The sequence below is a fragment of the Nocardioides lianchengensis genome, assembly GCF_900101465.1.
GTDB classification, from domain to species: Bacteria; Actinomycetota; Actinomycetes; order Propionibacteriales; family Nocardioidaceae; genus Nocardioides; species Nocardioides lianchengensis.
On the sequence record NZ_FMZM01000003.1, the window covers coordinates 112,240 to 168,288 of the forward strand.

Genomic DNA, 56,049 nt, shown 5'->3' on the forward strand with positions numbered 1-56,049 from the left:
CCAGTCCTCGCCCTGCCGCTTCAGCTCGCCGCGGCCGGACGGGGTGATGCCGTAGTACTTGCGGTGCGGGCCGGCCTCCGACGGCACGACGTACGACGTCAGCAGGCCGGCGGCGTAGAGGCGCCGGAGCGTGCCGTAGACCGAGGCGTCCCCGATGTCCTCGAGCCCGCCGCGCCGGAGCCGTCGGACGATGTCGTAGCCGTAGCCGTCCTCGGCGTCGACCACCGCGAGCACCGCGAGGTCGAGCACGCCCTTGAGGAGCTGGGTGCTGTCCATGCGTCGCACACTAGTGCGCAGTACGCACTAGCGTGCGAACGCCACAGTCCGGCGTGTCGCGCACGCCGGGGCGATCGATCTCAGGCCCGGTCGAGCACCTCGAGCACCGCGGCGCGTGCGGCCATCGGGTCGGCCGCGGACAGCGCGGCCTCCGCGGCCTCCTCGCAGACGTCCATGGTCACCGAGGCCAGCCGCGCCCCCACCGGGCGTACGGCGGCCGCGGCCATCGAGAGCGACGTGATGCCCATGCCGACCAGGGCGACGGCCAGCAGCGGGTCGGCTGCCGCCTCGCCGCAGACACCGACCGGCTTGCCGGCCTGCTGGCCCGCGTGGGCGGTGATGGCGATCAGCTGCAGGACGGCCGGCTGCCAGGGGTCGGTGAGGTGAGCCAGGTCGGTGGCCATCCGGTCGGCGGCCATGGCGTACTGGGTCAGGTCGTTGGTGCCGATCGACAGGAAGTCGACCGCCTCCAACATCCGGTGCGCGAGCAGTGCCGCGGACGGCACCTCGACCATCACGCCCGCCTTCAGGCCGCGACTGCGGACCTGGTCGGCGAAGGCCTGCGCCTCGGCGACGGTGGCCACCATCGGGGCCATCACCCAGGTCTCGGTGCCGGTCGACTCGGCCGCGGCGGCGATGCCGTCGAGCTGGCGCTCCAGCAGCTCGGGGTTGTCGAAGGAGAGCCGGAGGCCACGGACGCCGAGGGCCGGGTTCTCCTCGCCCTCGTGCGTGGCGAACGCGACCGGCTTGTCGGAGCCCGCGTCGAGGGTGCGGACCACGACGTACTTGCCGGCGAAGGGACGCAGCACCTCGGCGTAGATCTCGGCCTGCTCCTCGACCGACGGCTCGTCCTTGCGGTTGAGGAAGCACAGCTCGGTGCGGAACAGCCCGACGCCCTCGACCGGCGCCTCGGCCGCGTGCGCCGAGGACTCGCCGTCGGCGACGTTGGCGAGCACCTTCACCCCGGCACCGTCGGCCGTCCGGCCGGGTCCCTCCCAGGCCGCCAGCGCGGCCCGCGTCTCGCGGTCGGCGGCGACCTTGCGCTCCGCCTCCGCCGCGTCCGGGTCGGTCTCGATGGTGCCCGCGGTGCCGTCGACCAGCAGCGGCGTGCCACCGGCCAGCTCCATGGCGCCGCCGACGCCGACCACGCACGGGATGCCGAGCTGGCGGGCGATGATCGCGGTGTGGCTGGTCGGGCCGCCACGCTCGGTCACCAGCGCCAGGACCAGCGCGGGGTCCAGGCCCGCGGTGTCGGAGGGCGCGAGGTCCTCGGCGACCAGCACCGACGGCTCGGACGGGGTCGGGACGCCCGGCTCGGGCTCCCCCACCAGGTGGGCGGTGACCCGGCGCTCGATGTCGCGCAGGTCGGTCACCCGCTCGGCCATCAGCCCGCCCATGCCGGTGAAGATCCCGACGAACTGCTCGACGCCCGCGCGCAGCGAGGCCAGCAGGTCGTCGCCGGTGCGCAGGTGCTTGCGCACCGCGCTGCGCAGTCCCTTGTCCTTGGCCAGCCCGGCACTCGCGGTCAGCACCTCGGCCGCGGCCCCGGACGCCTTCTCGGCCTTGCGCGCGAACCCGTCGGCGACCGCGGCGACGGCGTCGTCGTACGCCGCGAGGGCCGCCTCCTCATCGGTGGGACCGTTCGACGCGTAGGCCTCGACGGCGGCCGGCGACACCTCGGCCCGGGCGAGCAGGGCCGGGCCGAACGCGGCGCCCGGGACGACAGGGGTGCCCGTCAGGACGGCGGACGAAGCAGCGGGAGATCCGGTGACCATGCTCACAAGTAAACGCCCCCGCCGCCTTGACAGTCAACACAAACGGGTCTAAAACAACAGATATAAAGATCGAGGCGTCAGGGAGGAGGTGGCGGGCGATGTACGCCGAAGAACGCCAGCAGGCGATGGCCCAGCTCGTGGCCGAGCACGGACGCCTGTCCGTCAACGTACTCGCCGAGCGGTACGACGTCACCACCGAGACCGTCCGCAGGGATCTGTCCGCCCTGGAGCGGATGGGTCTGGTCCGGCGCGTGCACGGGGGCGCCGTACCGTCCGACAGCCTCGCGGTGATCGAGTCCGGGCTGCTGGAGCGCGACCAGGCGAACACGCCGGAGAAGGAGCGGATCGCCCGGGCCGCGCTCGACCTGCTCCCGCCGGTCGGGGCGACGGTGCTGCTCGACGCCGGCACCACCACCAATCGGCTGGCCAGCCTGCTCCCCCGCGACCACCGGCTGGTGCTCTTCACCCACGCCGTCCCCGTCGCCGCCCGCCTGGCCGGCAACCCGCAGGTCGACCTGCACCTGCTGCCGGGTCGGGTCCGGCTGACCACCCAGGCCGCGGTCGGCGCCGACACGGTCGCCGCCATCTCCCAGCTCCGCGCCGACGTGGTGTTCCTGGGCAGCAACGGCGTGACCGCCGAGCACGGGCTGTCGACGCCCGACCACGACGAGGCCGCCGTCAAGCGCGCCCTGGTCCAGAGCGCGCGGCAGGTCGTCGTCCTGGCCGACTCCAGCAAGGTCGGCGTCGAGTCGCCGATCCGTTTCGCGTCGCTGGCCGAGGTCGACGTGCTGATCACCGACTCGGGGATCGACCCCGCGGACGAGGCGGCCTTCGCCGCCGCCGGAGTGGAGGTCCGAACCGCATGATCATCACCCTCACGCCCAACCCGAGCCACGACCGGACGGTGACGCTCACCGGCGAGCTGGAGCGCGGCGCCGTCCAGCGCGCGGAGTCGGTGCTGTCCCAGGCTGGCGGCAAGGGGGTAAACATCTCGCGCGCCTCGGTGGCCGCCGGGATCCCCTCGATCGCCGTGCTGCCGGCCGCCAAGGACGACCCGTACGTCCTGGAGCTGCTCGCCGCGGGCATCGACTGCCGCCCGGTGCCGAACGACGGCACCCTGCGCGTGAACATCACCATCAGCGAGCCGGACGGCACCACCACCAAGCTCAACAGCCCCGGTCCGACGGTCACGCCCCTGGTGCTCCGCGGACTCGCGGAGTCGCTGCGGCGGCGGGCCGCCTCCGCCGACTGGATCGTGCTCGCCGGCTCGCTGCCGCCCGGCGCCCCCGTCGAGTGGTACGCCGAGCTGGTCGGTGCCCTGCGCGACACCGGCGCCCGGATCGCGGTCGACACCAGCGACGCGCCGCTGCGCGCCCTCGTCGGGCGGCTGGCCGAGGCCCCGCCGCACCTGATGAAGCCGAACGGCGAGGAGCTGGCCTCCTTCACCGGGGGCGACCCCGACCTGCTGGAGTCCGACCCGCTGGCTGCGGCGAAGGCGGCCGCGACCCTGGTCGACCAGGGTGTCGACACGGTGCTCGCCACGCTCGGTGCGCACGGCGCCGTCCTCGTCACGGCGGACGGCGCCTGGCACGCCACGCCCCCGCCGACCGAGGTCGTGAGCACCGTCGGAGCGGGAGACTCCAGCCTCTTCGGGTACCTGCTCGGCGACATCCAGCAGAAGCCACCCGCTCACAGACTCGCACTCGCCGTCGCCTACGGCAGCGCGGCCGCCGGACTTCCCGGCACGACCATCCCGCACCCCACGCAGGTCCGCCCCGAGCTCGTCTCGGTGCGCGACCTGCGCCCCACCCAGGGAGACTGAATGTCCGACCTGATCACCTCGGCCCTGGTCCGCCTCGACGCGGACCTCGGTGCCGACAAGCACGACGTGATCCGGGCTCTCGCCGGTGTCGTCAACGACGCCGGTCGCGCCACCGACGTCGACCAGATCGTGACGGACGCCCTCGCCCGCGAGGAGACCTCGCCGACCGGTCTGCCCGGTGGCATCGCGATCCCCCACTGCCGCACCGCCGGCGTGGACGAGCCCACCCTGGCGTTCGCGCGGTTGAGCCCGCCCGTCGACTTCGGGGCCAAGGACGGCCCCGCCGACCTGGCCTTCCTGATCACGGCCCCGGCCGGGGGCGACGCCACCCACCTGCAGCTGCTGACCAAGCTCGCCCGCGCCCTGGTGAAGCCCGCCTTCACCGACTCGCTGCGCGCCGCCGAGACGCCCGAGGAGGTCGTCGAGCAGATCGAGCTGGTGCTCGGCGCCGCACCGGCCCCGAAGCCCGCAGCCGCACCGGCTGCCGCCGCGCCCGCGGCCGAGAAGCCGGCCGAGGCCGCGCCCGCCGCCCGCCGCTTGGTGGCTGTGACCGCCTGCCCCACCGGCATCGCGCACACCTACATGGCCGCCGAGGCCCTCGAGGCCGCCGCCGCCCGGGCCGGCGTCGAGATCGCCGTCGAGACGCAGGGCTCGGCCGGCGCCAAGCCGCTCGCCCCCGAGACCATCGCCGCCGCCGACGCGGTCATCTTCGCCGTCGACGTGGGCGTCCGCGACCGCGGCCGGTTCGCCGGAAAGCCGCTCGTCTCCTCGGGGGTCAAGCGCCCGATCGACGAGGGCGACGCGATGATCGCCGAGGCCCTCCGGTACGCCGGCGACCCCAACGCCCCGCGCGTCGAGGGGTCCGCCACCGGAGGGGGTGGCGAGTCCAGCGCCTCGTCCGGCGCGGGCGAGAGCTGGGGCGGTCGGACCCGTCGGGTGCTGATGACCGGCGTGTCCTACATGATCCCGTTCGTCGCTGCCGGCGGTCTGCTGATCGCGCTGGGCTTCCTGCTCGGCGGCTACGAGATCGTGGGTCCGTACGGCGACATCGCGGTCAACAACACGCTCTTCGACCTGCCCGACCCGGACGCGCTGGGTCTCGACCACGCACTCTTCGGCTCGGGGCTGATGGCCTACCTGGGCGCCCTGTTCTTCATCATCGGCAAGACCGCCTTCATCTTCTTCATCCCGGCGCTCGCGGGCTACATCGCGTACGCGATCGCCGACCGACCCGGCATCGCGCCCGGTTTCATCGTGGGCGGCCTCGCGGCGAACGTCTTCGCGGTGAACGACGGCAACGGCGGCGACCTCCCGGCCACGGGCTTCCTCGGGGCCATCGTCGGCGGTGTGCTCGCGGGTCTGATCGCCCACTGGATCGCTGGCTGGAAGGTCCCCACCTGGGCTCGCGGGCTGATGCCCGTGCTGGTCATCCCACTGCTCACCTCGATCATCGCCGGCTTGCTGATGATCGTGGTCTTCGGGAAGCCGATCGGCTGGCTGATGGACCAGCTCAACGACGGCCTGAACTCCATGAGCGGCAGCTACGCCGTCCTGCTCGGCATCGTCCTCGGCCTGATGATGGCCTTCGACATGGGCGGCCCGCTCAACAAGGTGGCCTACAGCTTCGCGGCTGCCGGCGTCGGCGGCGCAGCGCTCGCCTCGGACGCCCCCGAGCTGAAGATCATGGCTGCGGTCATGCTCGCCGGCATGGTCCCGCCGATCGCCCTGGCCCTCGCGACCGTCGTCCGCCCGAGCCTGTTCAACGTCCCCGAGCGGGAGAACGGCAAGGCCGGGTGGCTGCTGGGCGCCTCCTTCATCACCGAGGGCGCGATCCCGTTCGCGGCGGCCGACCCGCTGCGCGTCATCCCGGCGATCATGGCCGGCAGCGCCGTCACCGGCGGCCTGTCCATGGCGCTCGACGTCAGCGTCCGCGCCCCGCACGGGGGTATCTTCGTGATCTTCGCGGTCGACGGTGTCCTCGGGTTCTTCGTCGCCCTCATCGCCGGCGTCCTGGTCGGCGCCGCTGCCGTCATCGCCCTGAAGTCGTTCGGCAAGACCACGGCCCCCGCGGCCGCCTGAGCGTCCTACCCAACCCGAGAAGGAGAACCCATGCCCACCAAGTCCGTGACCGTCGGCTCCGCCGTCGGCCTGCACGCCCGTCCCGCCGCGATCATCTCGGAGGCCGCCGGCGAGCTCGACTCCGAGGTGCTCATCGGCATCCCCGGTGACGAGGCCGTCGACGCCAGCTCGGCCCTGCTGATCATGACCCTGGGCGCCGGCAAGGGCGACACGGTCGAGGTCTCCGGCGACAACGAGGCCGACGTCGACGCCATCGCGGCCCTCGTCGAGAAGGACCTCGACGCCTGACCCCCTGATCGCCGAGTCGGCGTGAGTTCAGTGCCGAGTCGGCGCGAACTCGCGCCGACTCGGCATTTCAGACGACGGTGACGGGGTGGCGGACCACCGCGTCGAAGAAGTAGCCGTTGCTGTTGAAGGGCGTGACGTCGGGCTGCGTGCGCCGCTGGACGTCGGTGGCCCGCGCAAGGAGGGTGTGCTCCCCCACCGTCGGGCGGTGCCAGTCGACGGACCAGCGGGTCCAGCCCTCGCCCCGCCGCCGATCGGCGAGCCGGGCCCGCTGCCAGTGCTCGCCGCCGTCCAGGCTGACCTCCACCGTCCGGATCGCGCCCGCACCGCTCCAGGAACGCCCGGTCAGCACGAGGCGCCGCCGCCGGGCCAGCCGGGCGCCGAGCGGGAGCTCCCACGCCGACCGGACCGGGTTGACCGTCAGCGGCGGCGAGTCGGCGGGGTAGGAGCCGCCGGTGAGGCGGTACCACTTCGTGTTCCAGGGCGAGGTCAGCTCCTGGCGGGAGACCTCCAGCGAACCCAGCCACTTGATGCTGGCGATGCCGACCCAGCCCGGCAGCACCAGGCGCAGCGGGTAGCCGTGGTCGGGCAGCAGCGGCTCGCCGTTCATGCCCCAGGCGAGCAGCGCGTCGTCGTACGCCTTGGCGACGGGGAACGGGCGCCGCACCGGACCGTAGTCGACGCCCCCGGTCGCGTACGAGGGATCCAGCCCGGTCGCCTGGATCGACACCGCCTCGCGGCTCACCCCGAGCGATCGCAGGACGTCGCCCAGCCGGGCGCCCTGCCAGGTCACGGTCCCGACCGCGCCCAGGGTCCAGGCCGTGCCGCTGACCGTCTCGCCCTGCTGGCTGCCGAAGAAGCTGCGCCCGTTGCCCGTGCACTCGTGCACCGTGGTCGCCTCGACCTGCCGGAAGCGGCGCAGATCGCGCAGCGAGAGGGAGCGCTCGCCCACGACCGCGTCACCGAACACCCGCAGCCGGTACGACGACGCGTCGATCGTCGGCGTGACCGTGTGGTTGCGGACGAACAGCCGGGCCTGCGGGGTGAGGTAGCGACGCGGGTCGACCGACTCCCACCGCATCTCGGCGTTCGTTCCGAAGTCGACGAACTGCGAGGGCGGGAGCGCCTTGAGGATCGCCGGTGCGCCGGCGACGGCCCGCCAGGCGGAGCCGGCGGTGGTGGCGACGACCGCACCGGCGGCCGAGGCGGCGAGGAGGGTACGTCGGGTGATGCCGTTCCGAGACATGCCCGGATGCTAACACTAGTTATTCGGTCGACTTAGGTGTCGCGGCGCGCAGGGCGAGGTAGACCGCGCGGACGCCGACCGCCCGCTCCATCTCGTGCAGGACGCTGCCGAAGAACTGCTCGCGATAGGTCTCGTCGGTCACCGTCGACACGGTGAGGTAGAGGCTTGAGAAGGACGCCAGGAACACCGAGACCTGGACCAGCTCGAAGGACAGGGTCGGGAAGCGCGGGACGTTGTGCACGGCGGCCGCCCCCTCGCCGGTCCAGGTGCCGACGATCTCGGGGTCCATGATCATCGCGCCGAAGAGCATGAAGAACGCGAAGACCGTGACCGCGAGGAGCAGCACCTGGGTGGCCTGGATGACCACCAAGACCAGGACCAGGTTCCAGCGCTCGTAGCCGGACACCTCCGCGTACGACGCCGGATCGCCGTCGGGGTCGTCGACCAGCTCGCGGGCGGCCCGCTCGAGCGGCGTGCCCGCGGTCGACTTCAGCAGCAGCGCCTCGTCGACGTGGTCGTCGGTCCGGTCGACCTCCTCCGGCAACCGGACGAGCAGGAAGGCACCGGCCAGGGTGCCGAAGAGCAGCGCGACCAGCCACAACCGGCCGCCGTCGAGGTACGCCGACACCTGCCAGACCTCGGCGTTGATGAACAGGAAGGTGACGAAGACCAGCAGCAGCGGCAGCGCCCGCGTCATCATCGGCAGCAGCGTCCCGAGGGAGCGGAAGGTGCGCGCGAGCGCCCAGGCCACGATGGGGCGGGCCTGCAGCGCGGTCAGCGCGTACCAGGTCGCCACCAGGCCGAAGACGGTCCACAGGACCGCCGGCAGCAGGCTGCGCTCGTCGTCGGCCCAGACCGCCACCGCGATCGCGACGGCCGCCGCCCCCAGCGCGGTCCCCAGCACGAGGGGCACGATCCGCCGGGGCCGCAGGGCCGATCGGACCGCAGCCCGGTTCTCGGGCACGAAGTACGTCAGGCCGTGCTGCAGGAACCACTGGTCCGTGGCGGCGACGGTGTCGGCGGTCGACGTGCTCACGAGGAGAGGAGCACCCGGGCGCGGTCGACGTCAGCGTCCATCTGCACGATGAGCTTCTCGACCGACTCGAAGGCGACCATCCCCCGCAGCCGGTCGACGAAGGACACCTCGACCTCCACGCCGTAGAGCTCGAGATCGGTGCGGTCGAGCACGTAGCTCTCGACCCGACGCTCACGGACGCCGTCGAAGGTCGGGTTGGTGCCGACGCTGATCGCCGCGGGGAAGGTCTCGCCGGTGTCGAGCCGACGCAGCCAGCCGGCGTACACGCCGTCGGCCGGCGCGGCGGTGAGCCCGTCGGTCGGGACGTTGGCGGTCGGGTAGCCGAGCTCGCGGCCGCGCTGGTCACCACGGACGACGATCCCGCGGACGGCGTACGGCCGACCGAGCGCCTCGGCGGCGCCGGCGACGTCGCCGGTCGCCAGGCAGGTGCGGACGTAGGTCGACGACCAGACCATCGGTCCGCCGTCGAGCGGGATGCCCTCGGCGGTGAAGTCGTGCCGCTGACCCAGGAGGGCCAGCGTGGCCACGTCGCCGGCGGCCTTGCGGCCGAAGCGGAAGTTCGCCCCGACCACGACGGCCGCCGCCTCCAGGGTGTCGACCAGCACGCGGAGCACGAACTCCTCCGGCTCCCAGCCCGCCACGTCGAGGTCGAAGGGAACGGCGAGCACGGCGTCCGCACCTGCGTCGCCGAGCAGCTCGGCCCGTACCTCGATCGAGGTCAGTGTGCTCGGGGCGTGCTCGGGGCGCAGCACGGCCATCGGGTGCGGGTCGAAGGTGACGGCGACCAGGGTCAGGCCGTCCCGGTCGGCCAGGTCCCGGGCCCGGGCCAGCACCCGCCGGTGGCCGAGGTGGACCCCGTCGAAGTTGCCGATGACGACGGCCGTGCGACCGAGGTCGGCCGGGACGTCGTCGAGGGAGCGCCAGATCTGCACGGACGAAACCCTACTCAGCGCAGGGTCAGACGAAGACGGCGACCGGCCGGGCCCGGCCCTCGCGCGGCTCGTAGAGCGCCAGGAACTCGCCGTCGGGCGCGAACACCGCCGCCAGCGCGTCGAGCGGTACGTCGATCGGCCGCCCGACCCGGACGTCGCGCGCCTGCTCGTCGTCGAGCTCGACCGCCGGGAACGCGGCCCGGGCCGCGTCGGCCACCGGGAGCACCGCGAACGACTCCCCCAGCTCCTCCAGGGTTCGGGCGACGCCGAGGTCGTAGGGCCCGACCGCCGTACGACGCAGCGCGGTGAGGTGCCCGCCGACGCCGAGCGCGGCGCCGACGTCGCGGGCGATCGCCCGGACGTAGGTGCCGCTGGAGCAGCGCAGCGAGACGTCGACGTCGAGCCACTCCCCGGCGACCCGCTGGTCGAGGACCTCCAGCGCGTGCACGGTGACCGGCCGGGCCTTCAGCTCGACCTGCTCGCCGTCGCGGACCCGCTGGTAGGCCCGCTTGCCGTCCACCTTGATCGCCGACACGGAGGTCGGGACCTGCAGCAGCTCGCCCACCTGCGCGGCGAAGGCCGCCCGCACGACCGTCTCGTCGAGGTGGTCGGCCGCCGCGGTCGCGGTGACCTCACCCTCGGCGTCGTCGGTCGTCGTGGCGACGCCGAGCCGCACGGTGGCGTCGTACCCCTTCTCGGTGAGCATCAGGTGCCCGAGCAACCGGGTGGCCCGGTTGACCCCGAGCACCAGGACGCCGGTCGCCATCGGGTCGAGGGTGCCGGCGTGGCCGACCTTGCGGGTGCCGGCCAGCCGGCGCACCCGCGAGACGACGTCGTGCGACGTCATGCCCCCCGACTTGTCGACGACGACCAGACCCGCGTCGTCGGTCACGACTCGTCGTCGTCCTCGTCCGACTCTTCGCCGACCTCGCGGGGCTTCTTGTACGGGTCCTCGTCGCCGGCGTACGCCGCGCCGCGGCGGGCCGCGACCTCGTCGTCGAGCGCCTTCGCCCGGGCCAGCACCTCGTCGAGGTGACGGGCCTCCTCGGGCAGGGCGTCGCGCACGAAGGTGAGGGTCGGGACGATCCGGGTGCCGAGCTGGCGCGAGACCTCCGAGCGCAGCACCCCCTTGGCCGACTCCAGGGCCGCGGCGGTGCCGGCGGCCTCCTCGTCGGTCCCGAGCACCGTCCAGAAGATGGTGGCCTGCTGGCCGTCACCGGTCAGTCGGACGTCGGTGATCGTCACGAAGCCCAGTCGCGGGTCCTTGATCCGGCGCTCGAGCATCTCGGCGACGACGACCTTGATCCGGTCGGCGACGCGGCGTACGCGGGGATTGGCCATGATTCCTACTCTCGCATCGTCAAACGCGTGTCGGCGCGACCCCCGCAGGGACCGCGCCGACACGACGGGGTGGATCAGCTGCGGGCGATCTCGCGCATCTCGAAGGATTCCACGATGTCGCCGATCTCGATGTTCTGGTAGTTCTTCAGCACCAGACCACACTCGAAGCCCTCGCGGACCTCGGACGCGTCGTCCTTCTCCCGCTTGAGCGAGGCCAGGTCGAGGTTGTCCGCGACGATCTTGCCGTCGCGGAGCAGCCGCGCCTTCGCGTTGCGTCGCAGCAGGCCACTGGTGACCATGCAACCGGCGATGTTGCCGATCTTCGACGAACGGAAGATGTTGCGGATCTCGGCCTGCCCGAGGACGGACTCCTCGTAGATCGGCTTGAGCATGCCCTTGAGGGCCGCCTCGATCTCCTCGATGGCCTGGTAGATCACCGAGTAGTAGCGGATCTCCACGCCCTCCTTGTCGGCCATCTCGGTCGCCTTGCCCTGCGGGCGGACGTTGAACCCGATGATGATCGCGTCGGAGGCCGCGGCCAGGTCGACGTTGGTCTCGGTGATCGCACCGACACCGCGGTCGATGACCCGCAGGCTGACCTCGTCGCCGACGTCGATCTGCGACAGGGCGTCCTCGAGCGCCTCGACGGAACCGGACACGTCGCCCTTGAGGATGAGGTTGAGCTCCTGGCTCTCGCCCTTCTCCATGGAGGCCATGAAGTCCTCGAGGGTACGACGCACGCGACGCTTGGCCTGCATGGCCGCCCGCTCACGCGACTCGCGCTTCTCGGCGATCTGACGGGCCATGCGGTCGTCCTCGACCACGATGAAGTTCTGGCCCGCACCCGGCACCGCGGTCAGACCCAGCACCATCGCGGGACGCGACGGGTAGGCCTCGGTGATGTTCTCGCCGTGCTCGTCGAGCATGGCGCGCACGCGGCCGTAGCCGGCGCCCGCCACGATCGAGTCGCCCACGCGCAGCGTGCCGCGCTGGACCAGCACCGTGGCCACCGGACCGCGACCGCGGTCCAGGTGGGCCTCGACGACCAGACCCTGGGCGTCCTGCGTGGGGTTGGCCCGCAGGTCGAGCGACGCGTCGGCGGTCAGCACGACCGCCTCCAGCAGCTTGTCGAGGTTGAGCTCGGACTTCGCCGAGACGTCGACGAACATCGAGTCGCCGCCGTACTCCTCGGGCACCAGGCCGTACTCGGTCAGCTGGCCGCGGACCTTGGTCGGGTCGGCGTCGGGCTTGTCGATCTTGTTGACCGCCACCACGATCGGGACACCGGCGGCCTTGGCGTGGTTGAGCGCCTCGACCGTCTGCGGCATGACGCCGTCGTCGGCCGCCACCACGAGGATCGCGATGTCGGTCGCCTGGGCACCACGCGCACGCATCGCGGTGAACGCCTCGTGACCCGGGGTGTCGATGAAGGTGATGCGACGCTCGTCGCCGTCGACCTCGGCCGAGACCTGGTAGGCACCGATGTGCTGGGTGATGCCACCGGCCTCCTTGTCGACGACGTTGGCGTTGCGCAGCGCGTCGAGGAGCTTGGTCTTTCCGTGGTCGACGTGACCCATGACCGTGACGACCGGGGGTCGCACGACCAGGTCGGACTCGTCGCCCTCGTCGGCGCCGAACTCCAGGTCGAAGCCCTCGAGCAGCTCGCGGTCCTCGTCCTCGGGCGAGACGACCTGGACGACGTAGTTGAGCTCCTCGCCGAGCAGCTCGAACGTCTCGTCGTTGACCGACTCGGTCGCGGTCACCATCTCGCCCAGGCTGAACAGCATCTGCACGAGCGCGGCGGCGTCGACGCCGATGCGCTCGGCGAAGTCGGTCAGCGAGGCGCCACGGGGCAGCTTGACGGTCTCGCCGTCGCCCTTGCGGACGCGCACGCCACCGATCGTCGGGGCCTGCATGGCCTCGAACTCCTGGCGACGGGCCCGCTTCGACTTGCGACCACGGCGCGACGGACCACCGGGGCGACCGAAGGCACCCTGGGTCTGACCGCGCTGGCCGGGACGGTTGCCGCCACCGGGGCGACCGCCGCCCGCGGGGCCGAAGCCACCCGGACGACCGGGCGCACCGGCACCGGCGCCACCGCCGGGACCACCGCGACCGGGAGCACCCGGACGACCAGCACCCGGGCCACCGCGACCCGGCGCGCCGGGGCGACCGGCACCGGGGCCACCGGGGCCACGACCGCCGGGGCCACCACCGAAGGCGGCCGGGGACTTGGGCATCATCGCCGGGTTCGGGCGCGGCATGCCGGGACGGCCCGGAGCGCCGCCGTCACGCGCGGCCGGCGGCCGGGGCGGACGGTTATCGCCACCGGCGGCCGGAGCGGCGGGAGCGCCGGCGGCCGGAGTCTCGCCACCACGCGGCGGCGCGGGCTTGCGGCCCATGCCCTGGCTGGAGGCGAACGGGTTGTTGCCCGGGCGCGGAGCACCCGGACGGCCGACGGGCCGCGGCGCGGGCGTCGGACCCTTGGGCGCGGCCGGAGCCGGAGCCGAGGCAGCCGGGGCCGCAGGCGGCTCGGGAGCCTCCGGGGCCTTCTCCGCGGGAGCGGCCGGACCGGGCTTGGGGCCCGGGCGCGGCGCGGCCTTGGGAGCGGGAGCAGCCGGCGCGGCGGCGGCCGCGGGGGCCTCCGGAGCGGCGGGGGCGGCCGGGGCGGCGGGCGCCTCGGCAGCAGCAGGGGCCGGCGAGGCGGGGGCCTCGGCAGCCGCGGCAGGCTTCTTCGCGGCCGGCTTGGGGGCCGGCGCGGGGGCTGCGGCGGGGGCGGGCGCAGCCGGGGCCGAGGACTGCTCGGCCTTCAGCTTCTCGCCGTACTCCTTGCGGAAACGCATCTCCGCCGGCAGCTCGATGGTCGAGCTCGCCGACTTGACGAACTCCCCCATCTCCTTGAACTTCTCGAGAACGAACTTGCTCTCGACGTCGAACTCCTTGGCGAGCTCGTGAACTCGGGTCTTGGCCACGCTTCTCCTTCTGGCCTCGAGACCCGCGAGCTCGGAAGTCCGGGGGTGTTGCTCGAGACCGTTAGTGGTTGTGCAAACTCATCGGGAAGTACTCATCGAGTGCTCATGAGCTGCTGCTCCAGTTTCTGTCGGTCGGTGGTGATGGATCGTGGTGCTGTACGTCGTGCTGTGCATCGCGCTCGGCGAGGTGTAGCGCCAGCGGCTCGGTGGACAGTCCCGCCCCGCCTGCGGTGAACCGCAGGGCACGGGCGAAGGCCTTCCTCCGCACCGCGAGCTCGTAGCACTCGGTCGTGGGGTGCAGGTGCGCCCCTCGACCAGGTGCGGTGCCGCGCGGATCGGGCGAGACGGCTGGTCGGCCGTCCGCGTCCGAGCCGACGGTCACCCGCAACAACTCGCGCTTGGCGGCTCGCCCCCGGCATCCGACGCAGGTCCGGACCGGCCCCAGCGGGGTCGCGATGTCCGGGCATGCCGAAGATGTCTGTTGGCGGGCCACTGCTCCTCCACCTTACCCGCAACCGGGGTGCTAGTCCGAACCGGGCGCGGCGTCGGTGGCCGACCTTAGGGTTCGACCGTGACTTTCTCGGACCGATTCCCGGGGCCCGGGCTCGACCACGACAGGTGGTTGCCGCACTACCTGCCCGCGTGGAGCTCGCGCGCCGCGTCCGCCGCCGCCCACCGCGTCGGCCCGGACGGCCTGGTGCTCGAGGTCCCCGTCGACCACCCGGTGTGGTGCGCCGGCGACCACGAGCCGCCGATCCGGGTCTCGGGGCTGCAGTCCGGCAGCTTCTCCGGGCCGGTCGGCAGCACGCTCGGGCAGCAGCCGTTCCGCGCCGGTCAGGTCGTGCGGGAGGAGCAGCCGCGCTTCGAGGGCCGGCTGCTGGCAGCGCCGGCGGAGGTCGCGATCCGCTGCCGGATGACGCTGTCGCCCCGCTCGATGGCGTCGCTGTGGTTGGTCGGGTTCGAGGACCGCCCCGAGCGGAGCGGCGAGATCTGCGTCTTCGAGGTCTTCGGGCGCTCCCTGCGCACCGGACCGGACGGCGCCAGCGCCGAGGTCGGCCACGGGTTCCACGCCTTCCGCGACCCCGACCTGGCCGAGGACTTCGCCGCGCCCCGACTGCCCCTCGACGTCTCCGCGTGGCACACCTACGCCGCCCGGTGGGACGGCGCCGAGGCCGTCTTCAGCGTCGACGGCCAGGAGGTACGCCGGTGCCCGCGGCCCCCGACGTACCCCCTCCAGCTGATGCTGGCCGTCTTCGACTTCCCCGCGTGGTCGGCCGGCGACGACGACCACCTGGTTCCGCGACTCGAGGTGCGCGAGGTCTCAGGCCGCGGGTGACGAGCCGAGGGCGACCGTGGCCTGCTGGGTCGTGCCGTCGGCGTCGAGCCAGGTGAGCGTGACCTCGTCGCCCGGCTCCAGGCCGGCCAGCACCTCGCTCAGCGCGTCCAGGTCGGCGACCGTCGTACCGTCGACGGACCGCAGGGTCGCGCCGGCCTCGATGCCGGCGTCGGCGGCGGCGGTGCCGACCGCCACCGAGCCGACCTGGAGGCTCTGGTCCACACCGACCCCCAGGTACGCCGACGCGCCGATCCGCACCGTCCCGGACTCCTCGCCGGACTCGACCTGCTCGACGACGGCCAGCGCGTCCTCGATCGGCACCGCGTAGCTCTCCGCGACCCGGGTGCTGCTGGAGGCCGCGGTGGTGATGCCGACGACCTCGCCCTCGTCGTCGAGCAGCGCGCCGCCGGAGTAGCCGCCCACGACGTAGGCGTCGGTCTGGATCAGCCCGGTCAGGTCCTCGCCCTCGATGCCCTGCTCGGCGGCGGTGGTGATCGACTCCTCGAGGGACGTCACGGTGCCCGTCGACGCGGACAGGTAGCCCTGCCCCTCGGCGTTGCCCACGGCCGTGACGGCCTCGTCGACGCTCACCCCGTCGTCGTCCAGGTCGACGACCGCGAGGTCCTCGGCTCCGTCGAGCTGCAGCACGGCGACGTCCGACTCGGGGTCGGCGCCCAGCACCTCGGCCTGGTAGGTCCCCCCCGTCGTCGCCACCGTGACGCTGACCGCGGTCGCGCCCTCGACGACGTGGTAGTTGGTGACCACGACCCCGGACGCGTCCAGCACCAGTCCGGTGCCGGCGGCCTCGCCGGCCGCGGTGACGGTCTCGATCAGGACCACGCCGGTCGACTGGGCGTCGGTCGCGTCGGTCTCCGTGGCGGTGGTCCCGCCCGCCGCCGCCTCGTCGTCACCGGACGGCCCGCCACCGGCGGCGCTCCAGTCCGGCCGGGAGCCGCTGCCGGGAAGCGGCCAGGTCTCGGTCGTCGTCGTGGTGGCGCCGCTCGCCGCGGGCGAGACGGTCGGCTCGGCGGACGCCACCACCCGCCACGTCAGTGGTACGGCGACCGCCGCGGCGAGCACGCCGCCGGCCAGGCCGCCCGCCACGACCGAGCGCCAGCGGCGCCGGGCGGGAGCGGCAGGAGCGGTCACGGGGACCGGAGCGGGAGCGGGGGTCTCGGGAGTCGTGGTGTCCATGGGGACACCTCACATCGGGGACCTGCGGGATCTCGGTGTGCTGGCTGTGCGGGGACTGAGTCTGATCGCGAGACCAGGATCGGTCTCCACGCGCCGGCTTCGGTCCCTTCGATACGACGCTCGTCCCTCACGTCACTCAGGACACCGCCTCAGCCGTCGCTGGCCGTCTCATCGTCCGAGCGGATGTCGATGCGCCACCCGGTCAGCCGCGCGGCGAGCCGGGCGTTCTGGCCCTCCTTGCCGATGGCCAGGGAGAGCTGGAAGTCGGGCACCACGACGCGCGCGGAACGCGCGGCCAGGTCGATCACCTCGACCGAGTGCACCCGGGCCGGGGACAGCGCGTGCGCGACCAGCTCGGCGGGGTCGTCGGACCAGTCGACGATGTCGATCTTCTCGCCGTGCAGCTCGGCCATCACGTTGCGGACCCGCTGGCCCATCGGGCCGATGCAGGCGCCCTTGGCGTTCACCCCGGAGGTCGTCGACTTCACCGCGATCTTGGTGCGGTGACCGGCCTCGCGGGCGATCGCGGCGATCTCGACCGTGCCGTCGGCGATCTCGGGGACCTCCAGCGCGAAGAGCTTCTTGACCAGGCTCGGGTGGGAGCGCGACAGGGTGATCTGGGGTCCGCGCATCCCCTTGCGGACCGAGACCACCAGGCACTTGATGCGGGTGCCGTGGGAGTAGTTCTCGCCGGGGACGCGCTCGCTGACCGGCAGCAGCGCCTCGAGCTTGCCGAGGTCGACCATCACGTCGTCGGGGTTGCGACCCTGCTGGATCACGCCCGAGATGATGTCGCCCTCCTTGCCGGAGAACTCGCCGAAGCGGATGTCGTCCTCGGCGTCGCGCAGCCGCTGCAGCATGATCTGCTTCGCCGTGGTGGCGGCGATCCGGCCGAAGCCCTGCGGCGTGTCGTCGTACTCGTCGCCGACGTGGTTGCCCTCGTCGTCGGTCTCGCGCACCAGCACGGACACGTGCCCGCTCTTGCGGTCGAGGACGACGCGCGCGGTCTCCTGCGCGCCCGGCGTCTTGTGGTACGCCGTCAGCAGGGCCTGCTCGATGGCCTCGACGAGCACCTCGAAGGAGATCTCCTTCTCGCGCTCCAGCATCCGCAGGATGCTCAGGTCGATGTCCATCAGTCAGTCTCCTCGGTGGCACGGTTGAACTCGATCTGGACCAGGGCCTTGCTGACCTCGGCGTAGGGCACCACGCGCTCGCTGCCGTCGACGTCGAGGGTCACGGCACCGGCCGGGTCCTCCTCGGACGACCGGATCCGTCCGACCACGTCCGAGCCGTCGGTGAGCACGACCCGCGCGAGACGGTCGGCGTTGCGGCGCCAGTGGCGCGGGAGGGTGAGCGGGCGGTCGACGCCCCGGGAGGTCACCTCGAGCGTGTAGGGGTGCTCCCCCATCACGTCGGAGGCCTCCAGGACCCGGTCGACCTCGCGGGTCGCCTCGGCGACGTCGTCGAGGGTGACCCCGCCGTCCTTGTCGACGGCGACGCGCAGCACGCGACGCTTGCCGGCCGGGGTGATCTCGACCGCCTCGACGTCGAGCTCGAGCGCCTTCAGGGGGTCGGCGAGCTCTGCCTCGATCCGGTCCCTGATGGTGTCCTGGCTGGGCCTGCTCACGGCTGCGCGACCTCCCTGTTCTGTTGTCTGGTGCCTGTCCTGGTCGCCCACCCTAGCCTCTGCGCGACGTGGTGACATCTCGGCGGATAGGGTCGCGCCGTGCCGCGTCGTCCCCCCTCCGTCACCCGTCGTACGACGGTCGGCGCGACCCTCGTCGGCCTGGCCGGGCTGGGGGTGCTCAGCGGATGTGACCTGGACGACCTCGACCCCCGTTCGGACCCCGCGGACCCGGACGGCCCGGCTGTCTCGGCTCCTCCGGAGGACGCCGACACCGTCCTGGTCGCGAGCGTTGTCGTCGATCTGACGGCCACCCTCGCGGCGGTCCGGGCGCTGCCCGCGACCGACCGAGCCGGCTTCCGGCCGCTGGTCCGCCTCCACCGGCGGCACCTCGCCGAGCTGGACGCGCCCGCGGAGGAGCCGGCCACCCCGTCGGACTCCCCGACCACCGCGCCCGTCGCCGCCGCCGAGGTCGTGCGCCAGGAGCAGCGCCTGCAGCGCCGGCTGGTCACTGCGGCCGTCGCCGCCGAGAGCGGCGAGCTCGCCCGGGTCCTGGGCTCGATGTCCGCCGCCGTCGCGCAGCAGCTGGCGGTCCGATGAGCGACGTCGAGGTCCTGCAGACCGTGCTGGCCGCCGAGCACGCGGCCGTCTACGTCGTCGGAGCCCTGGGCGCCCAGACCTCCGCCTCGGCCCAACCGGCCCTGTACGGCGCCCTGCGCGACGCCTACGTCGCCCACCGTGACCGACGCGACGAGCTGGTCGACCGCCTGCTGCGGCTCGACGCCGCCCCGGTCCCGGCCGCGGCCGCCTACGAGCTCCCGGCCGACCTCGGGACGGTCGCCGCGGTGACGGCCCGGGCCCGCGAGCTGGAGGCCGGCTGCGCCGCGACGTACGGCTTCCTGGTCGGCAGCACGAGCGGCGCGCTGCGCCGGTGGGGCGTCGGGGCGCTGACCGACGCCGCCGTGCGGGGGCTGGCCTTCGGGGCCGCCGCCGAGCCCCTGCCCGGCACCTGAGCGGGCCGGACATACATCAGCGGCCCGGTGCTGGTCGGTTGCGGGGAACTCCCGAGATGTTCCCCGGAACCGACAAGCACGCGGACCGCTGGCGGCCTGGACACGTAGGCCTGCGAAGGGCCGCCCGATGTGGGGACCGACGGCTGATCCTTCTTGCACAAGTCTGCAACACGGGTCCGGTCAGCGCGACCAGGGGCCGTCCTCACAAATGTGCATTGCACAAACCTGCAGTCGAGACGGGGTCAGCCCCGGTAGGCCGACCACATCTGGGAGGCCCGGGAGCTCTGCCCCTCGGTGAACATCGTGTAGCAGCTGTCGTAGCTGTAGTCCATGAAGTTGTGGATCGGGTCGAGGCCGGGCAGCGAGCAGGAGTCCCGGCCGGCGGGGCAGCCCGAGGTGGAGCCGGACTGGGCCGGGGTGTCGGAGACCTCGTCGTTCGTGCTCGTGCACCCGCCCTGGAACGTGTGGTAGAGCCCGAACCAGTGTCCGGCCTCGTGGGTCGCGGTCTCGCCGAGGTTGTAGTTGGTGGCCGAGCCTCCGGGCAGCGACGAGTACTGGACACGGATCCCGTCGATGTCGGGGTCCGAGGAGTAGTCCCACGGGAAGGTCGCGATGCCGAGGTAGTCGAAGTCGACCAGCCAGATGTTCAGCGCGTTCGCACCACCCTGGCGGGTCTGGGCCCGGTAGCTCTCGCTCTGCTGATCCTGGTGCCACGCGGTGTTGGAGTACCGGTCGGTGCCGGCGAGGTAGAAGCTGAAGCCGGTGTCGGCCGCCTCCGCGGACTTGCCGCCGGCGAAGCTGACGTTCATGACGTCGATCTGCTCGGCGATCTGGGCGTCGGTGACGTCGCCGTTGCCGGACGCATCGCGCATCACGTGCACGTAGACCGGCACCGACGCGGCCGCCGCCGACGCCTCGCGCCGAGACGTGCCCTGCGCCGCCAGCCGGCCGGCCACGTCGTCGCGGATCCGCTCCTGCTCGAGCGCGCTGATCTCGCGGTGGTCGTGGGCGTGGCCGCCGCCCCGGGCCGCGGCCGCGTCGTCGTGGGCGTCGCCCGCGAGGCACGCACCCGAGCTCTCCGAAGGCACGAGCGCGGTGGCGGACGGTGCGGAGAAGGCCAGGGCGCCGACGCCGAGGGCGGCAGCGGCGGCGAGACGGAGGGGGCGGTGGAGGCGCATGCAGAAGGTCCTGTTCCCGAGAGATGCCGCCCCCGGACGGGCGGCGACCGCACGATCGTGCCCCAGCAACTGGTCTAGACGGGAGATCGTCCGGCGTGCGGGTTCCTGCATTGCAGGAACCTGCACGGACTCAGGCCCAGCCGCGGACGACCCCCAGGACGTCGAGCAGCCGGTGCACGACGGCGTCCGGCGTGCCCTCGGTGTGCCCGACCTGCTCGGGCGGGATGACGCTGTGCGGCACGTGGATCGCCCGCAGACCGGCGTTCTGGGCGCCCCAGACGTCGTCGAAGAGACGGTCGCCGACGTACACGCAGCGGGCGGGATCGGTGGCCCCGACCGCGGCCATCGCCGCCTCGAAGGCGTGGTGGGACGGCTTCGTCCACGGCACCTCGCTGGTGTAGACGGCGCCGTCGACCAGGTCGAGGACGCCGTCCCGCTCGAAGAAGCCCTCGTGCCACGCGCGCGGCCAGATCGTGTTGGAGAGCACGCCGACCTTGACCCCGTCGGCGCGCAGGGACTCCCACAGCGGGCGGACGTCGGCGTCGGTCTCGGTGTGCGGCACCCAGAAGTCGTAGTAGGCCTGGAGCAGGTCGGGGTCGTGCGGGAGTCCGGCCTCGGTGAACAGGTCGGCGATGGTGGCGCTCTGCTGGTGGTCGCGGCTGCGGCCCCAGACGGCCTGGTTGGCCGCGTGAAGCCGGGCCTGGGAGACCTCGACGGGGTGGTCGACGTCGACGACGGCCTGCGCGAGCGCGAGCGACTCGGCGTGGAAGTCGACGTCGTGCCAGCGGGTCAGCGTGCCGCCCCAGTCGAAGATCACCGCGTCGATGTGTCCCATGGGCAGCACCTTAAGGTGAGCCGGTGACCGGCATCGGGACCCTCGCCGAAGGCCCGCTGCACGCTGCCGTGAAGCAGTGGCTGGCCCGGCCCGGCGATCGGTTCGAGGTGCCGGTGGACCGGTTCGTCGTCGATCTGGTCCGCGCGGACGGGGAGCTGGTGGAGATCCAGACGGGCGGCTTCGGACCGCTCGGGCCCAAGCTCGACGCGCTGCTCGACGGGCACCGGATGCGGATCGTGCACCCGGTGCCGGCCGAGCGCCGGATCGTCCGGGTCGACGCCGACGGGGTCGTGCTGTCGGAGCGGCGCTCGCCGAAGGCGGCCTCGGTGCTGGAGGTCTTCGACCGGCTGGTCGCGTTCCCGTCCCTGATCGGGCACCCGCACCTGGTGGTCGAGGTGCTGCTGTGCCGCGAGGACCACGTCCGCGGCCCCGCCCCGACCCGGACCGGCGGCAACCGGCGTCGTACCAAGGACCCCGGGACGCGGCACCTCGACGCCGTCCTCGCCCGCCACGAGGTACGACGACCGAAGGACGTGCTCGGCCTGCTGGGGGCCGAGCTGCCCGACGCGCCGTTCACGACCAAGGACCTCGGCGCCCTGATCGGCGCGCCGACCGTGCTGGCCCAGCGGGTGGTCTACTGCCTGCGGCTGATGGAGCTCGTCGAGCCGGCCGGCAAGGACGGCCGGGCCCCGCTCTACGTGCGGGCGTGACCCTCGCTCAGTGGCGGACCAGCCGCACGAGGTGGTCGACCACGTGATCGGCGGAGACGTCCTCGCGCTCGCCCGAGCGGCGGTCGCGGACCTCGACCGTGTGCGACTCGGCCAGGCTCTTGCCGACCACGACGACCGTCGGGACACCGATCAGCTCGGCGTCCTTGAACTTCACGCCGGGGCTGATCCGGCCGGCGCGGTCGTCGTAGAGGACCTCGATGCCCTGGCCGGCCAGCTCGTGGGCGATCCGCTCGGCCGCGGCGAACGTCGCCTCGTCCTTGCCGGCGGCGACCAGGTGGACGTCGGCGGGCGCGACGTTGCGCGGCCAGCACAGCCCGACCTCGTCGAGGGTGCCCTCGGCGATCGCGGCGACGGCGCGCGAGCAGCCGATGCCGTAGGAGCCCATGGTGACCGTGACGAGCTTCCCGTTCTCGTCGAGGACCCGCAGGTCGAGGGCATCGGCGTACTTGCGGCCGAGCTGGAAGATGTGGCCCATCTCGATGCCGCGGGCGGTCTCGAGCACGCCGCCGTCGCAGTTCGGGCAGGGGTCGCCGTCGCGGACCTCGGCGGCCTCGATGGTGCCGTCGGGGGTGAAGTCGCGGCCGGCGACCAGGTCGAGGACGTGGCTGCCGGGGGCGTCGGCGCCGGTGACCCAGCGGGTGCCCTCGACGATGCGGGGGTCGACGAGGTAGCGGATGCCGGACTCGTTCTTCTCCCCCAGCACGCCGGGGCCGATGTAGCCCTTGACCAGGCTGGGGTGCTTGCGGAACTCGGTCTCGTCGAACGGCTCGACCTCGATGGGCTCCAGCTGGCCCTCCAGGCGCTTCTGGTCGACCTCGCGGTCGCCGGGCAGGCCGATGGCGACCGGCTCGCGGGTGCCGTCGGGGTGCTTCAGCATCACCAGGACGTTCTTCAGCGTGTCGGCGCCGGTCCAGGCGCGGTCGGGCCGGGGGTACGACGCGTTCAGGTGGTCGACCAGCGTCTGGATGGTGGGGGTGTCGGGCGTCTGCTCCGCGTGGGCGGCGGGCGCGTCGTCGTACGCCACGGGGCTGGGCGGGCGGACCTGGACGGCCTCGACGTTCGCGGCGTAGTCGCAGGTCGTGCAGCGGACGTAGGTGTCCTCCCCGACGGCGGCCTTGGCCAGGAACTCCTCGGACCGCGAGCCGCCCATGGCACCCGAGGTCGCCTTGACGATGACGTAGTCGAAGCCGAGCCGGTCGAAGATCCGGACGTAGGCGTCGCGGTGCTTCTGGTAGCTCTCGTCGAGGCCGGCGTCGTCCACGTCGAAGGAGTAGGAGTCCTTCATCGTGAACTCGCGGCCGCGCAGGATGCCGGCGCGGGGACGCGCCTCGTCGCGGTACTTGGTCTGGATCTGGTAGATCGACAGCGGCAGGTCCTTGTACGACGAGTACAGGTCCTTGACCGTCAGCGTGAACATCTCCTCGTGGGTGGGGCCGAGGAGGTAGTCGCCGCCCTTGCGGTCCTTCAGGCGGAAGATGTTGTCGCCGTACTCGGTCCAGCGGCCGGTGGCGTCGTAGGGCTCGCGGGGCAGCAGTGCGGGGAAGCTCAGCTCCTGGGCGCCCATGCCGTCCATCTCGTCGCGGACGATGGCCTCGATCTTGCGCAGCACCTTCAGGCCGAGGGGCAGCCAGGTGTAGATGCCCGGGGCCGCGCGGCGGATGTAGCCGGCCCGCACGAGCAGCCGGTGGCTGGGGACCTCGGCATCGGCCGGGTCGTCGCGCAGCGTGCGGACGAAGAGGCTCGACATGCGGAGGATCCGGGGGGTGCTCATGGGGCGCAAGGCTACTTCCCGGACTCCCCCGTCAGCGAACCAGTTCACCCTTCCCGGGTCGCCCGCAGCGCCGCGCGGATCATCGGCAGCTGGAGCGGCAGCCGGGCGTAGGCCGCGGCCTTGAACGTCGTGTTGCGGGTCTTCGACGCGTCCTGGGCCATCTGCACGTTGCCGGGGAAGACGCCGACCAGCAGCAGCACGCTCGCCCAGCCGGCCAGCCGCCGGGTCCGAGGCACCGCCAGGCCCGCCGCGCACAGCAGCTCGGCGACCCCGCTGGCCAGGATCACCTCGCGGTGGGCCGGCACCCACGACGGCATGATCGGCTCGTAGACCTCGGGCTTCACGAGGTGGATGGTGCCGCTGACGGCGAAGCCGGTGGCGAGCACCTTGACGCTGGTGGGGAGGCTCATCGCGCCACCCTCTCAGAACATGACGGTGGAGAACCGGGCCGTCTCGCGGAAGCCGACCGTGGCGTAGGCGCGGCGGGCCGGGGTGTTCCACTCGTTGACGTAGAGCGACACGACCGGGGCGATCTCGCGCCGGACCAGCTCGGCGACGGCGGCCATGCCGGCGATCGCCAGGCCCTCCCCACGGCGGTCCGGCGGCACCCAGACCCCCTGGATCTGGGCGGCGTACGGCGAGGCGCAGGCGACCTCGGCCTTGAACACCAGCCGTCCCGCGTCGAACCGCGCGAACGACCAGCCCCGGTTCATCAGCTGGGTGACCCGGGCGCGGTAGAGGTCGGCGCCCCCGCCGTACTCCGGGGAGATGCCGACCTCCTCGGTGTACATGGCCACGCAGGCCGGGTAGAGCTCGTCCAGGTCCTGCCGGGTCGTGCGGCGTACGGCGGGGTCCGCGGCGGCCAGGGGCGCCTCGCTCAGCTCCAGGTGGGGCTGGCCCCAGCGGGTCTCGCGCGGTCGGCCCCAGGAGCCCGCGACCCCGTTCCAGAGCACCCGGACCGCCTCGTGCGGGCCGACGATGGTCGAGACCGTGCGGCCGCGGGTCAGCGCCCGCTCGGCGAAGGTGCGGGCGTCGTCGGCGCTGGCCTGCACCGGGACCAGGTTGGCCCCCACGTGACAGGCCGCGACCAGCTCGCCGTCCTCGAAGCGGCCCCACATCTCGCCGCCCAGCCAGCGCGGCTCGAGGTTGGTCGTCCGGGCGCGGTAGTCGGCGAAGACGTTGACCACCGGGTCCTGCGCGGTGAGGCGGAGGAACGCGTCCAGGTCGGGGGCTCCGAGGGGGCGCACCCCGTGACGCGTCGTCAGCACGGGCTGAGCCTACGTCCCGGTCGCCGGGCCGGGGAGACGGGCGGCACGAGGGGTCTCAGAGCTCGTCGAGGATCGCCCGACGGCGCTCGCCCCACTCCTCGTTGCTGACCAGCTCCTCGTCGCGCAATCGGTCGAGCCGCCGCAGCCGGTCGGCCACGTCGTCATGGTCGTGAGCGGCGGCGGGCGCCGGGGCCGCCTCGACCTCGCGCCGACGCATCGTCGAGGCGAGGTACGTCGTCTCCAGCCCGGTCTCGGTGAACAGCGCCATCCGGGCGGCCTCGTCCTCGTCCAGGCCGGACCGGCGTGCCATCCCGCGAGCGGTGGTCACGCGCCAGTACGCCGTACCGGCCGCGGCGATCACGCCCAGGATGATGATCAGCGCGACGAACCCGCCGAACCCGTCGGACGGGTCGCCGCTGTTCTCGAAGCTGCGGTGCCACTCCCCGCCGTAGTACGAGCAGGTCGGCAGCTCCCCGAACTCGTTCGCCTCGAAGCACGAGCTGGGAGCGTCCTCGAGATCACCGGTCCAGAGCATGGCGGAACTCTAGGTCGCGCTCCGGGTGGACCGGATCGGTTTCGGCCGATCAGCCGACGGTGACCTCGGCGCCCGCGCCGTCGACGGCCTCCATGCCCTCGGCGATGCGCATGGCCTCCTCGATCAGGGTCTCGACGATCTGCGACTCGGGCACGGTCTTGATGACCTCGCCCTTGACGAAGATCTGGCCCTTTCCGTTGCCGGAGGCGACGCCGAGATCGGCCTCGCGGGCCTCCCCCGGACCGTTGACGACGCAGCCCATGACGGCGACCCGCAGCGGGACCTCCATGCCCTCGAGGCCGGCGGTGACCTGCTCGGCCAGGGTGTAGACGTCGACCTGGGCGCGGCCGCAGGACGGGCAGGAGACGATCTCCAGCTTGCGGGGCCGCAGGTTCAGTGACTGCAGGATCTGGATGCCGACCTTGACCTCCTCGACGGGAGGCGCGGAGAGCGAGACCCGGATCGTGTCGCCGATGCCCTTGCTGAGCAGCGCGCCGAAGGCGGTCGCGGACTTGATCGTGCCCTGGAACGCCGGGCCCGCCTCGGTCACGCCGAGGTGGAGCGGCCAGTCGCCCTCGGCGGCGAGCAGCTCGTAGGCGCGGACCATCACGACGGGGTCGTTGTGCTTGACCGAGATCTTGAAGTCACGGAAGCCGTGCTCCTCGAAGAGGCTGGCCTCCCACTTGGCCGACTCGACGAGCGCCTCGGGCGTCGCCTTGCCGTACTTCTCCAGCAGCCGCGGGTCGAGCGAGCCGGCGTTGACGCCGATCCGGATCGAGGTGCCGTGGTCCTGGGCGGCCCGGGCGATCTCCTTGACCTGGTCGTCGAACTTGCGGATGTTGCCCGGGTTGACCCGGACGGCCGCGCAGCCGGCCTCGATGGCCGCGAAGACGTACTTGGGCTGGAAGTGGATGTCGGCGATCACCGGGATCTGCGACTTGCGGGCGATCGCGGGGAGCGCCTCGGCGTCGTCCTGGCTGGGGCACGCGACCCGGACGATGTCGCAGCCCGACGCGGTGAGCTCGGCGATCTGCTGGAGGGTCGCGTTGACGTCGGAGGTGAGCGTCGTGGTCATCGACTGCACCGAGACCGGGTGGTCGCTGCCGACCCCGACCTTGCCGACCTGGATCTGGCGGGTCGGACGGCGCGGGGCGAGCACCGGCGGCGGCGCCGCGGGCATCCCCAGGTTGATCTCGGTCATGGCGCCAATCTACTGGGCGGGGCCGCGGCGCCCCTCATCAGCGCTCGCGGCGACCGGCCCGCCGCAGCACCCGCTCGGCCAGGCCCGGTCGGCCCGCCGGCACGGCCTGGGCCTGCGCCTCCGCCAGGCTCGCCCGGGTCCGCGCAAGCACGGTCCGCGTCTCGTCGAGCCGCGCCTGGGTGGCGTCGAGCTCGTCGCGGATGCCGGGCAAGTCGTGGTGGGCGGCCTCGGCCGCGGCCGCGAGTGCGGCCAGCCGGGTCTCGGCCCGCTCCTCGCGCACGGCGTCGGTGAGGCCGGCCGTAAGCTCGCCCACCCGGTCGGCGATCGCGCGGACGTTCTCGTCGGCCAGCCGCGAGAGCCGGGCCGACGCCTCCCGCACCTCGGGGCGGTTCCGGGCGCCGAGCGCGGCGCCCATCGCCTCGTCGAGGTCGGTCACTGCCACGTGGAAGGGCATGTGCTTGTCCCAGTGCCGCGCGTAGCGGGTGGGCTTGGTGCGCTCGAAGGTCACCCGGGGCAGGTCGTACGACGCCGCGACGATCCGGACGTGCAGCGACGTCCCGATCACCAGGCGGGCGTCGCGGATGGCCTTGACGACGTCGAGCGGCTGCCGGCCGGTCGCGAACTCGATCTCGGTGGACGGCGACAGCTGCTGCAGCCGCTCGGCGATCCGCTCGCAGTCGGCGACCGAGTCGTGGCTGGTGGCCAGGCCGGCCATGACGAAGCGGACCTTCGAGCCGCCGAGGTGCCGGCTCGCGGCCAGCTGCTCGGCGATCGTCTCGTGGCCCATCAGCGCGGCGAGCCCGGACGAGACCTGGAGGACGACGACGTCGCTGTCCGGATCCGGCTCGTACGGCTCGAGGACCCGCAGCGTGTGCACGACGTCCGGGGCCAGCGTGTGCTCGACGCCGAGCTCCTGGAGGTACTTGCTGGAGGGCTTGTCCCGCACGGAGACGACGTCGGCCGTCCGCAGCACCGCCGCCATCTCGTGGCGGACCTTGACCGAGCGCGTGGTGAGCCCGGCGATCCCGACCGAGTTCAGGACCGAGACCGCGCCGCCGTTGAGCGGGAAGGCCCCCACGGTCGGGACGTACGGCGAGGTGATCGGCGCCCCCGCGACGGCCGCGGACAGGATCTCGCGCTGCCGCGCCGGCGTCGCGGTCTGGTAGGCGGCGAACTCGCGGGGCGGGACCGCCATCCGGAACGCGCCCTCCAGGTCGAGCGCCCCGACCTGGCCACCGACCGACCAGACGACGTCGTACCGGTGCTGCTGGAGGTGCTCGCCCGTCGCCACGACCTGGCGGTCGAGCAGCTCGGTCATGTCGGCCGCGAACGGGGCGGAGGCCACGATCTCGCTGCCGGCCAGGTAGCGCTCGGTGAGGAGCAGGAAGAGCAGGTCGCCGAAGTTGTCACGCTCGTAGGCACCGACGGTGAGCACGCGCGGGGTGGTGTCGGGGTGGTTCAAGGTTCTCCTCGGTCGGTCGCGACCCCGTCGGTCGCGGATGGTGCACCGTCGAGAAGGCTACCGCCCGCCAGGCGCTTTCTAGCCCTCCAGGTGGAGGGGTACGACGAGGTCGCCGACGATCAGCACGACGCCCATCACCACGAAGCCCATGGCGACGACGTAGGCGATCGGGAGCAGCTTGGCCGCGTCGACGTACCCCGGGTCCGGTCGGCGCCGGAGCCGGGCGAACCCGCGGCGCAGCGCCTCCCAGAGCGCGCTGGCGATGTGGCCGCCGTCGAGCGGGAGGAGGGGGACGAAGTTGAGCATCCCGATGAAGAAGTTGAAGCCGGCGATGAGCATGACCAGGAACACGGCCTTGTCGACGACCGGGAACTCGTCGTGCGACACGGTCTCTCCGGCCAGCCGGCCGCCGCCGACGATGCTCATCGGGCTGTCGGCCGCGCGCTCCTCCAGCCCGACGATCGCCTGCGCGACGTCCCAGACCTTGACCGGCAGGGTGCCGAGCGCCTGGACCGTGTCGACGGTCATCGTGCCCATCTGGTCGAGGGTGAAGAGCACGCCGCCCTTCTCGGTGACCGTGTGCGTCGTCGGGACGACGCCCAGGAACCCGACCTCGGTCAGCGTCTCGTCGGAGTCGGACGTCGGGCGGGCCTCGACGGTGGTGCTGGTGGTGCCGGTCAGCGGCTTCCCGTCGCGCTCGTAGCCGATGGTCGCCGTGCCGCCCTTGTTGTCGCGGATGAGGTCGCGCAACTGTTCCCAGCCGGCGATGGCGGTGCCGTTGAAGGTGGTGATCGTGTCGCCGGGCCGCAGGCCCGCGCCGAGGGCCGGGCTGACCGGGTCGGTCTCCTCGCAGGCGCGGCCGCTCTCGGAGTAGGGGATGACGCACTCGGAGATCGCGTCGACCACGGGCGCTCCGGCGTCGACCTCCGAGGTCTTCACGCCGTAGGTGGAGAAGACGAGGAGGAACAGGAAGAAGGCGATCAGCAGGTTGACGGTGGGCCCGCCGCCCATGACGACGACCTTCTTCCACCACGGCAGCTTGTAGAAGAGACGGTCGGTGTCCTCGGGCTTGACCAGCTCCCACTCGGCCGCGCGGGCGTCGGTGATGAGTTGGGTGAACATGCCGGTGTTGGACTTGCGGACCTTGTGGACCGGGTTGCCGTCCTCGTCGTACGTCACGTCGTCGACGAGGTCCTCCGCCCCTGGGGGCAGCATGCCGACGATCTTGACGTAGCCACCGAGCGGGATGGCCTTCAGGCCGTACTCGGTCTCGCCGACCTGCTTGCTCCACACGGTGGGCCCGAAGCCGATGAAGTACTGCGTCACCTTGCCACCGAAGCGCTTGGCGGGAATGAGGTGGCCGAGCTCGTGGAGCCCGATCGAGACCAGGATGGCGACCACGAAGATCGCCACCCCGAGCAGGTAGAACAGCGCGGTCATGCGGGTCCTTCGATCAGTCGGGTCGCCTCGGCGCGGGCCCAGGCGTCGGCGGCGAGGATGTCGTCGATCGCCACGCTCGAGGGTACGTCGTGGCGACTGAGAACAGCCTGAATCGTCGCCACGATGTCGACGAACGCGAGCGCACCCCGCCGGAAGGCGTCGACGCAGACCTCGTTGGCGGCGTTGTAGACCGCCGGAGCGGTGCTGCCGGTCTCCCCCGCCGCGCGGGCCAACGCGACCGCCGGGAAGGCCTCGTCATCGAGCGGCAGGAACTCCCAGGTCTCGGGCCGGGTCCAGTCGACCGGCGGCGCCGCGTCCGGCACCCGGTCGGGCCAGGCCAGACCGAGGGCGATCGGGATGAGCATGGTCGGCGGGCTGGCCTGCACCAGCGTCGAGCCGTCGACGAACTCGACCATCGAGTGGACGACGCTCGTCGGGTGCACGACCACCTCGATCCGGTCGAAGGGGATGTCGAAGAGCAGGTGCGCCTCGATCACCTCCAGGCCCTTGTTGACCAGGGTCGCGGAGTTGATGGTGATCACCGGGCCCATGTCCCAGGTCGGGTGGTTCATCGCCTCCTCCGGCGTCACGTCGGCGAGCTGCTCCCGCGTCCGACCGCGGAACGGGCCGCCGCTCGCGGTCAGCACCAGGCGTCGTACCTCCTGCGGCGTGCCGCCGCGCAGGCACTGGGCCAGGGCGGAGTGCTCGGAGTCGACCGGGACGATCTGGCCGGGCTTCGCGCGCTCGAGCACCAGCGGGCCGCCCATGATCAGCGACTCCTTGTTGGCCAGGGCCAAGGTGGTGCCGGCGTCCAGCGCGGCCAGCGTCGGACGCAGGCCGACGGCCCCGGTGATGCCGTTGAGGACCACGTCGCAGGGCCGCCCGGCCGCCTCGACCGACGCGTCCTCCCCCAGCCCGGCGAAGGCCGGCGCGAACTCCTTGACCTGCTGCTCGAACAGGTCCGGGTTCGAGCCGCCGGCGGTCAGCCCGACGACCCGGAAGCGGTCCGGGTTGCGACGGACCAGGTCGAGGGCCTGGGTGCCGATGGAGCCGGTCGAGCCGAGGACCACGATGTCGCGAGATGTCACGTGCGCCATCGTCCCAGGTCGGCTCTACAGTCATCCCCATGACCTCGATCCCCGCCATGGGCGGCCCCTCGCTCCCGCAGGAGCGACGCCTCGTCACCGCCATCCCCGGTCCCGGCTCGCTCGAGCGGCTGGACCGCAAGAAGGCGTACGTCGCCGACGGCGTCGGCACGATGCTTCCGGTGTTCGTGGTGGCCGCGGGCGGCGGCATCATCCTCGACGTCGACGGCAACGCCCTGATCGACCTGGGCTCCGGCATCGCCGTGACGACGGTCGGCAACAGCGCCCCCGCAGTGACCCGGCGGGTCACCGACCAGGTGGCGGCGTTCACCCACACCTGCTTCATGATCACGCCGTACGACGGCTACGTCGACGTGTGCGAGCAGCTCGCGGAGCTGACCCCCGGCGACCACGCGAAGAAGAGCGCGCTCTTCAACTCCGGCGCCGAGGCCGTCGAGAACGCGGTCAAGATCGCCCGCGCCGCGACCGGCAAGGACGCGGTGGTGGTCTTCGACCACGCCTACCACGGCCGGACCAACCTCACGATGGCCATGACGGCCAAGAACATGCCCTACAAGCACGGCTTCGGGCCGTTCGCGGGCGAGGTCTACCGCGCCCCGATGTCGTACCCGTTCCGCGACGGCCAGTCCGGCGAGGAGGCCGCGGCCCGCGCGATCGACGTCATCGACAAGCAGGTCGGCGCCACCAACCTGGCCTGCGTCGTGATCGAGCCGATCCAGGGCGAGGGCGGCTTCATCGTGCCCGCGCCGGGCTTCCTGCCGGCGATCGCGGCCTGGTGCGCGAGCAACGATGTCGTCTTCGTGGCCGACGAGATCCAGTCCGGCTTCTGCCGCACCGGCGACTGGTTCGCCAGCGACGACGAGGGCGTCGTCCCCGACCTGGTGACCACCGCCAAGGGCATCGCCGGTGGCCTGCCGCTGGCCGCGGTGACCGGCCGCGCCGACCTGATGGACGCGGTGCACGGCGGCGGACTCGGCGGCACGTACGGCGGCAACCCCGTCGCCTGCGCCGCCGGCCTGGGCGCGATCGAGGAGATGAAGGAGCACGACCTCGCCGGTCGGGCGCGGGCCGTGGGCGAGCGGATGCGCTCGCGGCTGGCGGCGCTGCAGGCCGAGCACCCGGTCATCGGCGACGTCCGAGGCCGCGGCGCGATGATGGCGATCGAGCTGTGCACGCCCGGCACGACCGAGCCGGACGCAGCTCGCGCGGCGGCGGTGTCGTCGTACTGCCACTCGCAGGGGGTCGTGACCCTGACCTGCGGCACCTGGGGCAACGTCTTCCGCTTCCTGCCGCCGCTCTCGATCTCCGACGAGCTCCTCGACGAGGCCTTCGACGTGGTCGCGGAGGCGTTCGCGGCGACCGTTTGACGGGAACCGCTTGACGCGCGTCAACTACGGGAGTTCCATGCCCGTGTGACCTACGACACGATCATCCGGGACGGGCGCTTCTTCGATGGGAGCGGCGGGCCCTCCGCCGTCCGGCACGTCGGGATCCGCGACGGCAAGGTCGCCGGGATCTCCGCCGAGCCACTCGACGAGACCGGCTGCGGGGACGTCGTCGAGGCGGCCGGGCAGTGGGTGCTGCCGGGCATGGTCGACATCCACACGCACTACGACGTGGAGGTCCTCAACGGACCCGACCTGACCGAGTCGCTGCGCCACGGCGTCACCACGATCCTGCTCGGCTCGTGCTCGCTGTCGACCGTCCACGTGGGCGGGGTCGACGCCGGCGACCTGTTCGGCCGGGTCGAGGCCATCCCGCGCCAGCACGTCATCCGCGCGGTCGACGACCACCAGACCTGGCGCACCGCCAGCGAGTACGTCACCGCGCTCGAGGACCGCCCGCTCGGCCCCAACCTCGCGTCGTTCATCGGCCACTCCGACATGCGCACGGCGACCATGGGCCTGGACCGGGCCACCCGCAAGGAGGTGAAGCCCACCCGCGCCGAGCAGGCCCGGATGGAGCGGATGCTCGTCGACGCGCTCGACGCCGGCTTCGTCGGCATGTCGGCCCAGCAGCTGCTCTTCGACAAGCTCGACGGCGACCTGTGCCGCTCGCGCACCCTGCCGTCGACGTACGCCGGCGGCAAGGAGATGCGCGGGCTGCGCAAGATCCTGCGCCGGCGCGGCCGGGCCCTGCAGGCCGGACCCGACGTCGGGCGCCCGCAGACCGTCGTGACGCAGGCCTTCGGCTCGCTCGGACTGTTCGGCAAGCCGCTGAAGACCAGCCTGCTGTCGGCCGCCGACATCAAGGCGATCCCGTTCGTCATCTACCTGCTCCGCGGCCTGGCCGGGGTCGTCAACCGGCTCGGCGGCGACTTCCGCTGGCAGCACCTCCCGGTCCCGTTCGAGGTGTACGCCGACGGCATCGACCTGGTGATCTTCGAGGAGTTCGGCGCGGGCGCGCAGGCCCTGCACCTGCAGGAGAAGCTGGCCCGCGACACGCTGATGCGCGACCCGTCGTACCGGGCGCGGTTCCGCAAGGACTACGAGAGCAAGTACGGCCCGCGGGTCTGGCACCGCGACTTCTTCGACGCCCAGGTCGTCGCCTGCCCCGACGAGTCCGTGGTCGGCAAGTCCTTCGGGCAGGTCGGCCTGGAGCGCGGCGGCGCGCACCCGGTCGACGCCTTCCTCGACCTGGTGCTGGAGCACGGCACCGCGATGCGCTGGCGCACCACCATCTCCAACCACCGCCCCGAGATCCTGAAGAAGATCGCCCGCGAGCCCGGCGTCCAGATGGGCTTCTCCGACGCCGGCGCCCACCTGCGCAACATGGCCTTCTACAACTTCGGGCTGCGGCTGCTGAAGCACGTGCACGACGCCGAGCAGGCCGGCCAGCCGTTCATGACCATGGAGCACGCCGTGCACCGGCTGACCGGCGAGCTCGCCGACTGGTACGACCTCGACGCCGGCCACCTGCGCCTCGGCGACCGCGCCGACCTCTTCGTCCTCGACCCGGCGCGGCTCGACTCGTCGCTCGACGAGTACGCCGAGGCCCCCGTCGAGCAGTACGACGGCCTCTCGCGGATGGTCAACCGCAACGACGCGACCGTGCCGCTGGTGATGGTCGGTGGCCGGACGGTCTGGCGCGCCGGGCGGGCGTCGTCGCTGCTCGGCCGCGAGCGGACCGGACGGTTCCTGCGGGCCGGCGAGCAGTCGCGCGAGCCGCTGACCGCGCCCCGTCGTACCTCGTCGCCGGCGGCGGCGCCCTCGGTGCCCTCGGTGCCCGAGGTCGCCTCGTGACCCGTACGCCCGAGGAGGCGGTGCGGGGACTGTGGCGGACGCTGTCCGCGCGCGACTACGACGGCATCGCCGACTGGGTCACCGACAACTGCCTCTACATGGACATGCCGCTCGGCCCCTCCCTCTCCGCGCGGGGACCCGTCGACATCGCCAAGCGGCTGCAGGTCGGCTGGGGCGGGCTGGCGGCGTACGAGAACCACGACGGGGTGCTCGTCGCCTCCGGTGACGACGTGATGTACGAGCACTCGGAGACCTGGACGTTCCCCTCGGGCGAGGTGGTTACCCTCCCCTTCGCCACCGTGCACCGGGTGCGGGACGGGAAGGTGTCGCTGTGGAAGGACTACTGGGACTACGGCGCGATCATGAACAACGCGCCCGCGTCCTGGGTGGAGTCGCTCGCCACCGCCGACACCAGCTGGGTCTACGACGCGACGGCTGACCTCTGATCCGCCTGCCCCCCGATCCCACCCGGGGTATCGTCGGCGACCCGCGTCCCCGAGAGAGACCAGAGACAGCCATGACTGACCCCCGCGTCCACCTGCGCCTCGCGCGCGGCAAGCGGCGCGCCGCAAAGGTCCTGGCCCTCGCGCTGGCCACGGTCGTGACGGCGAGCGTGCTCGGGGCGACCGGCGCCTCTGCCCACAATGACGGGATCGCCGGACGCTCCCAGGGCGGTACCGCCGACAAGGGCGACGAGCAGGACGGGTCCTGGATCCAGCCGACCGAGCAGGTCTTCTTCCCCCATGTCCGGGACGGCTTCAAGGACTTCGCGGTGTTCAACATCTACGCCAGCCAGTACGAGAACGGCACTGCGGACATCACCGATGAGAACGGCGACGTCGTCCGCTCCCTGCGCTTCGGTGACGCGCCCCGGGGTTCGAACGCAAGCTCGCAGGCCCGCTGGGACGGAGGGGACGAGACAGGACGGATCGCGGGCGTCGGCACCTACCAGGCGCACATCGCGGCCGACCTGGGTATGTGGGTCGACGGGGAGTACGTCGTGACCACCGTCAGGGAGACTGTCCAGGTACGCATCGCGTCCGGGATCCGCAACCGCGCCTTCACGATCACCCGCGCCGCCGCGAGGACGTCTCGCCGGACGAGTGGCGAGGGATGCCGGACCCGGAAGATCGACCGGGACCTGGCGCTGAAGTGCCGGAGGGGCACGTTCGCGTCGGCGTCGTGGCGGGTGCGGCTGCCGAGCCGTGCCACGAAGGTGCGCTGGGACCTGGTCCGCGACTCCGCGAGCCGCCGCGGCGGACCGGGGCGCCGCATGGAGACGGCGGCCCGGAAGAACCGACGCCTGCTGGTCGTGACCGCCACCGTCACCCGCTCGCGCCACCAGCGCTACGACGCCGTCGTCGTCCGCTACCACCGCCGGGTGCGCGTCTGAGCCCGGATCCAGGCTGAGCGAGCGGGGAGAGCCCGTCAGGCGCCGGTGATCCCCAGCAGCGCGTCGCCGTACTTCTCGAGCTTGGCGGCGCCGAGCCCGGAGACTCCGGCCAGCTGCTCCCGGCTCGTGGGCCGTACCGCGGCGATCTGGCGCAGCGTCGCGTCGTGGAAGACGACGTACGCCGGGAGGCCGGCCTCCTTCGCCGTCGCCGCCCGCCAGGCGCGGAGCTCCTCGAAGAGCGCCTCCCCCGCGGCGTCCAGCGGGACGTCGTCGGCCTTGGCCTTCCGGCCGGAGGCCGAGGAGCGACGGGTGGCGGAGGGCTTCACCTCGTGGCGCAGCCGGACCTGCCGCTCGCCCCGGAGCACGGCCGAGGACTCCTCGGTGAGCTCGAGCGTGCCGTAGCCGTCGTCGCCGACGGTCAGCAGCCGCTGCGCGAGGAGCTGGCGTACGACGCCGCGCCACTGCCGCTCGTCGAGCTCGGTGCCGATGCCGTAGACGCTGAGCGAGGTGTGGTCGAGCGACACGATGCGGTCGTTGGTCCGGCCGAGCAGGATGTCCACGACGTGGCCGGCGCCGTACCGCTGGCGGCGCTGGGCGAGGCGGACGATCGCGGACAGGAACTTCTGGGCGGCGACCGTGCCGTCCCAGGTCTCCGGCGGGGCCGTGCACGTGTCGCAGTTGCCGCAGGCCGGGCCCGCGGGCTGGCCGAAGTAGGCCAGCAGCTGGCCGCGGCGGCACTCGACGGTCTCGCAGAGGGCGAGCATCGCGTCGAGGTTCGCACCGAGGCGGCGCTTGTGGGCGGCGTCGCCCTCGGAGGTCTGCACCATCTTGCGCTGCTGGACGACGTCCTGGAGTCCGTAGGCCAGCCAGGCCGTGGCCGGGTTGCCGTCGCGGCCCGCACGGCCGGTCTCCTGGTAGTAGCCCTCGACCGACTTCGGCAGGTCGAGGTGGGCGACGAAGCGGACGTCGGGCTTGTCGATGCCCATCCCGAACGCGATGGTCGCGGTGATGACCAGGCCGGGCTCGCGCAGGAAGCGGGACTGGTGCTCGGCGCGCTGCCGGGCGTCCAGGCCGGCGTGGTACGGCAGCGCGGGGATGTTGTTGCGGGACAGGAAGGTCGCCGTCTCCTCGACCGAGCGCCGCGACAGGCAGTAGACGATGCCCGAGTCGCCCGCGTGCTCGGTGCGCAGCAGGTCGAGGAGCTGCTGGCGGGGGTTGTCCTTCGCGACGATCCGGTACTCGATGTTGGGACGGTCGAACGACGACACGAACACCCGGGCGTCGTCCAGACCGAGCCGGGTGACGATGTCGGCCCGGGTCGCCTCGGTCGCCGTCGCGGTCAGCGCGATCCGGGGTACGGCGGGCCACCGCTCCCCGAGCACGGCGAGCGCCAGGTAGTCGGGCCGGAAGTCGTGGCCCCACGACGAGACGCAGTGGGCCTCGTCGATGGCGAACAGCGCGATCTCGCCGCGGTCGAGCAGCGCGAGGGTGGAGGGTGCCGAGAGCCGCTCCGGGGCGAGGTACAGCAGGTCGAGCTCGCCGGCGACGTACGCCGCCTCGACCGCGCGCCGCTCCTCGGAGGACTGGGTCGAGTTGAGGAAGGCGGCCCGGACGCCGAGCGCGCCGAGGGCGTCGACCTGGTCCTGCATCAGGGCGATCAGCGGGGAGATGACGACGCCGGTGCCGGGCCGGACCAGCGACGGGACCTGGTAGCACAGCGACTTGCCCCCGCCGGTGGGCATCAGCACCAGGGCGTCGCCGCCGCTGACGACGGTGTCGATGATCTGGGCCTGGTCTCCGCGGAAGGCGTCGTACCCGAAGACCCGGGAGAGGACCTCGGTCGGGGCGTGCGTCGTCGTCATCGCTGCCTATCGTGACGCCTCGGCCCAGCCGGGGGCGAGCCGCCGTCCACAGCGCCGCGGGGAACCAACGTCGCCGGCGGGTCGTTGGGCCCACGCGCCCTGCTCACGACATCCCTGGAGGACAGCCCTTGTCGGCACCCACCGCTCTCCCGCCGCTCCCCGACCAGGCCGAACGGCTCATCGCGCTCGGGCTCGCCGAGCGGGCGGACCTCACCGCCGAGGAGGTACGACGGGCTGCGCGGACCGACGTCCCCGGCGCGCTCCTCGTCGTCCACCCGGACCGGCTGCCCGCGAGCGCGCTGGCGCCGTACCTCCGGCACCGGGAGAAGCCGGGCTTCGTGGTGACCGACCTGGGCGACGTGGACGAGTTCCGGCCGATCCCGGAGGCGGCGGTCCCGGACTCCGCCCTCTACCTCGTGACGGACCTCGACCGCGGCGACCACCTCGCCAACTGGAGCCCCGACGAGGCGCTCCCCGACGTCGTGGCCGCCGGTCGTACCCCGCTCACCCTCGTCGAGGGCCTGCACTGGCTGCTGCAGCAGCCCGAGGTCCTGGAGCGGAACCACTGCTTCATGACGATCGGCTCGCGGCTGTGCAAGGCGGACGGGAGGCTCGACGCCCGCACGCCCGCCATCTGGATCAGCAACGGCACCGGCCGCGACGGCGCCACGAACCGGCACGCGCCCAAGGTCGGGTGGTGCTGGGCCGGCAACCGGCACACCTGGCTCGGCTTCGCCTCCGGTGCCCGGCGGCTCGATCCCGTCGGCCTCCCGCGGTAGCCCTCACGTCGGGGACGGGACGCCCCAGAGCGCCGCCACGTGCCGGCGGTCGGTGCCGCAGCAGCCGCCCAGCACGGCGATCGACGGGACCGCGTCCCGGACGGCGCGGGTCGACCCGGTCAGCAGGTCCAGGTCGCCGGGGTCGAGGGTCTCCATTGCGTCCAGCTCGGCGTGCGACAGGGTCGAGGCGTTCGGACGGAACCACGTCAGCCGTTCCTGCCAGGCGCCCCCGTCGAGCGCCGGGACGACGTGCGCGGGGTGGGCGCAGTTGACGCCGTACCAGTCGGCCGGGGCCTCGTCCTCGACCCGGGCGAGGGTGCCGGAGACCGTGGTCCCGTCCGGCAGTCGACCGTCGGTCTCGACGGTGAACGAGACCGCCACCGGCAGACCCGCGGACCGGGCGGCCCGCACCACGCCCACCGCCTCGGCCGCACCGGTCAGGGTCATGGCGTGCACCAGGTCGGCACCGGCCGCGGCGAACGACTCGGCCTCGGGACGGTGGTAGGTCGCGGCGGCGTGCGCGTCGGTCCCGCCGGCCAGGTAGCCGTCGCCGCGGGGCCCGACGCTGCCGCTCACCAGCGCCCGGTCGGCGCCGGCCTCCTCCACCACCCGACGGAGCAGGGCGACCGAGGCGCGGTTGACCCGGTCGAGCGCCGGGGCGTCGTAGCCGAGGGCGCGGCCCCAGTCATGGTTGGCCCGCCAGGTCGGCGTCTCGAGCAGGAGTCCGACGGCGGCGGCAGCCGCGATCGCGGCGTACTCCGCGTAGTAGCCGGCCAGGACGGCCGCTCCTTCGGACTCCTCGACGAGCGGGAAGGCCGCGAACTCCGGCAGGTCGACGCCGCGGTTGAAGATCAGGTCGGTCTCCAGGCCACCGTCGGTGACCCAGGTCGATGCCCCCAGCAGGTCGGCGCCCATGTTCGCTCTCCTTCGTGCCGGTCGCCGACGCAGGTGGGCGATGCGCCGAGCCCCGGCGATGTGATAGAGGTCACACTAAGGCTCCTCGGCGCTCGTGTCGTCGGAGCGAACGGCTCGGGCAGTTCGAGGAGGCAGACGTGAAGAGGATCTGGAGTGCGGCCGTGGTCGCCGGGGTGCTGGCGGCAGGGTGCCTGACCGCCGGGACGGTGCTGGCGAACGACGGCGGGTCGTCGTCCGACGAACGGGCGCTCGCCCCGACGCGTGGCGCCCCCAGCCGATCGATCGAGCGGCGGATCGACCGGCTGCTGGCGCGGATGACGACCGAGGAGAAGCTGCAGCAGGTGCAGCTGCTCTCCGACGGCCAGATCACCGACGCGGACGCCGCGGCGGGGGTCGGGGGCGTGTTCAGCCTGACCGACCCGGCGAAGATCGACCACTTCCAGCGGATCGCCATGACCCGCTCACGCCTGAAGATCCCCATCCTGTTCGCCTACGACACGATCCACGGCTACCGGACGATCTTCCCGGTCCCCCTCGGCGCCGCCAGCTCCTTCGACCCCGAGGTGGCCCGGGCCGACGCCCGGATCGGGGCCCGCGAGTCGACGACGGTCGGCATCAAGCAGATCTACAGCCCGATGGTCGACGTCTCCCACGAACCCCGCTGGGGCCGGATCGTCGAGGGCAACGGCGAGGACCCCTACCTCGGCTCGGTGTTCGCCGCGGCCCGGGTCAAGGGGGCGCAGGGCGACGACTACAGCAAGCCCGACCGGGCCATCACCAGCGTCAAGCACTTCGTCGCGTACGGCGACCCCGAGGGCGGCCGTGACTACGGCACCACCGATCTGTCGGAGCAGCTGCTGCGCAACCTCTACCTGCCGCCGTTCAAGGCCGCGGTCGAGGCCGGCGCCGACACCGTGATGTGCTCCTTCAACGCCCTCAACGGCGTCCCCGGCTGTGCCAACCACTACACCGAGACCGAGATCCTGAAGAAGGAGTGGGGCTTCGACGGTTTCATCGAGAGCGACTACACCGCGGTCACCGAGACGATCAACCACGGCACCGCCGCCGACGACGCCGACGCGGGCGCCCAGGCCCTGATGGCCGGCACCGACTCGGAGATGGTCAGCACCACGATCCGCGACCACGGCGAGGAGCTGCTCGCGGACGGCCGGATCTCCGAGCGGCGCCTCGATGACGCCGTACGCCGCATCCTGCGCGTGAAGTTCCGCGCCGGCCTCTTCGAGCGCCCGTACGTCGACCAGGCCAAGGCGGTCGATCCGGCCAGCTTCCTCACGGCCGCCGACCGCCGGGCGGCGCGCACCGCCGCCGCGCGCTCGATGGTGCTGCTGCAGAACGAGGGGCAGACCCTCCCCCTCGACCCGACGAAGGACACCGCGGTGATCGGGCCGCTCGCCGACAGCCAGCACGACATGCTCGGCACCTGGTCGGGCAAGGGCGAGGACGCCGACGCGGTGAGCGTGCTGACCGGGATCACCGACGGGTCGTCGGGGACGACGACGTACGCCCAGGGCTGCGCGCTGAGCAACGACGAGCCGCCGGCGTACGACCCGGCCGACGACTGCCCGACCGACGCCGGCTTCGCCGCGGCGGTGGCCGCCGCGAGCGCCGCCGACCAGGTCGTGCTGGCGGTCGGCGAGACCAAGGAGATGAGCGGTGAGGCGGCGACCCGGTCGACGCTCGACCTGCCCGGACGCCAGCAGGAGCTGATTGACGCGATCGCGGCGACCGGCAAGCCGTTCGTGGTCGTGCTCTTCAACGGTCGCCCGCTGACCCTCACCGACGTGGTGGACAGCGCGCCGGCCGTGCTCGAGGCCTGGTTCCCGGGCGTGGAGGCCGGCCACGCGGTCGCCGACGTCGTCTTCGGGAAGGTGAACCCCGGCGGCAAGCTCCCGGTGACCTTCCCGCAGCGTCTCGGGCAGGTGCCGATCTACTACAACCACGAGCCCACCGGTCGCCCGTGCGACGTCACCCAGAAGTACAACTCGCGCTACCGCGACCTGCGCTCCTGCGACCCGCTCTTCGCGTTCGGCCACGGCCTGAGCTACACGACGTTCGACGTCACCGACCTCCGGCTGAGCCGGTCCACGGTCTCCCGCAAGGGCCGCGTCGTCGCCTCGATGAAGGTCACCAACACCGGCGACGTCGCCGGGGACGAGGTCGCGCAGCTCTACCTCCGCGACCCGGTCGCGAGCATCTCCCAGCCGGTCCGCCGCCTGCGCGGCTTCGAGCGGGTGACGCTGAGGCCCGGCGCATCGACCACGGTGCGGTTCACCCTGGATGCGAGCGACTTCGGGTTCTACGACAACCGCGGGAAGTTCGTGGTCGAGCCCGGGGAGATCCAGGTCTTCGCGGGCAGCGACTCGACGGCGCGCCTCACCCGGTCCTTCCGGGTGACCCGGTGAGGCCGCCTCCGGTCAGCGCCGCGCGGACCTGCGCTGGGCGACGACGAGCCCGACCACCAGCAGCACAGCGGCGATCTTCGCGAGCGGCGCCACCGCGTCCGAGCACGGCACCTGCTGGCCGAAGGTGTTGAAGCAGATGCCCTGGTAGGAGTGCAGCTCGGAGCGGATCGCGATCAGGTGGTGAACGGCGAGGTAGGCGCCGAGCACCAGCAGCACGCCGGCCAGGTCGCCGACGGCCCGTCGCCTCATGCGTCCAGCTCCTGCTGGCCCCACGGGCTGCCGTACTCGGTCAGCAGGTCGAGGAACGGGACGGCGTCGAAGGCCTCCGGGCCGAGCACGCCGGCTCCGCTCCAGGTGCCGCGGGCGAGCAGCTCGAGCGCCACGACCGGGTTGATGGCGGTCTGCCAGACCACGCACTGGTGGCCGTACTCCTGCATCGTCCACTCGTTGTCGACCACGTGGTAGAGGTACGTCGACCGAGGCGCGCCGTCCTTGCCCTTCCCCGTCACCCACAGGCCCGCGCACGTCTTCCCCGTCATCCGCGGGCCGACCGTGGCGGGGTCGGGCAGCACCGCGGCGACCACGTCGCGCGGGCTGACCTCGACGCCCTTGACCCGCACCTTCTCGGTGCTGTCGAGGCCGAGGGTGTGCAGCACCTTCAAGATGTTGATGAACTCGTCGCCGAGGCCGTACTTGAAGGTCGCCCGCTTGCAGTCGACCCAGCGCGGCATCAGGAGCACCTCCTCGTGCTCGACGTTGACGCACTCGACCGGCCCGATGCCCTCGGGGAAGTCGAAGACCTCGGGCTCGCTGAACGGCGCCGTCGTGTGCCACGCGCCGTCCTGCCAGACCACCGGCGGGTTCAGGCACTCCTCGATCGTGGTCCACATCGAGAACGACGGCGCGAAGATCTCGTGGCCGTCGTCGTCGGTGACCACCAGGTTGGCGCCGTCGCGGGTGCCGAGCTCGTCGATCTCGCTGAACAGGTGGTCGGCGGCGTACCGCGCGAAGACGTCGGAGAGGCCCGGCTCGACGCCGATGCCGACCAGCGCGAGCCTGCCGGCGTCCTGCCAGTCCTGCTCCACGGCGAACTGCTCGTCGCCGAGCTTCACCCCCGTCTTCTCGTACGGCGCCTCCGGGTGCGGCCTCGACAGCGACATGGCCATGTCGAGGTAGTCGGCGCCCGCGGCGAACGCGCCCTCGAAGATGCTCATGTTGAAGACGGGGTCGACCGCGTTCATCACGTGGGTGATCGCGTGCTCGCGCACCAGCGCGGCCACGGACTCGGCGCTGCTCGCGTCGACCTGCGCGGCGGCGTACCGCTCGTCGGTGGCGGCGGCCCGCTCGGCCTTCGCCGCGTCGTAGTCGGCGATCACGATGGTCTCGAAGAAGTCGCGACGGGCGGCGATCGCAGTGAACGCGCCGCCCACGCCGCCGGCTCCGATCAGGAGGATTCTCATGTCATCTCTCTCTGCAGGGGGTCTCGATACGCTCGCTGGCGCTCGCTACTCGACCAACGAACGACGGCTCGTCGGCGCTCGCTACTCGACCAACGAACGACCGCCCGCCGGCGCTCGCTACTCGACCAACGAACGACCGCCCGCCGGCGCTCGCTACTCGACCAACGAACGACCGCCCGCCGGCGCTCGCTACTCGACCAACGAACGACCGCCCGCCGGCGCTCGCTACTCGACCAACGAACGACGGCTCGTCGGTCGAGTAGCCGCCGAGGAACGAGGTGGCGTATCGAGACCTACTCACCGATGTAGCTCATGACGTGCTTGATCCGGGTGTAGTCCTCCATGCCGTACATCGAGAGATCCTTGCCGTAGCCGGAGTGCTTGAACCCGCCGTGCGGCATCTCCGAGACGAACGGGATGTGGGTGTTGATCCACACCGCGCCGAAGTCGAGCTTGCGCGACATCCGCAGGGCCCGGGCGTGGTCCTTGGTCCAGACGCTGGAGGACAGGCCGTAGTCGACGCCGTTGGCCCAGGTCAGCGCCTGCGCCTCGTCGGTGAACGACTGGACGGTCATGACCGGGCCGAAGATCTCGGTCTGCACCTGCTCGTCGTCCTGGCGCAGCCCGGAGAGGACGGTCGGCTCGTAGAAGTAGCCGCGGTCGAACTTGCGGGCGCCGCCGGTCTGGATCGTCGCGTGGTCGGGCAGGCGGTCGACCATGCCGGTGACGTGGGCGAGCTGGTTCGCGTTGTTGAGCGGACCGAAGTACGTCGACTCGTCGTCCGGCAGGCCGGTCGGCATCCCCTTCGCCGCCTCGGCCAGCGCCGCGACGAACTCGTCGTGAATGCCGGCCTGGACCAGGACCCGGGTGGCGGCGGTGCAGTCCTGGCCGGCGTTGAACAGCCCGGCTCCCGCGATGCCCTCCGCCGCGGACGCGATGTCGGCGTCGTCGAAGACCACGACCGGGGCCTTGCCGCCGAGCTCGAGGTGGACCTTCTTCAGGTCGTGGGAGGCGGCCTCGGCGACCTGCATGCCGGCCCGGACCGAGCCGGTGATGGCCACCATCTGCGGCGTCTTGTGGGCGACCAGCGCGCGGCCGGTGCCGCGGTCGCCGCAGACCACGTTGAGGACGCCCGGCGGCAGGAACTCCTGGCACAGCTCGGCCAGCAGGGTCGAGCTCGCGGGCGTGGTGTCGCTGGGCTTCAGCACGATCGTGTTGCCGGCCGCCAGCGCGGGCGCGATCTTCCAGATCATCATCAGCAGCGGGTAGTTCCAGGGCGTCACCTGTCCGACCACGCCGACCGGCTCGCGTCGTACCCAGGAGGTGTGGTCCGTCATGTACTCGCCCGCCGACTTGCCCTCGAGCAGCCGGGCCGCACCCGCGAAGAACTTGAAGTGGTCCGAGGCGTAGCCCATCTCCTCGTCCAGGGTGATCTGTATCGGCTTGCCGGTGTCACGGCACTCGACCGCGTTGATCTCGTCGATCCGCTCCTCGATGGCGCCCGCGATCTTGAGCAGCGCGTTGGAGCGGTCCTGGGGCGTGGCGTAGGCCCAGCCGTCGAAGGCCGCGTCGGCGGCGGCGTAGGCCCGGTCGACATCCTCGTCGCCGGACAGCGGCGCGTGCGCGTACACCTCCCCCGTGGTCGGATCGATCACCTCGTAGGTCTCGCCCGAGGCGGAGTCGACGAGCTCACCGTTGACGACGTTCTGGAAGGTCTGGTCTGCCATGCCCGGAGCCTAGTGAGGCCACAACGAAATCTGTAGCCTCAACGTGTTACATCTGACGGATTTCGTTGAAAAGAGGCCGCGATGCGCATGGGTACGACGATCCCGGCCTTGCCCGTCCGCTCCGTCGAGGCCTCGACCGAGTTCTACGTCGAGCGCCTCGGCTTCGAGGTGCTGCACACCGACGGCCACCTCGGCGTGCTGCAACGCGACGATGCGCAGCTGCACCTGTGGCAGGCCGGCGACACGTCCTGGAGCGGCCGCGCCGACCTGGCCGCGAGGCCGGTCGTCAGCGGCGCCGAGTCGTTCCTGGCCGGTACGGCGAGCTGCCGCATCCAGCTCGACGGCGTCGAGGGCGTCGAGGGCGTCGACGCCCTGTACGACGAGATGGCCGCCGCCGACGTCCTGCACGGCGTCAGCGGCCGCGGCCCGCTCGACACCGACTACGGCACCCGCGAGTTCCACGTGCTCGATCTCGACGGCAACCTGCTGACCTTCTTCGTCTGGCGCTGACCGTCAGTCGGCAGGCACCGGCGCCGAGAGCGACGGCCAGATGACGCCGTCGGGGCCGTCGACACCGCGCGAGCCTCCGTCGTCCACGAAACGGTGGTAGGTGGTCGCCACGACCCCGAACCGCACCGGACCCCGCGTGGCCAGGCAGGACCGCGGCACCCCCACGCGGATCGTGCCGGCTCGGTAGTCGACGCGGTGCCGCGCCCCCGGACAGTCGATGTCGCCATCGTCGCTGCCCACGCCCACCCGACCTCCCGGACGGCGGGCCGAGATGTGGACCGCTACCGCGTAGAACTCCCCGCGGACGACCATGAAGAACTGCACCCCGGTGCGGGCCTTGCGGCTCAGGTCCCGGAACCTCGCGACCACCACGACGCGGCTGTCGGTGTGCCGGGCTCGGAAGGCGAGCAGGTCACCAGCCGCGACGTCCGGCACCACCTGATCCCCGTCGGAGTCCACGACGTCGCCCGCGACGTCCGTGACCCGATCGGATCCGGCCTGGGCCGGTGCGAGGGCACCCAGCAGCAGCGCGGCGGTCGCGAGCGGAGCGACGAGGACTGCGGTCGTCGTACGGCGGAGGTCCATGCGAGCAGTCTCCACCGCCCGGCGTCAGGCCTCGTGGACCGGCACGCCGTCGACCCACGTCGAGACGACCCGCGCGGCCCCGATCTCGTCGACCGGGCCGGCGAACGGGTCGCGGTCGAGCACCACGAGGTCGGCGGCGAAGCCCGGGTGGATCCGGCCGGAGTCGTCGCGGTGGTTCACCCAGGCGCTGCCCGAGGTGTAGGCCGCGAACGCGGTCTCCAGCGCGAGCGCCTGCTCGGGCAGGAACGGCGTCTCACCGGCCGGCCCCTCCTCGTCGTACGCCCGACGGTTGACGGCGACGTGGACGGCGGCGAGCGGGTCGGGGGTGCTGACCGGCCAGTCGCTGCCCGCGACCAGCCGACCGCCGGCGCGGTGGATCGCGCCGAAGGGGTACTGCCAGCCGGCCCGCTCCTCCCCCAGGAACGGCAGCGTCAGCTCGACCATCTGCTCGTCGAGGCAGGCCCAGAGCGCCTGCATGTTCGCGGCGACGCCGTACTCGGAGAAGCGGGGCACGTCGTCGGGGTGCACCAGCTGGAGGTGCGCGATGTGGTGGCGGTTCTCGGCCCGCGGCCGGTCCGGCCGCACCAGACCGGCGAAGGCGTCGAGAGCCTCCCGGACGCCGCGGTCGCCGATGCCGTGGACGTGCACCTGGAAGCCCGCCTCGTCGAGCAGCCGCACATACCTCTTCAGCGCGTCGGGGTCGACGAAGGAGTGTCCGGCGTTGTCGGTGGCGTGCCCGCAGCGGTCGAGGTACGGCGCGGTCAGCGCGGCCGTGCCGTTCTCCGCGACGCCGTCCTGCATCACCTTCACGCTGGTCGCGCGCAGCCGCCCGTGGGTGTACGTCGCCCGCCGCTCGACCAGCTCGGCGACCTGCTCCTCGCCGCGGTCGCGGTCCCACCAGAGCGCGCCGACGACGTACGCCGTGAGCTCGCCGCTCCGCGCCGCCCGCAGGTACGACGGCGACGCGTCGGCCATGCCCGCATAGTCGCCGAGGATCGCGTCCTGCCACCCCACGACACCGAGCGAGTGGAGGTGGCGCTGGCCCTCCAGCAGGCCCGCGTAGTACTCGTCGGGGTGCGTCTCGGGGGCGTGCCGGGCGACGAGGTGCATGGCGCCCTCGTGCAGGGTGCCGGTGGGGCGGCCGTCGTCGTACCGCTCGATCCGGCCGTGCGGCGGGTCGGGAGTGCTCGCGTCGATGCCGGCCAGCTCCAGCGCGCTGGTGTTGACCCAGGCGCCGTGGTGGTCGCGGTTGGGGAGGAAGACGGGACGGTCGGGCACGACCGCGTCCAGGTCGGCGGCCGTCGGCGTCCCGCCCGGGAAGGCGGCCATCGCCCAGCCGCCGCCCTCGATCCACGGCCGGTCCGGGTGCGCGGCGGCGTACGACGCGATCCGCTCGAGGTACTCCTCCCGCGTGCCGAGCTCGGACAGGTCGCAGCGGGTCCGCTCGAGGCCGCCCTGGACCGCGTGCACGTGCGCGTCGACGAACCCCGGGGCGAGCAGGCCGCCCCGCAGGTCGACCTCCCGGTCGCCCGGCCGGCCCACGCCGACGGCCACGATCCGGCCGTCCTCGACCAGCACGTCGGCCGCGCCGCGGTGGTGGTGACCGTCGAAGTAGGTGCCGTTTCGGAAGCGCGTGGAGACCATGTCCGCCTTCCTACAACGAAATCAGTCGAGAATCACCCCTTGTAACAACGGATTCACTTGCTTATCAGGGGGTGGACCGCGCACCATGGAGACATGAGCGCGGACTACGACCACCTCCAGCAGGCAGCCAAGGACCACCTCTGGATGCACTTCACCCGGCACGACTCGTACCGGGACGCCGACGTACCTCTGATGGTGCGGGGCGAGGGGGCCTACCTGTTCGACGCGAAGGGCAAGAAGTACCTCGACGGGCTGGCGGGTCTGTTCGTGTCGCAGCTCGGCCACGGCCGCACCGACCTGGCCGAGGCCGGGGCGGCGCAGGCCAAGGAGCTGGCCTTCATGCCGTTGTGGTCCTACGCCCACCCCAGCGCCATCGAGCTGGCGGAGAAGGTCGCGTCGTACGCGCCGGGTGACCTGAACCGCGTCTTCTTCACCAGCGGCGGCGGCGAGGCCGTCGAGACCGCGTGGAAGCTCGCGAAGAACTACTTCAAGCTCACCGGCAAGCCGATGAAGCACAAGGTGATCTCCCGCGCGATCGCCTACCACGGCACCACCCAGGGCGCCCTGTCGATCACCGGCCTGCCGCTGCTGAAGCAGCAGTTCGAGCCGCTCGTGCCCTCGACGTTCCGGGTCCCGAACACCAACATCTACCGCGCCGACGAGTCGACCGGCGGGTTCCTCGACGGCAGCGACCCCGAGGCCTTCGGCCGCTGGGCCGCCGACCAGATCGCGATCGCCATCGAGAACGAGGGCCCCGACACGGTGGCCGCCGTCTTCCTCGAGCCCGTCCAGAACGCCGGCGGCTGCTTCCCGCCCCCGCCCGGCTACTTCCAGCGGGTGCGCGAGATCTGCGACCAGTACGACGTACTGCTGGTCTCCGACGAGGTCATCTGCGCCTTCGGCCGGCTCGGCCACATGTTCGGCGCCGAGCGCTACGGCTACCAGCCCGACATCATCACCTGCGCCAAGGGCATCACCTCGGGCTACGCCCCGCTCGGCGCGATGATCGCCTCCGAGAGGCTGATGGAGCCGTTCCTCGCCGACGGCGCGATGTTCGCCCACGGCTACACCTTCGGCGGCCACCCGGTCTCCACCGCGGTCGCGCTCGCGAACCTGAAGGCGTTCGAGGAGGAGAAGGTCCTCGAGAACGTCCGCGACAACGAGGCCACCTTCCGCGCCACCCTGGAGCGCCTGAAGGACCTCCCGATCGTCGGCGACGTCCGCGGCGACGGGTACTTCTACGGCATCGAGCTCGTCAAGGACAAGACCACCAAGGAGTCGTTCACCGACGAGGAGTGCGAGCGCCTCCTCTACGGCTTCGTCTCCAAGCAGCTCTACGCCGAGGGCCTCTACTGCCGCGCCGACGACCGCGGCGACCCGGTCGTCCAGCTCGCTCCCCCGCTCATCTGCGGCCCCGAGCACTTCGACGAGATGGAGCAGATCCTCCGCGTCGTCCTCGACAAGGCCTCCTCCCTCCTCTGACCCACCGCCGAGTCATCAGAAGTAGAGGGCCCAGTCAGCAGAAGTGGGGGGCCGAGTCAGCACCAGTAGTGCTGACTCGGCGTTCTCCACAGGCTGCGGAGGACCCGGTGTGGGGCGTACGTCGTACCGGGCATCCCGTTCGGCATGCCGCTTCCGCTGCCTCATGACTTTCCGCTCCCCCGCCACCTGCCGTTCACCCGCGCCGACGCGCTGCAGGCCGGGTTGCGCGACTGGGGTCTGCGGCAGCTGGCCCATGAGGGTCGACTGCGGCGGCCCGTCCGCAACGTGTACGTCGACGCCTCCCTCCCCGACTCGCTGGAGCTCCGGTGTCGCTCCCTCGGTCTGGTCGTCCCGAAGGACGGGTTCATCTGCGACCTGACCGCCGCCTGGATCCACGCCGGCGAGAAGTCTCTCGCGCCCGGGGACCACGAGCGTGTGCCGCCGGTCTCGTGCTTCCGGCCCAGTGACGGCGGTACAGTGCGCAACGCGATCACCACGAGCGGCGAGCGATGGGTGCGCCCCGACGACCTGATGGAGATCCACGGGCTCGTGGTCACGACGCCCCTCCGGACGGCCCTCGACCTCGGACGCCTCCAGCGGACCGCGGACATGCGTCTGTGGGGAATGTCGTGCATGGCCGCGGCGGGCGGGTCCACCCGCGACCGGATCGCCTACGAGCTCGACCGGTTCCGGAAGCAGCGCGGCATCGTGCTGCAACGGCTCCTGGTGGAACGAGTCGATCCCGGCCTTGACTCCTTCGGCGAGGCGGCCCTGGACAACCGGTGGTGGGACGCGGGCCTGCCACCGCCCGAGACCCAGGTCGAGATCGAGCGCGACGACGGGTCGTCGTACTTCCTCGACCTGGGGCTCCGCGCGGAGCGCTTCGCCGGGGAGTACGACGGCCGCGCCTGGCACACGACCGACGAGCAGCGTGAGCACGACCGCGGCCGGCGCGGGTGGATCCGCGACCACCGCGCCTGGCGGATCGAGACGTTCACCGAGGCCAACACGTTCGGACACCACCAGGACGCCGAGCGCCTGCTCCGCGACGCCTTCGCCGCCCACCGCGGCGTCCGCTACCTCTGACCGCCCCCACACCTGACCCGTCCCGCCGAGTCAGCAGTAGTTGTGGGCCGAGTCAGCACTACTGGTGCTGACTCGGCCCACAACTACTGCTGACTCGGCGCGGGGCTGGCGGGTCAGGTGAGGGTGGCGCGGCGACGGCGGTTGTTGACCTCGCCGGCGACGACGACGGCGACGGAGAGCAGGAACATGAGGGTGCCGACGACGTTGACCTGCATCGGGACGCCGCGCTGGGCGACGCCCCAGACGTACATCGGGAAGGTGGTCTCGGTGCCGGCGTTGAGGTTGGTGATGATGAAGTCGTCGAAGGAGAGCGAGAAGCTCAGCAGCGCGGCGCCGACGATGCCGGGGAGCACCAGCGGGAAGGTGACCCGCCAGAAGGTCTGGGCCGGGGTGGCGTAGAGGTCCATCGCCGCCTGCTCGAGCGTGTCGTCCATGCCCGCCAGGCGGGCCCGCACGGTGACGACGACGAACGACAGGCAGAACATCACGTGCGCGATGAGGATCGTCCAGAAGCCCAGCTGGCCGGCGAAGCCGGCGGCGACGAACAGGGCCAGCAGCGACGAGCCGAGCACGATCTCCGGGGCCGCCATCGGCAGGAAGATCAGCAGGTTGCTGGCCGAGCGGCCGGCGAAGTCGTAGCGGACCAGCGCGAACGCGGCGAGCGTGCCGAGGACGGTCGCGATCAGGGTCGCGAGCGCGGCGATCAGGACGCTGGTGACCAGAGAGTCGCAGAGCCCGTTCGGGCCGCAGAAGTTGGTCCAGTTGTCGAGGGTGAACCCGTCGAAGCGGTAGACGTTGCGGCTGGCCGGGTCGTTGAAGCTCATCAGCACGACCACGAAGATCGGGACGAACATGTAGACGAGGACCAGCAGGCCCAGGAAGAGCACCAGGTGCTCGCGGATCCACCTCACAGCAGCTCCTCCGTCCCGGCGCGACGCACGTAGACCAGCACCATGGCGAGGATGACGATCATCAGCATCGTCGAGAGCGCCGCCGCGGCCGGGTAGTTGTTGGCCTCGACGAACTGGCTCTGGATGACGCTGCCGATCATCCGCTGCCCGGTGCTGCCGAGCAGCTGGGCGTTGATGTAGTCGCCGACGGCCGGGATGAAGGTCAGCAGGGTCCCCGAGACCACGCCCGGCAGCGAGAGCGGCCAGGTGACCTTGAAGAACCCGACGAACGGGTGGGCGTAGAGATCGCTGGAGGCCTCGATCAGCCGCGGGTCGATCCGGTCCAGGCTCGCGAAGAGCGGCAGGATCATGAACGGCAGGAAGTTGTAGACCAGGCCGGCGATCACCGCGACCGGCGTGGCCAGCAGCCGCCCGTCGTCGCCCAGGATCTGCAGGAACTGCAGCGTGTTCACCACGAAGCCGTCGTCAGCCAGGATCAGCTTCCACGACAGCGTGCGGACCAGGAAGCTGGTGAAGAACGGGGCGATGACCAGCACCAGGAGCAGGTACTTCCAGCGGCCGGCCTTGAAGGCCATGGCGTACGCCAGGACGTAGCCCAGCACCAGGCACAGCAGGGTGGCGACCCCGCCGTACACGAGCGAGCGGAAGAGCGGGCCGGAGTAGTCGCTGATCGCGTCCCAGTAGTTCGAGAAGTGGTACGTCATCTCGAAGCCCTCGACGTCCGACCCGCTGGGGTCGTACAGGCTGGTCGCGATGAGCGAGTAGAACGGCAGGACGAAGAACACCAGCAGCGTCAGGAACGCCGGCAGCAGCAGGAGGTAGCCCGTCCTCCCCCGCCGGCGGGTCATCTCGGCCATCGCTCAGTCGCCCTTCTGGGCACCGGCCGAGGCGTCCTGGGAGAAGTCGAGCAGGAAGGCGTACTCGGGGCGCCAGGACAGCTCGACCCGGTCGCCGCGCCGGAAGATCCGGGTGCGGCCGGTGTTCTGGGCGAAGACGGCGAGCTCCTGGCCCCAGGGCATCCGGACGAGGTACTGCGTCGAGACGCCGTTGAAGCTGACGTCGGTGACCACCCCGCCGGGGATGGTGTTGCCGGGGGCGTCGAGCGCCTCGCCCTCCTCTCCGATCAGCACCTTCTCGGGCCGGATGCCGATCCAGCCCTTCTCGCCGTCGGTGTGGGTCCGACCGGTCGGCACCGAGACGCCGATACCGTGCATGTCGACCGACGTCACGTCCGAGCCCCGCGAGACCACGGTGCCCTCGATCAGGTTGGACTGGCCGAGGAAGTTGGCGACGAACGTCGAGCGCGGGTTCTCGTACAGCTCCTCCGGGGCGCCGAGCTGCTCGATCACGCCGGCGTTCATCACCGCGACCGTGTCGGCCATCGTCATGGCCTCCTCCTGGTCGTGGGTGACGTGGACGAAGGTGAGCCCGACCTCGGTCTGGATCCGCTTGATCTCGATCTGCATCGAGCGCCGCAGCTTCAGGTCGAGCGCACCGAGCGGCTCGTCGAGCAGCAGCACCTCGGGCCGGTTGATCAGCGCCCGCGCGAGCGCGACCCGCTGCTGCTGACCGCCGGAGAGCTGGGTCGGCTTCTTGCGGGCCTGGCTGTCGAGCTCGACCAGGGCGAGCATCTCGCGGACCTGCGCCTCGACGTCCTTCACCTTGCGCCGCTTCAGCCCGAAGGCGACGTTCTCGAAGATGTCGAGGTGCGGGAAGAGCGCATAGTTCTGGAAGACCGTGTTGACCGGCCGCTTGTAGGGCTTGGCGTAGGTGATGTCGTCGCCGGCGAGCCGGATCTCCCCCGACGTGGGCGTCTCGAGCCCGGCCACCATCCGCAGGGTCGTCGTCTTGCCACAGCCCGACGGCCCCAGCAGCGCGATGAACGACCCACGCGGTACGTCGAGGTCGAGCGTGTCGACCGCGGTGAAGCCGTTCGGGTAGGTCTTGCTCACCCCACGCAGGCGCAGTCCGTCGTACGACGAGTCGCCCACCTGCTCGGTCGGCACGTCAGCCACCTGTGACATTGGCCCAGTCTCCTTCGTACTCGTTGCTCTGCTTGGCGTCGAGCGGCATGAAGTCGAAGGTGTTCGCCAGCATGTCGTCGTCGGGGAAGATCAGCGGGTTCGAGGCCAGGTCGGGATCGATCTTCTCCATCTCCTCCTGCGCCCCCTTGACCGGGCAGATGTAGTTGACCCAGGCCGCGAGCTGGGCGGCGACCGCGGGCTCGTAGTAGTAGTCGATCCACTTCTCGGCGTTGGCCTGGTGGGTGGCCTGGTTGGGGATGAGCATGTTGTCGCTCCACAGCGACAGGCCCTCCTCCGGCACCACGAACTTGATGTCGGGGTTGTCGGCCTGCAGCTGGATCACGTCGCCCGACCACGCCTCGCAGGCCAGGATGTTCCCGGCCGCCAGGTCCTGGGTGTAGTCGTTGCCGGTGAAGGCCCGGATCTGGCCGCTCGCGACGACCTCGCGCAGCCGCTCGATCGCGACGCCCCACTGGTCGTCGGTGAAGTCGTCGGGGTTCGCGCCGGTGATCTTCAGCAGGAAGGCCATCGTGTCGCGCATCTCGGACAGCAGCGTCACGCGTCCGCGCAGGTCGGCCCGGGTCAGCAGCTCCTCGAAGCTGCGCACCTCCCCCGTCTTGGACGCGTTGTAGGCGATGCCGGTCAGGCCGGTCTGCCAGGGCGCGTGGAACTCCAGGTCGGGGTCCCACTGCCGGTTGCGCAACGGGTCGATCAGGTTGGCGTGCAGGTTGGGGACGTTGGCCTTGTCGTAGGGCTGCGTCCAGCCGAGCGAGATGAACCGCGCGGCCATCCAGTCGGTCAGCATCACCAGGTCGCGGTCGATCGACGTGCAGCTGCCCAGCTGGTTGCGGACCTTGGCGTAGAACTCGGCGTTGTCGTTGACGTCGTCGGAGTAGTCGACGGCGATGCCGGTGCGCTCCTCGAAGATCGAGAGCGTCGAGGGATCCTCGTCGGCGTCGATGTAGCTCGGCCAGTTCGACACGATGAGCTTCATCTGGCTGGCCGACAGGTCGGTGGCCCGGCAGCTGGCCGGGTCCTGCTCGAAGCCGTCGGTCCCGAAGAACGGCAGCTTCAGCGCAGCCGCGCTGGCCCCCAGGAAGGCCACCGCCCCCACTCCCTGCAGCATGGTCCGACGCGACGTCGCGAGACGGGGTCCCGGCGTTCCTGTAGACATGCGGCTCCCTTCGAGCAGACGCTCTCGATTGCTCGGATCGTGCCACCTCAGGGGGGTGCCGACAAGCGATCCGGTCGATTGGAAACCTGTTCGCAACGAAATCCTTTGTACGACGTCGCGCGCGCCGCTGCTTGGCCGGATCGGCCCCGCCTGCGAGCATGGCTCCATGAGCCCGAAGCAGGAGCGTGGCGCGGTCCAGCTGGACGACGTCTCGAAGGCCATCATCGAGCAGCTGCAGCAGGACGGACGGCGCTCGTACGCCGCCATCGGCAAGGTGGTCGGTCTCTCGGAGGCAGCGGTGCGCCAGCGGGTGCAGCGGCTCATCGACGGCGGCGTGATGCAGGTCGTCGCGGTGACCGACCCGCTCGAGCTCGGGTTCGCGCGGCAGGCCATGGTCGGCGTTCGGGTGTCCGGCCGGCTGGAGCCGGTCGCGGACGCCATCGCCGCCATCCCCGAGGTCGACTACGTCGTGATCACCGCCGGCAGCTTCGACCTGCTGGTCGAGGTGGTCGCCGAGAGCGACGAGCACCTCCTCGAGGTCATCTCGGGCCGGATCCGCGACACCGAGGGCGTGCTGTCGACCGAGACCTTCATGTACCTGCGTCTGCACAAGCAGACCTACTCCTGGGGCGTCCGCTGAGCGGGTACGCCGGCCTCTCCCTCTGGCACGAGACCACCGACACCGACTGGGCCCCGCGCCCGGCCCTGCCGGGCGACCGCGAGGTCGACGTGGCGATCGTCGGCGGCGGGCTGACCGGGCTGTGGACGGCCTACTACCTGGCCGACGCCGACCCCTCCCTGCGGATCGCCGTGCTGGAGTCGGAGGTCGCCGGCTTCGGCGCCTCGGGCCGCAACGGCGGCTGGTGCTCGGCCCTGTTCCCCGCCTCGCTCGACAGCCTCGCCGCCATGGCCGGAGGCGGTACGACGGGCCGCGCGGCCGCCCTCGCCCAGCACGCGGCCATGCGCGCCACCGTCGACGAGGTGGTCCGCGTGGCAGCCACCGAGCACCTCGACGCGCACGTCGCGAAGGCCGGCACCGTGGTGCTCGCGCGCAGCCGCGCCCAGCTCTCGCGCGCCCGGGCCGAGGTCGCCCACGCCCGCTCGTGGGGCCGCGGCGACGACGACCTGCGGCTGCTCGACCGCGGCGAGGCCGACGCCGTGCTGCGGGGCAGCCGCTCGCGCGGTGCGACGTACACGCCGGACTGCGCGGCGCTGCACCCGGCCCGGCTGGTGCGCGGACTCACCGACGCGGTGGAGCGGCGAGGCGTCACGATCCACGAGCAGACGCGCGTGACCCGGATCGAGCCCGGGGCGGCCGTCACCGAGCACGGCACGGTGCGCGCGTCGACCGTCGTCCGCGCGACCGAGGGCTACACCTCCCAGCTGGCCGGTCACCGCCGCGCGGTCGTCCCGGTCTACTCGCTGATCATCGCCACCGAGCCGCTCCCGGCCGAGACCTGGGACGAGATCGGCCTGGCCCGGCGCGAGACGTTCAGCGACCACCGCCACCTCATCGTCTACGGCCAGCGGACCGCCGACGACCGGCTGGTCTTCGGCGGTCGCGGCGCGCCGTACCACCTCGGCTCGCGGATCCGCCCCGAGTACGACCGCGACGAGCGGGTCTTCGCCGGCCTCTACGCCAGCCTGGTCGACCTCTTCCCGGTGCTGGCCGGCACCCGCGTCACGCACGCGTGGGGCGGCGCGCTCGGCATCCCCCGCGACTGGACCGCCTCGGTCGGCCTCGACCCGAGCACCGGCCTGGCCTGGGCCGGCGGGTACGTCGGCGACGGCCTCTCGACCACCAACCTCGCGGGCCGCACCCTGCGCGACCTGGTGCTCGGTCACGACACCGACCTGGTCCGGCTGCCCTGGGTCGGCCACCGGTCGCAGGACTGGGAGCGCGAGCCGCTGCGCTGGCTCGGCATCAACGCCGGCCTGCGCGCGATGACCCTCGCCGACGCCGAGGAGTCCGTGACCCGCTGCCCGAGCCTGGTCGCCAAGGCCGTCTCGCCCCTGCTGCACTGAGCCCATCCGTCCCGAGGAGAACCATGCGCGCCCTCGTCCGCCGTCCCAGCCCCCGCATGGCCGAGGGCCTGATCACCCACATCGCCCGCACCCCGGTCGACCTCCCCCTGGCCCAGCGCCAGTGGGAGGCGTACGTCGCGGCGCTGCGCGCCGAGGGCTGGGAGACCGTCGAGGTCGCGCCGGCCGACGACTGCCCCGACGCGGCCTTCGTCGAGGACACCGTCGTCGTGTACGGCGACCTCGCGGTGATCAGCCGCCCGGGGGCCGACGAGCGCAAGCCCGAGACCGCCGGCACCGAGGAGGCGCTACGCGGCCTCGGCTACCGGATCGCCCGGATCGAGGCGCCCGG

53 protein-coding genes (2 of these 53 cut by a window edge) are annotated in these 56,049 nt (G+C 72.1%); 20 read left to right on the forward strand and 33 right to left on the reverse strand.

All coding sequences use genetic code 11. The features are described from left to right. Both BLT76_RS06435 and ptsP read right to left on the reverse strand, forming a co-directional pair. A protein-coding gene (locus BLT76_RS06435) for a PadR family transcriptional regulator (RefSeq protein WP_090852547.1) crosses the window boundary here: on the reverse strand, positions 1-276 show its 5' portion. It extends 60 nt beyond the left edge of the window; only the first 276 of its 336 coding nucleotides appear in the window; the start codon lies at positions 274-276; its stop codon lies off the left edge, out of view. A gap of 80 nt (positions 277-356) precedes the next feature. Next, positions 357-2,051 (reverse strand): phosphoenolpyruvate--protein phosphotransferase, encoded by a 1,695-nt coding sequence (gene ptsP, locus BLT76_RS06440; protein WP_090852551.1) that lies wholly within the window; start codon positions 2,049-2,051, stop codon positions 357-359. A 98-nt stretch (positions 2,052-2,149) separates the two neighbouring features. Here ptsP and BLT76_RS06445 point away from each other — a divergent pair, with 98 nt between their 5' ends. Genes BLT76_RS06445 through BLT76_RS06460 form a run of 4 tightly spaced genes read left to right on the forward strand, consistent with a single transcriptional unit; the run spans position 2,150 to position 6,240 of the window. Further along, positions 2,150-2,917, forward strand: coding sequence for a DeoR/GlpR family DNA-binding transcription regulator (locus tag BLT76_RS06445; RefSeq protein WP_090852554.1), 768 nt, complete (start codon positions 2,150-2,152; stop codon positions 2,915-2,917). Continuing rightward, complete coding sequence (locus BLT76_RS06450) at positions 2,914-3,873, forward strand: 1-phosphofructokinase family hexose kinase (protein WP_090852557.1); 960 nt, start codon at positions 2,914-2,916, stop codon at positions 3,871-3,873. The genes BLT76_RS06445 and BLT76_RS06450 overlap by 4 nt, the downstream gene beginning before the upstream one ends. Next, positions 3,874-5,952, forward strand: coding sequence for a PTS fructose transporter subunit IIABC (locus BLT76_RS06455; protein WP_090852560.1), 2,079 nt, complete (start codon positions 3,874-3,876; stop codon positions 5,950-5,952). Between the two features lie 30 nt (positions 5,953-5,982). Further along, complete coding sequence (locus BLT76_RS06460; protein WP_090852564.1) at positions 5,983-6,240, forward strand: HPr family phosphocarrier protein; 258 nt, start codon at positions 5,983-5,985, stop codon at positions 6,238-6,240. A gap of 67 nt (positions 6,241-6,307) precedes the next feature. On the opposite strand, the gene BLT76_RS06465 is transcribed toward BLT76_RS06460, so the two are convergent. The 7 genes from BLT76_RS06465 to BLT76_RS06495 form a co-directional block, all read right to left on the reverse strand. Then, a complete protein-coding gene (locus tag BLT76_RS06465) occupies positions 6,308-7,483 on the reverse strand; it encodes a molybdopterin-dependent oxidoreductase (RefSeq protein ID WP_090852567.1) in 1,176 nt (391 codons plus the stop codon). Between the two features lie 19 nt (positions 7,484-7,502). Then, positions 7,503-8,519, reverse strand: a complete 1,017-nt coding sequence (locus BLT76_RS06470) for a hypothetical protein (RefSeq protein ID WP_090852570.1) — start codon at positions 8,517-8,519, stop codon at positions 7,503-7,505. Then, positions 8,516-9,451: a bifunctional riboflavin kinase/FAD synthetase gene (locus BLT76_RS06475; RefSeq protein ID WP_090852573.1), complete on the reverse strand. Its 936-nt coding sequence runs from the start codon at positions 9,449-9,451 to the stop codon at positions 8,516-8,518. The genes BLT76_RS06470 and BLT76_RS06475 overlap by 4 nt, the downstream gene beginning before the upstream one ends. Before the next feature lie 25 nt (positions 9,452-9,476). Beyond that, complete coding sequence (gene truB, locus BLT76_RS06480; RefSeq protein ID WP_090852576.1) at positions 9,477-10,343, reverse strand: tRNA pseudouridine(55) synthase TruB; 867 nt, start codon at positions 10,341-10,343, stop codon at positions 9,477-9,479. Beyond that, complete coding sequence (rbfA, locus tag BLT76_RS06485; RefSeq protein WP_090852579.1) at positions 10,340-10,792, reverse strand: 30S ribosome-binding factor RbfA; 453 nt, start codon at positions 10,790-10,792, stop codon at positions 10,340-10,342. Before rbfA ends, truB begins: the two co-directional genes overlap by 4 nt. 74 nt (positions 10,793-10,866) lie before the next feature. Beyond that, positions 10,867-13,764 (reverse strand): translation initiation factor IF-2, encoded by a 2,898-nt coding sequence (infB, locus tag BLT76_RS06490; protein WP_090852580.1) that lies wholly within the window; start codon positions 13,762-13,764, stop codon positions 10,867-10,869. A gap of 103 nt (positions 13,765-13,867) precedes the next feature. Continuing rightward, positions 13,868-14,257, reverse strand: a complete 390-nt coding sequence (locus BLT76_RS06495) for a YlxR family protein (protein WP_280139625.1) — start codon at positions 14,255-14,257, stop codon at positions 13,868-13,870. 78 nt (positions 14,258-14,335) lie between these two features. On the opposite strand from BLT76_RS06495, the gene BLT76_RS06500 reads away from it, so the two are divergent. Continuing rightward, positions 14,336-15,100: a glycoside hydrolase family 16 protein gene (locus BLT76_RS06500; protein ID WP_090852582.1), complete on the forward strand. Its 765-nt coding sequence runs from the start codon at positions 14,336-14,338 to the stop codon at positions 15,098-15,100. On the opposite strand, the gene BLT76_RS06505 is transcribed toward BLT76_RS06500, so the two are convergent. From BLT76_RS06505 to rimP, 3 genes are all read right to left on the reverse strand, one after another. Further along, positions 15,086-16,294: a S1C family serine protease gene (locus tag BLT76_RS06505; RefSeq protein WP_090852585.1), complete on the reverse strand. Its 1,209-nt coding sequence runs from the start codon at positions 16,292-16,294 to the stop codon at positions 15,086-15,088. The genes BLT76_RS06500 and BLT76_RS06505 overlap by 15 nt on opposite strands. Before the next feature lie 149 nt (positions 16,295-16,443). Further along, complete coding sequence (gene nusA / locus BLT76_RS06510; protein WP_090852588.1) at positions 16,444-17,427, reverse strand: transcription termination factor NusA; 984 nt, start codon at positions 17,425-17,427, stop codon at positions 16,444-16,446. Continuing rightward, a complete protein-coding gene (gene rimP / locus BLT76_RS06515) occupies positions 17,427-17,921 on the reverse strand; it encodes a ribosome maturation factor RimP (protein ID WP_244509289.1) in 495 nt (164 codons plus the stop codon). The genes nusA and rimP overlap by 1 nt, the downstream gene beginning before the upstream one ends. Before the next feature lie 99 nt (positions 17,922-18,020). Here rimP and BLT76_RS06520 point away from each other — a divergent pair, with 99 nt between their 5' ends. Continuing rightward, positions 18,021-18,518: a hypothetical protein gene (locus BLT76_RS06520; protein ID WP_090852594.1), complete on the forward strand. Its 498-nt coding sequence runs from the start codon at positions 18,021-18,023 to the stop codon at positions 18,516-18,518. Then, on the forward strand, positions 18,515-18,931 hold the full coding sequence (locus BLT76_RS06525) for a DUF4439 domain-containing protein (RefSeq protein WP_090852597.1): 417 nt from the start codon (positions 18,515-18,517) through the stop codon (positions 18,929-18,931). Before BLT76_RS06520 ends, BLT76_RS06525 begins: the two co-directional genes overlap by 4 nt. Positions 18,932-19,173: 242 nt before the next feature. Here BLT76_RS06525 and BLT76_RS06530 read toward each other — a convergent pair whose 3' ends face one another. Together BLT76_RS06530 and BLT76_RS06535 are read right to left on the reverse strand one after the other, a co-directional pair. Beyond that, the gene (locus BLT76_RS06530) at positions 19,174-20,109 is read right to left on the reverse strand and encodes a zinc metalloprotease (RefSeq protein WP_090852600.1); all 936 of its coding nucleotides are present in this window, start codon (positions 20,107-20,109) and stop codon (positions 19,174-19,176) included. A gap of 130 nt (positions 20,110-20,239) precedes the next feature. Continuing rightward, positions 20,240-20,944, reverse strand: a complete 705-nt coding sequence (locus BLT76_RS06535) for an HAD family hydrolase (RefSeq protein WP_090852602.1) — start codon at positions 20,942-20,944, stop codon at positions 20,240-20,242. A 23-nt stretch (positions 20,945-20,967) separates the two neighbouring features. On the opposite strand from BLT76_RS06535, the gene BLT76_RS06540 reads away from it, so the two are divergent. Next, positions 20,968-21,654 (forward strand): DUF8091 domain-containing protein, encoded by a 687-nt coding sequence (locus BLT76_RS06540; protein ID WP_090852605.1) that lies wholly within the window; start codon positions 20,968-20,970, stop codon positions 21,652-21,654. Between the two features lie 7 nt (positions 21,655-21,661). On the opposite strand, the gene BLT76_RS06545 is transcribed toward BLT76_RS06540, so the two are convergent. From BLT76_RS06545 to dxr, 8 genes are all read right to left on the reverse strand, one after another. Next, positions 21,662-23,446: a proline--tRNA ligase gene (locus BLT76_RS06545; protein ID WP_244509290.1), complete on the reverse strand. Its 1,785-nt coding sequence runs from the start codon at positions 23,444-23,446 to the stop codon at positions 21,662-21,664. Between the two features lie 44 nt (positions 23,447-23,490). Further along, complete coding sequence (locus BLT76_RS06550; protein ID WP_090852611.1) at positions 23,491-23,856, reverse strand: DoxX family protein; 366 nt, start codon at positions 23,854-23,856, stop codon at positions 23,491-23,493. Between the two features lie 12 nt (positions 23,857-23,868). After that, positions 23,869-24,714: a GNAT family N-acetyltransferase gene (locus tag BLT76_RS06555; protein WP_090852614.1), complete on the reverse strand. Its 846-nt coding sequence runs from the start codon at positions 24,712-24,714 to the stop codon at positions 23,869-23,871. A gap of 55 nt (positions 24,715-24,769) precedes the next feature. Further along, positions 24,770-25,249, reverse strand: coding sequence for a hypothetical protein (locus BLT76_RS06560; RefSeq protein ID WP_090852618.1), 480 nt, complete (start codon positions 25,247-25,249; stop codon positions 24,770-24,772). 49 nt (positions 25,250-25,298) lie between these two features. Continuing rightward, positions 25,299-26,450: a flavodoxin-dependent (E)-4-hydroxy-3-methylbut-2-enyl-diphosphate synthase gene (gene ispG, locus BLT76_RS06565; protein WP_090852622.1), complete on the reverse strand. Its 1,152-nt coding sequence runs from the start codon at positions 26,448-26,450 to the stop codon at positions 25,299-25,301. A gap of 37 nt (positions 26,451-26,487) precedes the next feature. After that, entirely contained in the window at positions 26,488-27,912 is a 1,425-nt protein-coding gene (locus BLT76_RS06570; RefSeq protein WP_090852626.1) for a polysaccharide pyruvyl transferase family protein, read from the reverse strand. A 78-nt stretch (positions 27,913-27,990) separates the two neighbouring features. Next, a complete protein-coding gene (locus BLT76_RS06575; RefSeq protein ID WP_090852629.1) occupies positions 27,991-29,352 on the reverse strand; it encodes a M50 family metallopeptidase in 1,362 nt (453 codons plus the stop codon). Next, a complete protein-coding gene (gene dxr, locus BLT76_RS06580; RefSeq protein WP_090852632.1) occupies positions 29,349-30,449 on the reverse strand; it encodes a 1-deoxy-D-xylulose-5-phosphate reductoisomerase in 1,101 nt (366 codons plus the stop codon). Before dxr ends, BLT76_RS06575 begins: the two co-directional genes overlap by 4 nt. Before the next feature lie 29 nt (positions 30,450-30,478). Between dxr and gabT the strand changes: the two genes are divergently transcribed. From gabT to BLT76_RS06600, 4 genes are all read left to right on the forward strand, one after another. Beyond that, positions 30,479-31,825, forward strand: coding sequence for a 4-aminobutyrate--2-oxoglutarate transaminase (gene gabT, locus BLT76_RS06585; protein WP_090852635.1), 1,347 nt, complete (start codon positions 30,479-30,481; stop codon positions 31,823-31,825). Between the two features lie 45 nt (positions 31,826-31,870). After that, on the forward strand, positions 31,871-33,700 hold the full coding sequence (locus BLT76_RS06590; RefSeq protein WP_090852638.1) for an N-acyl-D-amino-acid deacylase family protein: 1,830 nt from the start codon (positions 31,871-31,873) through the stop codon (positions 33,698-33,700). Continuing rightward, on the forward strand, positions 33,697-34,146 hold the full coding sequence (locus tag BLT76_RS06595) for a nuclear transport factor 2 family protein (protein WP_090852642.1): 450 nt from the start codon (positions 33,697-33,699) through the stop codon (positions 34,144-34,146). Before BLT76_RS06590 ends, BLT76_RS06595 begins: the two co-directional genes overlap by 4 nt. 71 nt (positions 34,147-34,217) lie before the next feature. Then, on the forward strand, positions 34,218-35,093 hold the full coding sequence (locus tag BLT76_RS06600; RefSeq protein ID WP_090852649.1) for a FlgD immunoglobulin-like domain containing protein: 876 nt from the start codon (positions 34,218-34,220) through the stop codon (positions 35,091-35,093). Positions 35,094-35,128: 35 nt separating this feature from the next. Here the strand turns inward: BLT76_RS06600 and recQ are convergent, their stop codons facing one another. Next, positions 35,129-36,955, reverse strand: coding sequence for a DNA helicase RecQ (recQ, locus tag BLT76_RS06605; RefSeq protein WP_090852652.1), 1,827 nt, complete (start codon positions 36,953-36,955; stop codon positions 35,129-35,131). Between the two features lie 128 nt (positions 36,956-37,083). On the opposite strand from recQ, the gene BLT76_RS06610 reads away from it, so the two are divergent. Beyond that, positions 37,084-37,734 carry a DUF5701 family protein gene (locus tag BLT76_RS06610; protein ID WP_211752758.1) on the forward strand — a complete coding sequence of 217 codons (651 nt, stop codon included), beginning with the start codon at positions 37,084-37,086 and terminating at the stop codon, positions 37,732-37,734. A gap of 3 nt (positions 37,735-37,737) precedes the next feature. On the opposite strand, the gene BLT76_RS06615 is transcribed toward BLT76_RS06610, so the two are convergent. Further along, positions 37,738-38,649 (reverse strand): homocysteine S-methyltransferase family protein, encoded by a 912-nt coding sequence (locus tag BLT76_RS06615; RefSeq protein WP_090852657.1) that lies wholly within the window; start codon positions 38,647-38,649, stop codon positions 37,738-37,740. Between the two features lie 137 nt (positions 38,650-38,786). Here BLT76_RS06615 and bglX point away from each other — a divergent pair, with 137 nt between their 5' ends. Continuing rightward, positions 38,787-41,072, forward strand: coding sequence for a beta-glucosidase BglX (gene bglX / locus BLT76_RS06620; protein ID WP_211752760.1), 2,286 nt, complete (start codon positions 38,787-38,789; stop codon positions 41,070-41,072). A 12-nt stretch (positions 41,073-41,084) separates the two neighbouring features. On the opposite strand, the gene BLT76_RS06625 is transcribed toward bglX, so the two are convergent. From BLT76_RS06625 to BLT76_RS06635, 3 genes are all read right to left on the reverse strand, one after another. Further along, positions 41,085-41,321 carry a hypothetical protein gene (locus BLT76_RS06625; RefSeq protein ID WP_090852663.1) on the reverse strand — a complete coding sequence of 79 codons (237 nt, stop codon included), beginning with the start codon at positions 41,319-41,321 and terminating at the stop codon, positions 41,085-41,087. Next, positions 41,318-42,532: a saccharopine dehydrogenase family protein gene (locus BLT76_RS06630; protein ID WP_090852666.1), complete on the reverse strand. Its 1,215-nt coding sequence runs from the start codon at positions 42,530-42,532 to the stop codon at positions 41,318-41,320. Before BLT76_RS06630 ends, BLT76_RS06625 begins: the two co-directional genes overlap by 4 nt. Before the next feature lie 293 nt (positions 42,533-42,825). Further along, positions 42,826-44,259, reverse strand: a complete 1,434-nt coding sequence (locus BLT76_RS06635; RefSeq protein WP_090852669.1) for a gamma-aminobutyraldehyde dehydrogenase — start codon at positions 44,257-44,259, stop codon at positions 42,826-42,828. A gap of 108 nt (positions 44,260-44,367) precedes the next feature. Between BLT76_RS06635 and BLT76_RS06640 the strand changes: the two genes are divergently transcribed. Continuing rightward, entirely contained in the window at positions 44,368-44,769 is a 402-nt protein-coding gene (locus BLT76_RS06640) for a VOC family protein (protein WP_244509291.1), read from the forward strand. A gap of 3 nt (positions 44,770-44,772) precedes the next feature. Here BLT76_RS06640 and BLT76_RS06645 read toward each other — a convergent pair whose 3' ends face one another. Beyond that, complete coding sequence (locus BLT76_RS06645) at positions 44,773-45,354, reverse strand: hypothetical protein (RefSeq protein WP_090852674.1); 582 nt, start codon at positions 45,352-45,354, stop codon at positions 44,773-44,775. Between the two features lie 24 nt (positions 45,355-45,378). Beyond that, on the reverse strand, positions 45,379-46,998 hold the full coding sequence (locus tag BLT76_RS06650) for an amidohydrolase (protein WP_090852679.1): 1,620 nt from the start codon (positions 46,996-46,998) through the stop codon (positions 45,379-45,381). Between the two features lie 93 nt (positions 46,999-47,091). Here BLT76_RS06650 and BLT76_RS06655 point away from each other — a divergent pair, with 93 nt between their 5' ends. Both BLT76_RS06655 and BLT76_RS06660 read left to right on the forward strand, forming a co-directional pair. Next, complete coding sequence (locus tag BLT76_RS06655; RefSeq protein WP_090852682.1) at positions 47,092-48,480, forward strand: aspartate aminotransferase family protein; 1,389 nt, start codon at positions 47,092-47,094, stop codon at positions 48,478-48,480. 144 nt (positions 48,481-48,624) lie between these two features. Further along, positions 48,625-49,566 carry a hypothetical protein gene (locus tag BLT76_RS06660; RefSeq protein ID WP_139175435.1) on the forward strand — a complete coding sequence of 314 codons (942 nt, stop codon included), beginning with the start codon at positions 48,625-48,627 and terminating at the stop codon, positions 49,564-49,566. Positions 49,567-49,679: 113 nt separating this feature from the next. Here BLT76_RS06660 and BLT76_RS06665 read toward each other — a convergent pair whose 3' ends face one another. From BLT76_RS06665 to BLT76_RS06680, 4 genes are read right to left on the reverse strand one after another with little or no spacing between them, the layout of a single operon-like run. After that, complete coding sequence (locus BLT76_RS06665; protein WP_244509292.1) at positions 49,680-50,477, reverse strand: ABC transporter permease; 798 nt, start codon at positions 50,475-50,477, stop codon at positions 49,680-49,682. Next, a complete protein-coding gene (locus BLT76_RS06670) occupies positions 50,474-51,334 on the reverse strand; it encodes an ABC transporter permease (protein ID WP_090852688.1) in 861 nt (286 codons plus the stop codon). Before BLT76_RS06670 ends, BLT76_RS06665 begins: the two co-directional genes overlap by 4 nt. Before the next feature lie 3 nt (positions 51,335-51,337). Then, a complete protein-coding gene (locus BLT76_RS06675; protein WP_090852692.1) occupies positions 51,338-52,501 on the reverse strand; it encodes an ABC transporter ATP-binding protein in 1,164 nt (387 codons plus the stop codon). Then, on the reverse strand, positions 52,485-53,627 hold the full coding sequence (locus tag BLT76_RS06680; protein ID WP_211752762.1) for a polyamine ABC transporter substrate-binding protein: 1,143 nt from the start codon (positions 53,625-53,627) through the stop codon (positions 52,485-52,487). The genes BLT76_RS06675 and BLT76_RS06680 overlap by 17 nt, the downstream gene beginning before the upstream one ends. Before the next feature lie 214 nt (positions 53,628-53,841). Between BLT76_RS06680 and BLT76_RS06685 the strand changes: the two genes are divergently transcribed. From BLT76_RS06685 to ddaH, 3 genes are all read left to right on the forward strand, one after another. Continuing rightward, positions 53,842-54,315, forward strand: coding sequence for an Lrp/AsnC family transcriptional regulator (locus BLT76_RS06685; RefSeq protein ID WP_090852699.1), 474 nt, complete (start codon positions 53,842-53,844; stop codon positions 54,313-54,315). Positions 54,316-54,404: 89 nt separating this feature from the next. After that, positions 54,405-55,700, forward strand: a complete 1,296-nt coding sequence (locus tag BLT76_RS06690) for an NAD(P)/FAD-dependent oxidoreductase (RefSeq protein WP_244509293.1) — start codon at positions 54,405-54,407, stop codon at positions 55,698-55,700. Between the two features lie 23 nt (positions 55,701-55,723). Then, on the forward strand, positions 55,724-56,049 hold the 5' end (the start) of the coding sequence (gene ddaH, locus BLT76_RS06695) for a dimethylargininase (protein WP_090852702.1). Its footprint extends 433 nt past the window's final position; the window shows 326 of its 759 coding nt (coding positions 1-326); it begins with the start codon at positions 55,724-55,726; its stop codon lies off the right edge, out of view.

Excerpts from the sequence above, each read along its gene's own strand:
- ptsP (WP_090852551.1), bottom strand. The coding sequence starts at position 2,051 with ATGGTCACCGGATCTCCCGCTGCTTCGTCCGCCGTCCTGACGGGCACC.
- BLT76_RS06445 (WP_090852554.1), top strand. The coding sequence starts at position 2,150 with ATGTACGCCGAAGAACGCCAGCAGGCGATGGCCCAGCTCGTGGCCGAG.
- BLT76_RS06450 (WP_090852557.1), top strand. The coding sequence starts at position 2,914 with ATGATCATCACCCTCACGCCCAACCCGAGCCACGACCGGACGGTGACG.
- BLT76_RS06455 (WP_090852560.1), top strand. The coding sequence starts at position 3,874 with ATGTCCGACCTGATCACCTCGGCCCTGGTCCGCCTCGACGCGGACCTC.
- BLT76_RS06460 (WP_090852564.1), top strand. The coding sequence starts at position 5,983 with ATGCCCACCAAGTCCGTGACCGTCGGCTCCGCCGTCGGCCTGCACGCC.
- BLT76_RS06465 (WP_090852567.1), bottom strand. The coding sequence starts at position 7,483 with ATGTCTCGGAACGGCATCACCCGACGTACCCTCCTCGCCGCCTCGGCC.
- rbfA (WP_090852579.1), bottom strand. The coding sequence starts at position 10,792 with ATGGCCAATCCCCGCGTACGCCGCGTCGCCGACCGGATCAAGGTCGTC.
- BLT76_RS06505 (WP_090852585.1), bottom strand. The coding sequence starts at position 16,294 with ATGGACACCACGACTCCCGAGACCCCCGCTCCCGCTCCGGTCCCCGTG.
- nusA (WP_090852588.1), bottom strand. The coding sequence starts at position 17,427 with ATGGACATCGACCTGAGCATCCTGCGGATGCTGGAGCGCGAGAAGGAG.
- BLT76_RS06525 (WP_090852597.1), top strand. The coding sequence starts at position 18,515 with ATGAGCGACGTCGAGGTCCTGCAGACCGTGCTGGCCGCCGAGCACGCG.
- BLT76_RS06530 (WP_090852600.1), bottom strand. The coding sequence starts at position 20,109 with ATGCGCCTCCACCGCCCCCTCCGTCTCGCCGCCGCTGCCGCCCTCGGC.
- BLT76_RS06535 (WP_090852602.1), bottom strand. The coding sequence starts at position 20,944 with ATGGGACACATCGACGCGGTGATCTTCGACTGGGGCGGCACGCTGACC.
- BLT76_RS06545 (WP_244509290.1), bottom strand. The coding sequence starts at position 23,446 with ATGAGCACCCCCCGGATCCTCCGCATGTCGAGCCTCTTCGTCCGCACG.
- BLT76_RS06550 (WP_090852611.1), bottom strand. The coding sequence starts at position 23,856 with ATGAGCCTCCCCACCAGCGTCAAGGTGCTCGCCACCGGCTTCGCCGTC.
- BLT76_RS06560 (WP_090852618.1), bottom strand. The coding sequence starts at position 25,249 with ATGCTCTGGACCGGTGATCTCGAGGACGCTCCCAGCTCGTGCTTCGAG.
- ispG (WP_090852622.1), bottom strand. The coding sequence starts at position 26,450 with ATGACCGAGATCAACCTGGGGATGCCCGCGGCGCCGCCGCCGGTGCTC.
- BLT76_RS06575 (WP_090852629.1), bottom strand. The coding sequence starts at position 29,352 with ATGACCGCGCTGTTCTACCTGCTCGGGGTGGCGATCTTCGTGGTCGCC.
- dxr (WP_090852632.1), bottom strand. The coding sequence starts at position 30,449 with ATGGCGCACGTGACATCTCGCGACATCGTGGTCCTCGGCTCGACCGGC.
- gabT (WP_090852635.1), top strand. The coding sequence starts at position 30,479 with ATGACCTCGATCCCCGCCATGGGCGGCCCCTCGCTCCCGCAGGAGCGA.
- BLT76_RS06600 (WP_090852649.1), top strand. The coding sequence starts at position 34,218 with ATGACTGACCCCCGCGTCCACCTGCGCCTCGCGCGCGGCAAGCGGCGC.
- recQ (WP_090852652.1), bottom strand. The coding sequence starts at position 36,955 with ATGACGACGACGCACGCCCCGACCGAGGTCCTCTCCCGGGTCTTCGGG.
- BLT76_RS06615 (WP_090852657.1), bottom strand. The coding sequence starts at position 38,649 with ATGGGCGCCGACCTGCTGGGGGCATCGACCTGGGTCACCGACGGTGGC.
- BLT76_RS06625 (WP_090852663.1), bottom strand. The coding sequence starts at position 41,321 with ATGAGGCGACGGGCCGTCGGCGACCTGGCCGGCGTGCTGCTGGTGCTC.
- BLT76_RS06630 (WP_090852666.1), bottom strand. The coding sequence starts at position 42,532 with ATGAGAATCCTCCTGATCGGAGCCGGCGGCGTGGGCGGCGCGTTCACT.
- BLT76_RS06635 (WP_090852669.1), bottom strand. The coding sequence starts at position 44,259 with ATGGCAGACCAGACCTTCCAGAACGTCGTCAACGGTGAGCTCGTCGAC.
- BLT76_RS06645 (WP_090852674.1), bottom strand. The coding sequence starts at position 45,354 with ATGGACCTCCGCCGTACGACGACCGCAGTCCTCGTCGCTCCGCTCGCG.
- BLT76_RS06650 (WP_090852679.1), bottom strand. The coding sequence starts at position 46,998 with ATGGTCTCCACGCGCTTCCGAAACGGCACCTACTTCGACGGTCACCAC.
- BLT76_RS06655 (WP_090852682.1), top strand. The coding sequence starts at position 47,092 with ATGAGCGCGGACTACGACCACCTCCAGCAGGCAGCCAAGGACCACCTC.
- BLT76_RS06660 (WP_139175435.1), top strand. The coding sequence starts at position 48,625 with ATGCCGCTTCCGCTGCCTCATGACTTTCCGCTCCCCCGCCACCTGCCG.
- BLT76_RS06670 (WP_090852688.1), bottom strand. The coding sequence starts at position 51,334 with ATGGCCGAGATGACCCGCCGGCGGGGGAGGACGGGCTACCTCCTGCTG.
- BLT76_RS06675 (WP_090852692.1), bottom strand. The coding sequence starts at position 52,501 with ATGTCACAGGTGGCTGACGTGCCGACCGAGCAGGTGGGCGACTCGTCG.
- BLT76_RS06680 (WP_211752762.1), bottom strand. The coding sequence starts at position 53,627 with ATGCTGCAGGGAGTGGGGGCGGTGGCCTTCCTGGGGGCCAGCGCGGCT.
- BLT76_RS06685 (WP_090852699.1), top strand. The coding sequence starts at position 53,842 with ATGAGCCCGAAGCAGGAGCGTGGCGCGGTCCAGCTGGACGACGTCTCG.